52 protein-coding genes and 1 riboswitch (1 of these 53 running past the window's edge) are annotated in these 56,667 nt (G+C 69.7%); of the genes, 19 read left to right on the top strand and 33 right to left on the bottom strand.

The window, feature by feature from the left end:
• Positions 1-39: 39 nt before the first annotated feature.
• Positions 40-1,473, bottom strand: a complete 1,434-nt coding sequence (locus AC4NN1_RS06085; protein ID WP_491954804.1) for a helix-turn-helix domain-containing protein — start codon at positions 1,471-1,473, stop codon at positions 40-42.
• 110 nt (positions 1,474-1,583) lie between these two features.
• On the opposite strand from AC4NN1_RS06085, the gene AC4NN1_RS06080 reads away from it, so the two are divergent.
• On the top strand, positions 1,584-3,485 hold the full coding sequence (locus AC4NN1_RS06080) for a phosphoenolpyruvate carboxykinase (GTP) (protein WP_491954803.1): 1,902 nt from the start codon (positions 1,584-1,586) through the stop codon (positions 3,483-3,485).
• Between the two features lie 95 nt (positions 3,486-3,580).
• On the opposite strand, the gene AC4NN1_RS06075 is transcribed toward AC4NN1_RS06080, so the two are convergent.
• Positions 3,581-5,455 (bottom strand): ABC transporter ATP-binding protein, encoded by a 1,875-nt coding sequence (locus tag AC4NN1_RS06075; RefSeq protein WP_491954802.1) that lies wholly within the window; start codon positions 5,453-5,455, stop codon positions 3,581-3,583.
• Between the two features lie 54 nt (positions 5,456-5,509).
• Here AC4NN1_RS06075 and AC4NN1_RS06070 point away from each other — a divergent pair, with 54 nt between their 5' ends.
• From AC4NN1_RS06070 to AC4NN1_RS06060, 3 genes are read left to right on the top strand one after another with little or no spacing between them, the layout of a single operon-like run.
• Positions 5,510-6,451: an ABC transporter ATP-binding protein gene (locus tag AC4NN1_RS06070; RefSeq protein ID WP_491954801.1), complete on the top strand. Its 942-nt coding sequence runs from the start codon at positions 5,510-5,512 to the stop codon at positions 6,449-6,451.
• The gene (locus tag AC4NN1_RS06065; RefSeq protein ID WP_311869861.1) at positions 6,448-7,329 is read left to right on the top strand and encodes an ABC transporter permease; all 882 of its coding nucleotides are present in this window, start codon (positions 6,448-6,450) and stop codon (positions 7,327-7,329) included. The genes AC4NN1_RS06070 and AC4NN1_RS06065 overlap by 4 nt, the downstream gene beginning before the upstream one ends.
• Positions 7,326-8,138: an ABC transporter permease gene (locus tag AC4NN1_RS06060; protein ID WP_311869862.1), complete on the top strand. Its 813-nt coding sequence runs from the start codon at positions 7,326-7,328 to the stop codon at positions 8,136-8,138. The genes AC4NN1_RS06065 and AC4NN1_RS06060 overlap by 4 nt, the downstream gene beginning before the upstream one ends.
• Positions 8,139-8,141: 3 nt before the next feature.
• On the opposite strand, the gene AC4NN1_RS06055 is transcribed toward AC4NN1_RS06060, so the two are convergent.
• The 8 genes from AC4NN1_RS06055 to AC4NN1_RS06020 all read right to left on the bottom strand — a co-directional run bounded on the left by AC4NN1_RS06055 (position 8,142) and on the right by AC4NN1_RS06020 (position 15,933).
• Entirely contained in the window at positions 8,142-9,134 is a 993-nt protein-coding gene (locus tag AC4NN1_RS06055; RefSeq protein WP_020096708.1) for an NADP-dependent oxidoreductase, read from the bottom strand.
• Between the two features lie 130 nt (positions 9,135-9,264).
• Positions 9,265-10,713 (bottom strand): MFS transporter, encoded by a 1,449-nt coding sequence (locus tag AC4NN1_RS06050; RefSeq protein ID WP_491954800.1) that lies wholly within the window; start codon positions 10,711-10,713, stop codon positions 9,265-9,267.
• 169 nt (positions 10,714-10,882) lie between these two features.
• Complete coding sequence (locus AC4NN1_RS06045; protein WP_491954799.1) at positions 10,883-11,233, bottom strand: Fe-S protein; 351 nt, start codon at positions 11,231-11,233, stop codon at positions 10,883-10,885.
• Positions 11,234-11,284: 51 nt separating this feature from the next.
• Entirely contained in the window at positions 11,285-11,758 is a 474-nt protein-coding gene (gene ribH / locus AC4NN1_RS06040) for a 6,7-dimethyl-8-ribityllumazine synthase (protein ID WP_491954798.1), read from the bottom strand.
• Positions 11,755-13,035, bottom strand: a complete 1,281-nt coding sequence (gene ribA / locus AC4NN1_RS06035; RefSeq protein ID WP_116228573.1) for a GTP cyclohydrolase II — start codon at positions 13,033-13,035, stop codon at positions 11,755-11,757. Before ribA ends, ribH begins: the two co-directional genes overlap by 4 nt.
• Positions 13,032-13,679 (bottom strand): riboflavin synthase, encoded by a 648-nt coding sequence (locus AC4NN1_RS06030; protein ID WP_491954797.1) that lies wholly within the window; start codon positions 13,677-13,679, stop codon positions 13,032-13,034. Before AC4NN1_RS06030 ends, ribA begins: the two co-directional genes overlap by 4 nt.
• The gene (gene ribD, locus AC4NN1_RS06025) at positions 13,679-14,698 is read right to left on the bottom strand and encodes a bifunctional diaminohydroxyphosphoribosylaminopyrimidine deaminase/5-amino-6-(5-phosphoribosylamino)uracil reductase RibD (RefSeq protein ID WP_020096711.1); all 1,020 of its coding nucleotides are present in this window, start codon (positions 14,696-14,698) and stop codon (positions 13,679-13,681) included. The genes AC4NN1_RS06030 and ribD overlap by 1 nt, the downstream gene beginning before the upstream one ends.
• Positions 14,699-14,764: 66 nt before the next feature.
• Positions 14,765-14,903, bottom strand: a riboswitch (FMN riboswitch).
• A gap of 70 nt (positions 14,904-14,973) precedes the next feature.
• Positions 14,974-15,933 (bottom strand): sugar-binding transcriptional regulator, encoded by a 960-nt coding sequence (locus AC4NN1_RS06020; RefSeq protein WP_491954796.1) that lies wholly within the window; start codon positions 15,931-15,933, stop codon positions 14,974-14,976.
• Positions 15,934-16,065: 132 nt separating this feature from the next.
• On the opposite strand from AC4NN1_RS06020, the gene AC4NN1_RS06015 reads away from it, so the two are divergent.
• Positions 16,066-17,763, top strand: a complete 1,698-nt coding sequence (locus tag AC4NN1_RS06015; protein ID WP_491954795.1) for a glycerol-3-phosphate dehydrogenase/oxidase — start codon at positions 16,066-16,068, stop codon at positions 17,761-17,763.
• 52 nt (positions 17,764-17,815) lie between these two features.
• Positions 17,816-19,348 carry a glycerol kinase GlpK gene (gene glpK / locus AC4NN1_RS06010; RefSeq protein WP_028497335.1) on the top strand — a complete coding sequence of 511 codons (1,533 nt, stop codon included), beginning with the start codon at positions 17,816-17,818 and terminating at the stop codon, positions 19,346-19,348.
• A 1-nt stretch (position 19,349) separates the two neighbouring features.
• On the opposite strand, the gene AC4NN1_RS06005 is transcribed toward glpK, so the two are convergent.
• Together AC4NN1_RS06005 and AC4NN1_RS06000 are read right to left on the bottom strand one after the other, a co-directional pair.
• Positions 19,350-20,213 (bottom strand): Fpg/Nei family DNA glycosylase, encoded by an 864-nt coding sequence (locus tag AC4NN1_RS06005; protein WP_018188794.1) that lies wholly within the window; start codon positions 20,211-20,213, stop codon positions 19,350-19,352.
• Positions 20,214-20,272: 59 nt separating this feature from the next.
• Positions 20,273-20,830: a GNAT family N-acetyltransferase gene (locus AC4NN1_RS06000; protein ID WP_491954794.1), complete on the bottom strand. Its 558-nt coding sequence runs from the start codon at positions 20,828-20,830 to the stop codon at positions 20,273-20,275.
• Positions 20,831-21,168: 338 nt separating this feature from the next.
• Between AC4NN1_RS06000 and AC4NN1_RS05995 the strand changes: the two genes are divergently transcribed.
• Positions 21,169-21,897 carry an endonuclease domain-containing protein gene (locus AC4NN1_RS05995; RefSeq protein ID WP_491954793.1) on the top strand — a complete coding sequence of 243 codons (729 nt, stop codon included), beginning with the start codon at positions 21,169-21,171 and terminating at the stop codon, positions 21,895-21,897.
• Between the two features lie 123 nt (positions 21,898-22,020).
• Here the strand turns inward: AC4NN1_RS05995 and AC4NN1_RS05990 are convergent, their stop codons facing one another.
• The 8 genes from AC4NN1_RS05990 to sdhC are packed head-to-tail and all read right to left on the bottom strand — an operon-like array spanning position 22,021 to position 29,089.
• Positions 22,021-22,476: a hypothetical protein gene (locus tag AC4NN1_RS05990; RefSeq protein WP_020096716.1), complete on the bottom strand. Its 456-nt coding sequence runs from the start codon at positions 22,474-22,476 to the stop codon at positions 22,021-22,023.
• Positions 22,469-23,473 (bottom strand): tryptophan--tRNA ligase, encoded by a 1,005-nt coding sequence (gene trpS / locus AC4NN1_RS05985; protein ID WP_491954792.1) that lies wholly within the window; start codon positions 23,471-23,473, stop codon positions 22,469-22,471. Before trpS ends, AC4NN1_RS05990 begins: the two co-directional genes overlap by 8 nt.
• A gap of 47 nt (positions 23,474-23,520) precedes the next feature.
• Positions 23,521-24,390 carry an exodeoxyribonuclease III gene (locus AC4NN1_RS05980; protein WP_491954791.1) on the bottom strand — a complete coding sequence of 290 codons (870 nt, stop codon included), beginning with the start codon at positions 24,388-24,390 and terminating at the stop codon, positions 23,521-23,523.
• Positions 24,391-24,394: 4 nt separating this feature from the next.
• On the bottom strand, positions 24,395-25,531 hold the full coding sequence (locus AC4NN1_RS05975; protein ID WP_363457895.1) for a YihY/virulence factor BrkB family protein: 1,137 nt from the start codon (positions 25,529-25,531) through the stop codon (positions 24,395-24,397).
• A 22-nt stretch (positions 25,532-25,553) separates the two neighbouring features.
• Positions 25,554-26,321, bottom strand: coding sequence for a succinate dehydrogenase iron-sulfur subunit (locus AC4NN1_RS05970; protein WP_018188787.1), 768 nt, complete (start codon positions 26,319-26,321; stop codon positions 25,554-25,556).
• Positions 26,321-28,147 (bottom strand): succinate dehydrogenase flavoprotein subunit, encoded by a 1,827-nt coding sequence (gene sdhA / locus AC4NN1_RS05965; protein ID WP_018188786.1) that lies wholly within the window; start codon positions 28,145-28,147, stop codon positions 26,321-26,323. Before sdhA ends, AC4NN1_RS05970 begins: the two co-directional genes overlap by 1 nt.
• A gap of 46 nt (positions 28,148-28,193) precedes the next feature.
• Positions 28,194-28,655, bottom strand: a complete 462-nt coding sequence (locus AC4NN1_RS05960; RefSeq protein ID WP_018188785.1) for a succinate dehydrogenase hydrophobic membrane anchor subunit — start codon at positions 28,653-28,655, stop codon at positions 28,194-28,196.
• Positions 28,655-29,089, bottom strand: coding sequence for a succinate dehydrogenase, cytochrome b556 subunit (gene sdhC, locus AC4NN1_RS05955; protein ID WP_018188784.1), 435 nt, complete (start codon positions 29,087-29,089; stop codon positions 28,655-28,657). The genes AC4NN1_RS05960 and sdhC overlap by 1 nt, the downstream gene beginning before the upstream one ends.
• A 163-nt stretch (positions 29,090-29,252) precedes the next feature.
• On the opposite strand from sdhC, the gene AC4NN1_RS05950 reads away from it, so the two are divergent.
• From AC4NN1_RS05950 to AC4NN1_RS05915, 8 genes are all read left to right on the top strand, one after another.
• Entirely contained in the window at positions 29,253-30,365 is a 1,113-nt protein-coding gene (locus AC4NN1_RS05950) for a mannose-1-phosphate guanylyltransferase (RefSeq protein WP_491954790.1), read from the top strand.
• 163 nt (positions 30,366-30,528) lie between these two features.
• The gene (locus AC4NN1_RS05945) at positions 30,529-31,653 is read left to right on the top strand and encodes a BMP family lipoprotein (RefSeq protein ID WP_311857670.1); all 1,125 of its coding nucleotides are present in this window, start codon (positions 30,529-30,531) and stop codon (positions 31,651-31,653) included.
• A 112-nt stretch (positions 31,654-31,765) separates the two neighbouring features.
• Positions 31,766-33,280, top strand: a complete 1,515-nt coding sequence (locus AC4NN1_RS05940; RefSeq protein WP_018188781.1) for an ABC transporter ATP-binding protein — start codon at positions 31,766-31,768, stop codon at positions 33,278-33,280.
• Positions 33,277-34,587: an ABC transporter permease gene (locus AC4NN1_RS05935; RefSeq protein WP_018188780.1), complete on the top strand. Its 1,311-nt coding sequence runs from the start codon at positions 33,277-33,279 to the stop codon at positions 34,585-34,587. The genes AC4NN1_RS05940 and AC4NN1_RS05935 overlap by 4 nt, the downstream gene beginning before the upstream one ends.
• Positions 34,584-35,870, top strand: coding sequence for an ABC transporter permease (locus AC4NN1_RS05930; protein ID WP_311857667.1), 1,287 nt, complete (start codon positions 34,584-34,586; stop codon positions 35,868-35,870). The genes AC4NN1_RS05935 and AC4NN1_RS05930 overlap by 4 nt, the downstream gene beginning before the upstream one ends.
• Before the next feature lie 23 nt (positions 35,871-35,893).
• Entirely contained in the window at positions 35,894-36,319 is a 426-nt protein-coding gene (locus AC4NN1_RS05925) for a cytidine deaminase (protein ID WP_081626489.1), read from the top strand.
• The gene (locus AC4NN1_RS05920) at positions 36,316-37,608 is read left to right on the top strand and encodes a thymidine phosphorylase (protein ID WP_491954789.1); all 1,293 of its coding nucleotides are present in this window, start codon (positions 36,316-36,318) and stop codon (positions 37,606-37,608) included. Before AC4NN1_RS05925 ends, AC4NN1_RS05920 begins: the two co-directional genes overlap by 4 nt.
• 23 nt (positions 37,609-37,631) lie before the next feature.
• On the top strand, positions 37,632-38,747 hold the full coding sequence (locus AC4NN1_RS05915) for an adenosine deaminase (RefSeq protein WP_018188776.1): 1,116 nt from the start codon (positions 37,632-37,634) through the stop codon (positions 38,745-38,747).
• Positions 38,748-38,860: 113 nt separating this feature from the next.
• Here the strand turns inward: AC4NN1_RS05915 and AC4NN1_RS05910 are convergent, their stop codons facing one another.
• The gene (locus tag AC4NN1_RS05910; RefSeq protein WP_020096722.1) at positions 38,861-39,349 is read right to left on the bottom strand and encodes an endonuclease domain-containing protein; all 489 of its coding nucleotides are present in this window, start codon (positions 39,347-39,349) and stop codon (positions 38,861-38,863) included.
• Between the two features lie 63 nt (positions 39,350-39,412).
• Here AC4NN1_RS05910 and AC4NN1_RS05905 point away from each other — a divergent pair, with 63 nt between their 5' ends.
• On the top strand, positions 39,413-39,643 hold the full coding sequence (locus AC4NN1_RS05905) for a hypothetical protein (RefSeq protein WP_020096723.1): 231 nt from the start codon (positions 39,413-39,415) through the stop codon (positions 39,641-39,643).
• 370 nt (positions 39,644-40,013) lie between these two features.
• On the opposite strand, the gene AC4NN1_RS05900 is transcribed toward AC4NN1_RS05905, so the two are convergent.
• The 7 genes from AC4NN1_RS05900 to AC4NN1_RS05870 all read right to left on the bottom strand — a co-directional run bounded on the left by AC4NN1_RS05900 (position 40,014) and on the right by AC4NN1_RS05870 (position 46,323).
• Complete coding sequence (locus AC4NN1_RS05900) at positions 40,014-40,772, bottom strand: alpha/beta hydrolase (RefSeq protein ID WP_491954788.1); 759 nt, start codon at positions 40,770-40,772, stop codon at positions 40,014-40,016.
• Positions 40,769-41,932 carry a mannitol-1-phosphate 5-dehydrogenase gene (locus AC4NN1_RS05895; RefSeq protein ID WP_018188773.1) on the bottom strand — a complete coding sequence of 388 codons (1,164 nt, stop codon included), beginning with the start codon at positions 41,930-41,932 and terminating at the stop codon, positions 40,769-40,771. Before AC4NN1_RS05895 ends, AC4NN1_RS05900 begins: the two co-directional genes overlap by 4 nt.
• Positions 41,929-42,369, bottom strand: a complete 441-nt coding sequence (locus AC4NN1_RS05890) for a PTS mannitol transporter subunit IIA (RefSeq protein ID WP_018188772.1) — start codon at positions 42,367-42,369, stop codon at positions 41,929-41,931. The genes AC4NN1_RS05895 and AC4NN1_RS05890 overlap by 4 nt, the downstream gene beginning before the upstream one ends.
• A gap of 79 nt (positions 42,370-42,448) precedes the next feature.
• Entirely contained in the window at positions 42,449-44,041 is a 1,593-nt protein-coding gene (locus AC4NN1_RS05885) for a PTS mannitol transporter subunit IIBC (RefSeq protein ID WP_363457919.1), read from the bottom strand.
• A gap of 2 nt (positions 44,042-44,043) precedes the next feature.
• Positions 44,044-45,714: a phosphoenolpyruvate--protein phosphotransferase gene (gene ptsP / locus AC4NN1_RS05880; RefSeq protein ID WP_363457922.1), complete on the bottom strand. Its 1,671-nt coding sequence runs from the start codon at positions 45,712-45,714 to the stop codon at positions 44,044-44,046.
• 7 nt (positions 45,715-45,721) lie between these two features.
• Entirely contained in the window at positions 45,722-45,997 is a 276-nt protein-coding gene (locus AC4NN1_RS05875) for an HPr family phosphocarrier protein (protein WP_018188769.1), read from the bottom strand.
• On the bottom strand, positions 45,994-46,323 hold the full coding sequence (locus AC4NN1_RS05870) for a PTS sugar transporter subunit IIB (protein ID WP_018188768.1): 330 nt from the start codon (positions 46,321-46,323) through the stop codon (positions 45,994-45,996). The genes AC4NN1_RS05875 and AC4NN1_RS05870 overlap by 4 nt, the downstream gene beginning before the upstream one ends.
• A 140-nt stretch (positions 46,324-46,463) precedes the next feature.
• Between AC4NN1_RS05870 and AC4NN1_RS05865 the strand changes: the two genes are divergently transcribed.
• The gene (locus AC4NN1_RS05865; RefSeq protein WP_491954874.1) at positions 46,464-48,356 is read left to right on the top strand and encodes a BglG family transcription antiterminator; all 1,893 of its coding nucleotides are present in this window, start codon (positions 46,464-46,466) and stop codon (positions 48,354-48,356) included.
• Here the strand turns inward: AC4NN1_RS05865 and AC4NN1_RS05860 are convergent, their stop codons facing one another.
• The 3 genes from AC4NN1_RS05860 to AC4NN1_RS05850 are packed head-to-tail and all read right to left on the bottom strand — an operon-like array spanning position 48,357 to position 51,420.
• Entirely contained in the window at positions 48,357-48,932 is a 576-nt protein-coding gene (locus tag AC4NN1_RS05860) for a GNAT family N-acetyltransferase (RefSeq protein ID WP_491954787.1), read from the bottom strand.
• Entirely contained in the window at positions 48,929-50,593 is a 1,665-nt protein-coding gene (locus AC4NN1_RS05855; RefSeq protein ID WP_491954786.1) for a phospho-sugar mutase, read from the bottom strand. Before AC4NN1_RS05855 ends, AC4NN1_RS05860 begins: the two co-directional genes overlap by 4 nt.
• The gene (locus AC4NN1_RS05850) at positions 50,590-51,420 is read right to left on the bottom strand and encodes a purine-nucleoside phosphorylase (RefSeq protein ID WP_336124443.1); all 831 of its coding nucleotides are present in this window, start codon (positions 51,418-51,420) and stop codon (positions 50,590-50,592) included. The genes AC4NN1_RS05855 and AC4NN1_RS05850 overlap by 4 nt, the downstream gene beginning before the upstream one ends.
• Before the next feature lie 93 nt (positions 51,421-51,513).
• Between AC4NN1_RS05850 and AC4NN1_RS05845 the strand changes: the two genes are divergently transcribed.
• Positions 51,514-52,965, top strand: coding sequence for an NAD(P)H-quinone dehydrogenase (locus tag AC4NN1_RS05845; RefSeq protein WP_026303045.1), 1,452 nt, complete (start codon positions 51,514-51,516; stop codon positions 52,963-52,965).
• Between the two features lie 53 nt (positions 52,966-53,018).
• Here the strand turns inward: AC4NN1_RS05845 and AC4NN1_RS05840 are convergent, their stop codons facing one another.
• Both AC4NN1_RS05840 and AC4NN1_RS05835 read right to left on the bottom strand, forming a co-directional pair.
• Positions 53,019-54,800 (bottom strand): acetyl/propionyl/methylcrotonyl-CoA carboxylase subunit alpha, encoded by a 1,782-nt coding sequence (locus AC4NN1_RS05840; RefSeq protein WP_028497343.1) that lies wholly within the window; start codon positions 54,798-54,800, stop codon positions 53,019-53,021.
• 64 nt (positions 54,801-54,864) lie between these two features.
• Positions 54,865-55,599, bottom strand: a complete 735-nt coding sequence (locus AC4NN1_RS05835) for a Maf family protein (RefSeq protein ID WP_491954785.1) — start codon at positions 55,597-55,599, stop codon at positions 54,865-54,867.
• Between the two features lie 41 nt (positions 55,600-55,640).
• On the opposite strand from AC4NN1_RS05835, the gene AC4NN1_RS05830 reads away from it, so the two are divergent.
• Positions 55,641-56,667, top strand: partial view of a class I SAM-dependent RNA methyltransferase gene (locus AC4NN1_RS05830; protein WP_491954784.1) — the 5' portion only. Its footprint extends 254 nt past the window's final position; the window shows 1,027 of its 1,281 coding nt (coding positions 1-1,027); it begins with the start codon at positions 55,641-55,643; its stop codon lies off the right edge, out of view.

Raw genomic sequence — 56,667 nt, 5'->3', positions numbered from 1 at the left:
GAGCGTACACCCGCCGCCCGGCGGCGCTCAACACGGCGTTCAGGCGTGTCGGTCCAGGAACGCGTAGACCTCGCCGTCGTCGACGCCGGGGAACATCCCCCGCGGAAGGGGCGAGAACATCTGCATGTGCACGCGGGCGCTCGGCCATGCCTTGCCCTTCCACCGTTCGGTGAGATCGGCGTCGGGTCGCCGGCAGCAGGCTTCGTCGGGGCACGTCGAGGCCGCCCGCTTCGGCGTTTCGCGCCCGCGGAACCAGCGTGCGTCGTCGAAGGGCACCCCGACCGTGATCGAGAACTCGCCCTCCGTAGTCGAGCCGGTCTGGCTCGAGCACCAGAACGTCCCGCCGGGGGTGTCGGTGTACTGGTAGTGCTCGGTCGTCCGGTTCTGCTCCGCGAACGCGGACCGCGCCGCGAATCTGCGGCAGACCACCTGCCCCTCGACCGATCCCGTCACGTCCATCGGCAGTGGCAGCCCGTCGTTCTCGTAGACGCGGTTGATCGCGCCCGCCCCGTCGACGCGCAGGAAGTGGAGCGGGATGCCGAGGTGCTGCGTCAGGAGGTTGGTCATCCGCATCGCGGCCGCCTCGTGGGTCACGCCGAATGCGTCGCGGAAGTCCTCGACGGCGAGGTTCCGGTCCTTCTTGGCCTGGGCCAGGAAGGCGACCGACGCGGTCTCGGGCATGAGGCAGCACGCCGCGTAGTAGTTGATCTCCAGGCGCTGCTGCAGGAAGTCGGCGTAGTCGGTCGGCGGGGTGTGCCCGAGCAGACGGTGCGCCATCGCCTGGAGCGCCATCGACCGCAGGCCGTGGCCGCCGGGGATGGATGCCGGGGGCAGGTAGATCCGCCCGTTCTCGAGGTCGGTGACCGATCGTGCGGAGTGGGGGAGGTCGCTCGCGTAGATGAGTTCGAACCCGAGCTGCTCCGCCATGATGCTGACCGTGCGGTGCGTCAAGGCGCCAGTGGAGTGCCCGGCGGCTTTGAGCTTCTTCTCGGCGAGCTTCTCGATGTCGGGCAGGTAGTTGTTCTGCTCCCGCATCCGCAGGCGCAGTTCGGTGTTGGCGCGGCGGGCTTCTTCGGGTGTCGCGATCGATTCGCGTTCGCGCCGCTCGAGTTCGCGGTGGAGCGCGAGGATGCCCTCGATCGTCTCGTCCGACATCGTCTTCGTGACCTTCACCGGGGCGACGCCGAGGCGGCGGAACACGGGGCTCCGCTGCGCACGCTCCAGGTCGAGTTCGAGGGCGGCGCGGCGGTTCGGGGGCTCCGTGGAGAGCAGGTCGGTCACGTCCGTGCCCGTCGCCGTCGCGATCGCCTGCAGGATCGACAGCTTCGGCTCGCGCTTGCCGTTCTCGATGAGGCTGAGCTGGCTCCCGGCGATGCCCACGAGCGCCCCCAGTTCGTCGAGCGTGAAGCCGTGGGCGGTCCGCTGATGCCGGATGCGGTGGCCGAGGGTCGAGAGCTGGAGGGGCGTCGCCATGAACTTGATGCTATCGAAAGAATCGCACTTCTTGACGCAGAGAATTGCGAAAAGAGTGGGCTGTTGGGGCGCACAGTGGAGGTACGCCCACCCCGACCGAGGAGCGCCGAATGGCCATCGCAGACCTGTTCACCCGCCCCACCCGTACCGGCTCGACGCCGATCGTCGCCCGCTCGACGCCGGCGCCCACCGGCATCCGTCCCGCCGTCACCGGAGAGGGCATGGCGGCCCTCCACGCGTGGGTCGACGAGATCGCGGCGCTCACGCAGCCCGCCCGCATCCACTGGGTCGACGGCTCGGCCGCCGAGAACGACGCGCTGCTGCGCCAGCAGGTCGATGAGGGCAAGCTCATCAAGCTCAACCCCGAGTGGCGTCCCGGGTCCTACCTCGCCCGCTCGCACCCGAGCGACGTCGCCCGCACCGAGGGTCGCACCTTCATCGCCTCGGAGCGTGAAGAGGATGCCGGGCCCACCAACAACTGGATCGCGCCCGACGAGATCCGCGCGACCATCACGCCCCTTTTCGAGGGCAGCATGCGCGGCCGGACGATGTACGTCGTGCCCTTCTCGATGGGCGCCGTGGGCGGCCCGCTCTCGCACATCGGCGTTCAGGTGACCGACAGCGCCTACGCGGTCACGTCCATCGGCATCATGACGCGCGTGGGCGCCGAGGTGCTGCAGCAGATCGCCGACGGCAAGCCCTGGGTCAAGACCGTGCACTCGGTGGGCGCGCCGCTCGCTCCCGGACAGCAGGACGAGGCGTGGCCCTGCAACGACGAGAAGTACATCGTCCACTTCCCCGAGACGCTCGAGGTCTGGTCGTTCGGCTCCGGCTACGGCGGTAACGCGATCCTCGCCAAGAAGTGCTTCGCGTTGCGGATCGCGTCGGTGATCGGCCGCGACGAGGGCTGGCTCGCCGAGCACATGCTGCTCATCCGCGTCATCGACCCCGCGGGCAAGGCCTACCACGTCGCCGCAGCGTTCCCTTCGGCCTGCGGCAAGACGAACCTCGCCATGCTCCGCCCGACCATCCCCGGGTGGCGGGTCGAGACGCTCGGCGACGACATCGCCTGGCTGCGTCCGGGTGAGGACGGCCGCCTCTGGGCCATCAACCCCGAAGCCGGCTTCTTCGGCGTCGCGCCGGGGACGGGCGAATCGACGAACGTGACGGCGGTCGACACTCTCTGGGGCAACACGATCTTCACGAACGTCGCGCTCCGTCCCGACGGCGACGTGTGGTGGGAGGGCCTGACCGACGAGGCGCCGGCCGAGCTCACCGACTGGGAGGGCAAGCCCTGGACCCCGGCATCCGGTCGTCCCGCCGCCCACCCGAACTCGCGCTTCACCGTGAGTGCGGGGCAGTGCCCGCAGATCGCCGCGGACTGGGATGCCCCCGAGGGCGTCCCGCTCGACGCGATCCTGTTCGGCGGACGCCGTGCCACCAACGTCCCGCTGGTGGTCGAGGCCACCGACTGGACCCACGGCGTCTTCATGGGCTCGAACATCTCGTCCGAGCGCACCGCCGCCGCCGAGGGGCTCGTCGGCGAGCTGCGCCGCGACCCCTTCGCGATGCTGCCCTTCTGCGGCTACAACATGGCGGACTACTTCGGCCACTGGCTGAAGGTCGGGCAGAAGCTGCGCTTCGACCGGGCTCCGCGCATCTTCCAGGTCAACTGGTTCCGCAAGGGCTCGGACGGGCGCTTCCTGTGGCCCGGCTTCGGCGACAACGCCCGCGTCATCGACTGGATCATCCGCCGCATCGACGGGTCGGTCGGCGCCGTGGACAGTCCCGTCGGGCGCCTGCCGAAGACCGACGACCTGAACCTCGCGGGGATCGAGGTGCCGCAGGCCGATCTCGACGAGCTGTTCGCGGTGGACCCGGCATCCTGGCTCGCCGAGGCCGACCTCACCGAGGAGTTCTACCGGACGTTCGACGGCAAGGTCCCGCCGGCCCTCTACGCCGAGCTCGCCGCCCTGCGCTACCGCCTGCAGCGCGCGCAGCAGGAGGCCTGAGCCTCCCGCACCAGGCGTCGACCCGACGAGAACTGCTGTTCCCGGATGCCGGGAGTCGCAGTTCGCGTCGGGTCGCGGTGCGTTCGGGGGAGCCTTCAGACCAGCAGTTGGCGGGCGGCGAGGTCGCGGTAGAGCGGCACGTCGCGCACGAGCTCGTCGTGCGTGCCCCGACCCACAACGCGGCCGTGATCGAGGACGACGATGAGGTCGCTGTCGACGACCGTCGAGAGCCGATGTGCGATGACGACGAGCGTGCGACCCGCGGCGACCGCGTCGATCGCTTCGCGCATGCGCTGCTCGTTGAGGCCGTCGAGGGACGATGTGGATTCGTCGAGCAGCAGGATCGGCGGAGCGGCCAGCAGTGCCCGCGCGATGGCGAGGCGCTGACGCTCGCCACCGGAGAGCATCACGCCCGCCTCTCCCACCGGCGCTTGCAAGCGCAGCGCCGAGCGCTCCAGGACCTCGGTGAGGTTCACGGCCTCGAGCACGCGCTCGCAGTCCGCGTCGGTCGCGTTCGGGGACGCGAGGCGCAGGTTGTCGGCGATCGTGCCCGCCAGGGTGGGGGCGTCCTGTTCCACGTAGCCGAGGCGGGCGCGCAGCGACAGGCGGTCGAGCGCGCGGGCATCGATCCCGTCGATGAGGATCGCGCCGGCGGTCGGGTCGTAGAAGCGCTCGATGAGCGAGAGGGTCGTCGACTTGCCGGCCCCGGACGGGCCGACGAGTGCGACGCGGGCTCCGCGCGGCACCTCGAACGAGACGCCTCGGAGCACGGTCGCCTCAGGTTCGGGCTCCGACTCCTCGGGGAGGGGCGCGCGGGCGTCGGCGAGGGTTTTGATCGCCTCGTCCTGCGCGCTCCGGCGGGCGCGGACGACCGCTTCGGGATAGGAGAAGTGCACGTCGCGGAACTCGATGGCGGCCGTCGAGTCGGCGGACGGCGAGGCGGCGGATGCGGCGATCGCGGCATCCTCGGCCGTCTCGTCCGGCAGGTCGAGGACCTCCTGGATGCGGCCGAGCGCGCCGAGCGCCTGGTTCACCGAGGTGATCGCGCCGAAGAACGAGGCGAGGGGCTGCACGAGGAAGAAGAGGAACATCACGAAGACGACGAGCTGAGCGATCTCGATGGCGCCGGATGCGACGCGGAACCCGCCCACGCCGAGCACGACGAGGAGCGAGACCTGCAGGGCGATTCCTGCGACGGGGACGACGACCGCCGAGGCCTTCGCGACCTTCACGCCGGCGTCGTAGGCCTCGCTGGCCGTCGACGAGATGGTGCCCTGCTCACGGGCTTCCGCGCCAGAGGCGCGGATCGTGCGGATCGAGCCGATTGCCCGCTCGACACCGGAGGCGAGCGCGCCCACCTTCTCCTGCTGTTCGAGCGTGGCCCGACGGATGCGGCCGCTCAGCACGACGACGACCGTCGCCGAGGCGCCGATGACGACGACGATCAGCAGCAGCAGGATCGGGTCGATGATGAGCATCGCGATGATCGCGCCGACGAAGATGAGGGCGTTCCCGATCGAGTCCGCGAACCCTTGCGTGAGGACGGCGTAGAGCAGGGTCGTGTCCGTGCCGACCCGCGATACCAGGTCGCCGGTGCGCCGAGCGTCGTACTCCTGCACCGGCAGGTGCAGGAGCTTGGCGATCAGTCGGCGACGGCTCGAGTAGACGACCGCGGTGCCGGTGCGCTGCAGCAGGTAGTGCTGGAATCCGCCGATGAGCGAGGACACGACGACGAGGCCGACGAGGACCCAGACGAGGATGCCGAGGGCCTGGCCCGCCTGCACCCGGCCGATGACGTTCCCGACGAGGAGCGGCTGGATGAGGGTGGCGACCGCTTCGAGCACGCTGAGGACGCCGACCACCACGAGAACACGCTTGTGTTCGAGGAGGAAGGGGACGAGCTGACGGAGGCTGGCGCGGGGGCCGTCGTCCTTCGAGGGGCGGCGCAGACCGCGGCGAGGCGTGGACATCCCTCTATCTTCCTCCGTCCTGACGGTGTCCCCGCCCGTCGATAGTGTGGTCCGGTGCCAGAACCCGTGATCCGCGCCGAGAAGCTTGTGAAGGCCTACAAGAGCAAGGGCAAGCCCGACTTCGTCGCCGTCGACGGACTGTCGTTCGAGGTCGCACCGGGGGAGTCCTTCGGTCTGCTCGGCCCGAACGGCGCCGGTAAATCGACGACGATGAAGATGATCGGCGCCGTGTCGACCCGGACGAGCGGGAACCTGTCGATCCTGGGGCTGGACCCCGACCGGCACGGCCCCGAGATCCGTTCGCGCTTGGGCGTCGTCCCGCAGCAGGACAACCTGGACGGCGAGCTCAACGCGCGCGAGAACCTCTACATCTACGGGCGGTACTTCGGCCTCCCGGGCAAGGTGTGCGCCGAGAAGGCCGATGAGCTGCTGGCGTTCGCCCAGCTCGAGGACAAGGCGAAGAACAAGGTCGACCAGCTCTCCGGCGGGATGAAGCGCCGCCTGACGATCGCTCGCGGGCTCATCAACGACCCGCGCATCCTGCTCCTGGACGAGCCCACGACGGGCCTCGATCCGCAGGCGCGGCACGTGCTGTGGGATCGCCTGTTCCGTCTCAAGGAGCGCGGCACGACGCTCGTGCTGACGACGCACTACATGGACGAGGCCGAGCAGCTCTGCGACCGGCTCGTCGTCGTCGACAAGGGACGGATCATGGCCGAGGGGAGCCCGGCCTCCCTCATCCGCGAGCACTCCAGCCGTGAGGTGCTCGAGGTGCGCTTCGGTTCCGACCGCAACGAGCAGGTCGCCGCCCAGCTGCAGGGTATCGGCGACCGCCTCGAGGTGCTGCCGGACCGCATCCTCGTCTATGCCCACGACGGTGAGGCCGCCCTCGAACGGGTCACCTCGTCGGGCCTGCAGCCGATGACGAGCCTCGTCCGTCGGTCCAGCCTGGAGGACGTGTTCCTCCGCCTCACGGGGCGGTCGCTCATCGAATGAGCGAGACGACACAGGCAGCGCAGCCGACGCTCGACGAGCTGCGGGCAGAAGCGATGGAGTGGGGGCGCAAGCCCCGTCGATTCGGCAGCTGGTACGTCACGGAGCACATGGTCCGGGCGATGCGCGCCTACGGCTGGACCATCGTGGTCGGAGCGCTCGGGCAGCCGGTTCTGTATCTGCTCGGCTTGGCCGCCGGCCTCGCCGCGCTCATCCGGACGCCGATCGACGACCGCGGCGTGCAGGTCGACTACCTCGTCTTCGTCGCACCCGCGCTCCTCGTCACGGCGGCGATCTCCGTCGCCTCCGAGGAGATGACGTACCCCGTCATGGCCGGGTTCAAGTGGCGACGGTACTTCTTCGGGTTCAACGCGTCCGCCCTGTCGAGCCCGCAGATCGCCAACGGCGTCATCATCGGCGCGGCCGCCCGCATGACGTTCGCGGTCGCGGCGTACTACCTCTTCATCTGGCTCCTCGGTGCCCTCGGCATCGGGTGGACGACGGTGCCGAACCCCGAGACCGGGTGGATCGCGATCCCGGCGGGCATCCTCGCGGGCCTCGCGTTCGGCATCCCGCTCATGGCCTACGCCGGCTCGATCGAAGACGACAAGGGGCAGTTCGCGCTCGTCCAGCGCTTCATCTTCATGCCGATGTTCCTCTTCTCGGGCACCTTCTACCCCCTCGAGACGCTGCCCGTCTGGCTGCAGTGGATCGGGTGGGTCTCGCCGCTGTGGCACGGCGCCGAGCTCGGTCGCCTGGGTACGTACGGCGCCGCGGTGCCGCCGGTCATGGTCGTCGTCCACCTCGGGTATCTCATCGTGCTGACGGGAATCGGCTACCTGTGGGGTCGGAAGGTCTTCACCGAGAGGCTCGCGAAGTGAGCGCTGTGACGGCCGAGCGGGTCGGGGGAGTGCGTGCCCTTTGGGCGGGCAACCCCGGCGCCGTCGTGCAGCGCGGATTCCTCGCCGCTCGATCCTCGAGCTGGGCCGTCGTCCTGTCCGGTTTCTTCGAGCCGGTCTTCTACCTCGCGTCGATGGGTCTCGGGCTCGGCAAGCTCATCGGCGACGTCCAGACCTCGCAGGGGATCGACGTCAGCTACGCCGCGTTCATCGCGCCCGCCCTCCTGGCCGTCTCCGCGATGAACGGCGCGATCTACGACTCCACCTGGAACGTCTTCTTCAAGCTGAACTACGGCAAGCTCTACGAGGGGATGCTGGCCACGTCCCTCGGGCCCCTCGATGTCGCCCTCGGCGAGATCCTCTACGCGCTCCTGCGCGGCCTGCTCTACGCGACCGGTTTCATGATCGTCATGCAGGTGCTCGGGCTGAACCTCGCCTGGACCGCGATCCTCGCGATTCCGGCGGTGCTCCTGATCGCGTTCGGCTTCGCGAGCTTGGGAATGGCGATCACGAGCTACATGAAGACGTTCCAGCACATGGACTGGATCAACTTCGTGCTGCTGCCTATGTTCCTCTTCTCGGCGACGTTCTACCCGATCACCGTCTACCCCGAGTGGGTGCAGTCGATCGTCATGGCACTGCCCCTCTGGCACGGCGTGGAACTCCTCCGCGGGCTGACCCTCGGCATCCTGTCGGTCGACATGCTCTGGCACGTCCTCTACTACGTCGTGATGATCGCGATCGGCCTCGTCTTCACGACGAAGCGCCTGCGCGCACTGTTCCTCGACTGAGGATCAGCGGCCGGACTCCATGACCTCGCGCGCCTTGCGGATGCGACGCGGATTCACGGGATGCGTCGCGAGGACGACCTTGCCTCGGGAGTGCAGCTTCAGCAGGTCGTCGTACGCCTCGGCGACGTCGGCCAGCGGATAGAAGCCCGAGACGAGCACGTTCACGGCGCGCTTCTCGGCGAGATCCACGACTTTCCGAAGCTGATCCGTCCCGTGCGCGACCGCATCGGGCTCGTCCGAGAGCAGGGCGACCTCGCGGTCACGCCGGTCGGCGCTCGAGCGGAACTTGCCTGCCGGGACGCCCAGCGCCTCGGCGATGTCCTGTCCGTCTTGGCCGAAGTTGTCGATGTAGGCGCTGACTCCGTCGGGGGCGAGCGCACGGATGCGGTCGACGATCCCATCGCCGTACTGCACCGGCTTCACGCCGAGCTGTCGCAGATAGTCGAAATTGCGGGCGCCGCACGTTCCGATCACGCGGGCGCCGCGATGCATCGCGATCTGAGCCTCGACGCTTCCGACACCGCCCGCGGCAGCCGAGATGACGACGGTGTCCCCGGCACCGACCTTGAGTTCGTCGAGGATGTCGAGGGCCGTCGTCCCGGCCAGGTACAGCCCGCCCGCCGTCTCGAAGGTCACGTTCTTGGGCTTGCGGACCAGGCGGTCGACCGAGATCGTGAGGTGGCTGGCCTGGGCGCCCGAGCGGAGGTGGCCGACGACGTCACTGCCCACGGGGAAGCCGGACGTCTCGGGCCCGACCGCGATGACGGTGCCTGCGAAGCAACTGCCCGAACGGCGCGGGAACTCGTCGTCCCATTCCTTCTCGGCGCCCGAGCGGACGAAACCGTCGATGTGATTGAGGCCCATCGTCATGACCTCGACGGTCACCTCGCCCTGGCGGGGCTCGGCGAGGGGGCGGTCGACGAGATGCAGCACCTCCGGCCCGCCGGTCTGGTCGTACTCGACGACCGATGCCTGGGTGACCTTCTTGATAGCCATGGTCCACTCCCTCGTGTGCCTGTGAGGCCGACGATAGACCCGCCTCGTGCCCGAGGGGAACTCTTGACAGAACGGATGCCGCGGCCCTCCCGATGGGGTGGGCCGCGGCATCCGTCGGTTCAGCGTGAGGTCAGCGGGTGACGGCCTCGGCGTGTCCGATGTTGGTCTCGTACTCGACGTCCTTCGTCTCCTTCGACAGCCACAGGGCGATGAAGGTGAGGACCGCGGAGCCCGACAGGTAGACGCCGACGAGCCAGGGCGATCCGCCCGCGGCCGCCCACAGTGCGGTCGCGACGATCGGCGCGAGCGCGGCCCCGAGGATCGACGACACGTTGTACGAGATCGCCGACCCCGTGTAGCGGACGTTCGTCGGGAAGAGCTCGGGCAGCAGGGCCCCCATCGGGCCGAACGTCGCGCCCATGAGCATGAACCCGAGGATGAGGAACGCCTGCACGAGTGCACCGCTGAACTTCGGGTCGAGCTGGGGCAGCAGGAACACGTTGAACAGCAGGCCGAAGACGCCGATGAGTCCCGTGATCCACAGCAGCAGGCGACGACGTCCGATCGAGTCGGCGACGGGGCCGGACAGCAGTGTGAAGACGCCGAAGAAGATGACGCCGACGATCTGCATGATGACGAAGTCCGTGTACCCGAACCCGAGGCCGGGCACATAGGTGGCCGCGTCGAAGGGCGTCCCGGCGGCCTGGGCGGCCGCGGCGGCACCGTCGGTGGTGGCCTTGGTGCCGTACGCCAGGGTGAAGCTGGTCATCAGGTAGAAGAGCACGTAGGTCGCCAGCATGATGAACGTGCCGAGGATGAGCTGCTTCCAGTGGCGTCGGACGACTTCACCCAGCGGGAACTTGCGGATCGCCCCGGTCTTCTCGGCCTTCGCGAACGTCGCCGATTCGACGAGCTTCAGGCGCACGTAGAGACCGACGATGACCATGACCGCCGAGAACAGGAACGGCACGCGCCAGCCCCAGGCGAGGAACTCCTCGCTGCGCTGCGCGGGGCCATCGGGGTGGGGGAGCGCGAAATAGATCGCGAGGAAGACGGAGTTCGCGATGATGAACCCGATCGGAGCGCCCAGCTGGGGGAACGTGCCGTACCAGGCTCGCTTGCCCTTCGGCGCGTTCTCGGTCGCGACGAGCGCAGCACCAGACCACTCGCCGCCGAGGGCGAAGCCCTGCGCGAGTCGGAGGATGAGCAGCAGGATCGGGGCGACGACGCCGACCTGGCCGTACGTCGGCAGGAAGCCGATGAGGAACGTCGCGACGCCCATCGTCAGGAGCGATCCGACGAGCGTGGCCTTGCGACCGAACTTGTCGCCGAAGTGGCCGAAGATGACGGCGCCGACGGGGCGCGCGACCATGGCCGCGCCGAAGATGCTGAACGACAGCAGCAGGTTCGTGGTGTCGTTGCCGGCCGGGAAGAAGAGGATGGGGAAGACGAGGACGGCGGCGGTCGCGTAGACGTAGAAGTCGTAGAACTCGATCGTCGTGCCGATCAGGCTCGCCGTGATGACGCGGGAGCGCGGATTGGCGGGTGCGGCGGATGCCGCGGGTGCTGCGGATGACATGCGGGGGACCTTCGGAACGAAGCGGTGGGTCCTCATGGGACGTGTCGGCGGCGGATGCGCTCGCAGGGGTGACGCGAGGGCATCACAGCACTGGGATCACCGATGCGTCGACGGAGTGGTCGACGCAAACCTCCACCCTACTCCGGCGCATCGCGGCGGGAAGTCCCGGTCAGCGCCAGATGACGGCGAGCCCCGCGTTGAGGAGGGTCAGGATGCCGATGGGCCAGAAGATCCCGGCGGGGACGGAGCCCGACTTCCGCAGACGTCCCGCGCCCGCGCCGAGGAGCCCGCCGATGATCACCAGGATGACGAGCTTGATGCCGATCTTGGCGTAGTTGAGGTCGTGGTCGAGTCCCCAGGGCGCCGACAGTGCGAGGCCGGCCACGAGGGCGATGCCGAGTCCCCAGTGCATGATGCGGGTCACGCGGCGCTGACCGACGAGTTCGACCACCCACGCACCGAAGAGCGTCGCGAATCCGACGAGGTGGATGAGAACGACGATGCTGCGCAGGGTCTCCATTCCCTCAGGCTACCTGAAGGTGGAGATCCCGCGCAGCATCGGCTCGAGCTCTCAGACGCGGAGGTCGCGGAGGACGAGCGCGGTGCGGATCGCGGCATCCGCTGCTTCCGCACCCTTGTCCTCCTTCGAGCCCTCCAGGCCCGCCCGGTCGAGTCCCTGCTGCTCGTCGTCCAGCGTCAGGACGCCGAAGCCGACGGGCTTGCCGGTGTCGAGCGCGACGCGGGTGAGGCCGTCGGTCGCAGCGGCCGAGACGAAGTCGAAGTGGGGGGTGCCGCCGCGGATGATCACGCCGAGGGCGACGACCGCGTCGGCGCCCGCGTCGAGTGCCGCCTTGGCGGCGACCGGCAGCTCGAACGATCCCGGGACGCGGACGAGTCGCCACGAGGCGCCCGACGCGTCGAGGATGCGCTTCGCGCCGGCGATCAACCCATCGGTGATGACATCGTGCCACTGGCCGGCGATGACGACCACCGACATCCCGTTCGCGTCGACCGCTTCGGTCTGGGGTGCTCCGTGTCCGCTCATGCCTTGTGCTCCTCACTGTGCGCGAGAGCCTCGCGCAGCTCGTCGGCGTCGATGATGTGGCCCATACGGTCGGCCTTCGTCGCCAGGTACTGGTGGTTGTTGGCGCCGACTCCGACGAGCAGGGGGACCTGATCGACGATCGTCAGGCCGAGTGCGCGCAGCTGCGCGACCTTGTCGGTGTTGTTGGTCAGCAGGCGGATCTGCTTGACGCCGAGGTCGGTGAGGATGCCGGCGGCCGCCGCGTAGTCGCGAGCGTCGGCCGGCAGCCCGAGTGCGAGGTTCGCGTCGACCGTGTCGAGGCCGCGCTCCTGCAGGCTGTAGGCCCGCAGCTTGTTGATGAGACCGATGCCGCGACCCTCATGGCCGCGCATGTAGATGACGACGCCGCCGTCCTGCTCGATGGCGTCCAGGGCGGCCTCGAGCTGCGGACCGCACTCGCACTTCAGCGAGCCGAAGGCCTCACCGGTCAGGCACTCCGAGTGGACCCGTACGAGCGGCGCCTCCTCGGTGAGTTCGCCGGAGACGACGGCGATGTGGTCGGTGCCGGTGATGCGGTCCTTGTACGCGAGGAAGCGGAACTCCCCGTGCGAGGTCGGGACCTTCGCCTCCGCGCGCAGGCTCACGCGACGCTTGCCGATGTGGTCGGTGTGTGCGGCGGCGCTGTCGCCGTCGGCTGCGCTCACGTGCGCGATGAGCTGTTCGATCGTGATGACGGGGATGCCTTCGCGCTCGCCCATCTCCAGCAGGCCCGGCATCCGCATCATGCTGCCGTCGTCAGCGACCACTTCGCCGATGACGGCGACGGGCTGGAGGCCGGCGAGCTGCATGAGCTCGACCGCGGCTTCGGTGTGCCCGGCGCGCTCGCGCACGCCGCCGTCGACGGCGCGGAGCGGGAGCACGTGGCCGGGGCGGATGAGGGAGGCGGGGACCGACGTCGGGTCCGCGAGGACGTTGGCCGTCCGGGCGCGGTCCGACGCGCTGATGCCGGTCGTGACGCCGTCGGCGGCGTCGACGCTCACGGTGTACGCGGTGCTGCGGGCGTCCTGGTTGACCTCGACCATCGGCGGCAGGTCGAGCCGGTCGGCCCAGTCCGCCGGCATCGGCGCGCAGAGGAAGCCGCTGGACCACCGGATGGTCCAGGCGAGCCACTCCGGCGAGGCCAGCTCGGCGGAGATGATGATGTCGCCCTCGTTCTCGCGGCTCTCGTCGTCGGCGACCAGGATCGGTCGGCCTTCTTTGAGGGCTGCCAGGGCGTCGGGGATGGACGAAAGGCTCATCGGGAGCCTCCTTCTTCTGTGGACGGGATGCCGTCGGGTGAGGCGAATCGGAGCAGACGCTGCACGTGCCGCGCCAGGATGTCGGTTTCGAGGTTGACCCGGTCGCCGGGCGTCATCGCGCCGAGAGTGGTCACCTCGAGGGTTTCGGGGATGAGGGAGATCTCGAACCACTGCGACGACGCGTCGGCGTCCGACACGTCCGAGACGGTGAGCGAGACGCCCTGCACGGTGATCGATCCCTTGTCGACGACGAGGGGGGCGAGGTCTGCGGGCAGCGAGACGCGGATGACGCGCCACTGCTCGCCGGGGCGCACCTCGAGCACCTCGCCGGTGCCGTCGACGTGCCCCTGCACGATGTGACCGCCGAGCCGGGTGTGCGCGGCCAGGGCGCGCTCGACGTTGACGGGGGAGCCGACGGCGAGCGTGCCGAGCGTCGACATGTCGAGCGTCTGCTTCATGACGTCGGCGGTGAACCCCTCCGGCGTCTGGTCGGTGACCGTGAGGCAGACCCCGCTGATGGAGATCGAGTCGCCGCGCTGCGCGTCCGAGACCGCGAGCGGTGCGCGGACCGCGAGGCGCACGCCGTCGCCGGACGGATCGATGGCGGTGATGACGCCCTGCTCTTCGATGATGCCCGTGAACATCAGCCCTCCTTGGGGGTCAAGGTGACGAGGATGTCGTCACCGAGTCTGTCGAGACCGAGGATCTCGAGTCGGCGCTGCTCTGCGATCGTCGTGACTCCGATGTCGCCGACCGCGACGCGGTCTCCGCCGATCAGGGTCGGCGCGACGTACACGAGGAGCTCGTCGACCAGTCCCTGGCGCAGGAACGACGCCGCGAGCGTCGGGCCGCCCTCGAGGAACACGCGGTGAGCGCCGAGTTCGCGGAGCCTGTCGAGCAGGTCGCGGAGATCCTCGCCCTCGTCCTGCATGAACGGCCGCGGGTGGCGCCGGAGTGCGGCCTCCTGGGGCACCGCGCGGATTCCGACGACGACCGGCCGCGGCTGGTCCTCGTAGAGCGATCCGTCCGCGGTGCGTGCCGTGAGCGCGGGGTCGTCGGCGAGGACGGTGCCGGTGCCGACGACGATCGCGTCCGCCCGTGAGCGGCGGCGGTGCACGTCCGCGCGTGCGTCCGGTCCCGTGATCCACTGGCTGGTGCCGTCGGATGCCGCGGCCCGACCGTCGAGCGACTGCGCCCACTTGACGGTGACATGCGGTCGCCCCAGGCGCTGCACGGTCAGCCACGACGAGATGAGGTCTTCGCCCTCCTCGCGGAGCACGCCCCCCTCGACGTCGACACCGGCGGCGCGCAAGCGCTCTGCGCCTCCGGACGAGACGGCACCCGGGTCCTCGGCCGAGTAGACGACGCGTGCGACCCCGGCCTCGATGAGGGCGACGGCGCACGGGCCGGTGCGGCCGGTGTGGTTGCAGGGCTCGAGGGTCACGACGGCGGTGGCGCCGCGCGCGGCATCCGGCCCCAGTTTCGACAGCGCGTCGATCTCGGCGTGCGGGGTGCCGGCGCCGTGGTGCCAGCCCTCGGCGAGCACGGCGCCCTCGGGCGAGAGGATGACGGCCCCGACCTGCGGGTTCAGGCCGCGAGGCCCGTTCGTCGCGAGCGCGAACGCGTGACGGAGCGCGCTGCGCTCCGCGTCGGTGACACTCATCCGGATCCTCACGATGGGGTTCTCCGGGGCGCGGGCGCGACAGGTGGATACGGCGTCGCCGCATCCACCGTGCTTCCTCCCATCCGGACTAGCGACTCTCGTCGCATCACCGTCGGTTCCGGATTTCCACCGGATCAGCAGGACCTGGGTCCCGCTCGCGGACTGTCACCGCCGGTTCGGATTCCCACCGACCCCGGAGCACGTTTCTTGCTCTTGCAGTGTAATCAACCGCTCTTCGCCGGTTTCATTCCCGCGTCATCTCTTGACTTCCGAGGTCATTCGGTCAGCGCGCGGGCGGTCGCCTCATCGACGACCAGCTCGGTGACGAGGCGGGCGGCGAGCGCCCCGCGCAGACTGTCGCGTTTGTCGACGCCCGAGACGACGCAGACGCGACTCGGCACGCGGCGGAGCACGTCGAACCGCGGGCCCGTCGCGCGGTCGTTGAGCTCGATCCCGCGCGTGGAGCCGTCGAGCCGGTAGAACACCGTCGCGACGTCGCCGACCACCCCCTCGCCGTCGAGCGCGGCGAGTTCTTCGGGTTCGAGATAGCCGCCGGAGTAGACGTGGCTGGGGACGCGCGAGTCGGCGGCGCCGACGCTGAAGACGACGAGGTCCATCGCCGCCTGGATGGCGAGGATGCGAGTGGTGCTGCGCTCCCGCCACATCGCGTGCTTCGTGCGCGGGTCGTCGAAGAACGCCGGCACCGGGAACTGCTGCGCGTTTCCGCCGTAGGCCTCGGCGAAGCGGCTGAGGATGTCGCTGGCGTACAGCAGGCCCGTCGTCCGCGTGTTCCCCGAGCCGTTCAGCTGCACGAACGTCGTGCCGTGCACGGACTTCGGGACGAGGCGCCGGCTGACCGCCGCCGTCGTCGACCCCCAGGCGATCCCCACGGTGGTGTCCGCGACGATGAGGTCGCCGAGCAGGTGGGCGGCAGCCGTCGCGACGCGCTCGAGTCGCTCCACGTCGCTGGCGTCGTCGGGCACCGGAACGACATGCGCGGTGATGCCGTAGCGGTCCGCGAGGTTCTGCTCGAGCAGCTGCGGCGCGGCGAAGGGGGAGCGGATGCGGATGTCCACGATCCCGGTCGCGCGGGCACGCGACAGCAGGCGCGACACGGTCGATCGGGAGGTCCCGAGTTCGCGCGCGATGGCTTCCATCGTGCGGTCCTGGACGTAGTACAGGTGCGCGGCCGTGAGGGCGCGACGGATGTCGTCGGGATCGAGCGTCTCTTCCACGGATGACAGTGTGCACGTATGTGCATGGCGACTGCAATCCCGTCCACGAATGTCATCATTGGTCCCATCAGCCACTGCGGTGGCGGTCTGAGGCGACCGGGTCGACACCCGGCAGAAGTGGGAGTGTGTGACGTGGACGCGGACATCCGATCGACGACAGCGGCGCTGCGGGAGCGGCCCCAGGCGGACGTGCTCATCATCGGCGGCGGCATCAACGGCGTCGCGACCTTCCGCGACCTGGCCCTCCAGGGCATCGACGTCGCCCTGGTCGAGAAGAGCGACTTCCTCTCCGGAGCGTCGGCCGCGTCGAGCCACATGATCCACGGCGGCATCCGCTATCTCGAGAACGGCGAGCTCCGACTCGTCCACGAAGCCGTCACCGAGCGCAACGACCTGCTCACGACGGCGGCTCACTACGTCCGACCGCTCCGCACCACCGTGCCGATCTTCTCGACCTTCTCGGGCCTCCTGTCGGCACCGCTCCGCATGGTGCTGCATCGCAAGACGGCCTCGACCGAACGCGGCGCCCTCCTCATCAAGGTGGGGCTCATCATCTACGACTCGTTCTCGCGCGGCGGCGGCAAGGTCCCCCGCCACACGTTCCACGGTCGCCGCCGGTCGCTCCGCGCCCTGCCCGACCTCAACCCCGACGTCAAGTACACCGCCACGTACTGGGATGCCTCGCTCCGCGACCCCGAGCGCCTCGGTCTCGATCTCGTCCGGGACGGCATCGCCGTCGGCGGCAGCCGCGCTCGCGCCGCGAACTACGTCTCGGCCGCGGGCGTCCAGGATGGCAAGGTCGTGCTCCGCGACGAGGAGAGCGGCGAGGAGTTCCCGTTCGCGGCATCCGTCGTCCTCAACGCGGCGGGGCCGTGGACCGACCTCGCCAACCGCGCGCTCGGCGACGCCACCCGCTACATGGGCGGCACCAAGGGGTCGCACATCGTCCTCGACCACCCCGAGCTCATGCAGGCCACCGGAGGACGCGAGCTGTTCTTCGAGCACTCCGACGGACGCATCGTCCTCATCTACCCCCTCAACGGTCGAGTCCTGGTCGGAACGAGCGACCTCGAGCACGACATGTCCGAGCCGGCTGTCTGCACCGAGGAGGAGGTCGACTACTTCCTCGACCTCATCGGTCACGTCTTCCCGACGATCCCCGTCGACCGCTCGCAGATCGTCCACCGCTACTCGGGTGTCCGTCCCCTCCCCGGCCACGGCGACATGGCCGCGGGCTTCGTCTCGCGCGACTACCGCATCGAAGAGGCGATCCTCCCCGGGTCGGACCGCGTGCCGGTGCTCAGCCTGGTCGGCGGCAAGTGGACCACGTTCCGCGCCGTCGCCGCGCGACTGACCGACGAGCTGATGACCCGGATCGGCCGCGAGCGTGTCCGCTCCACGAAGGGTCTGCCGATCGGCGGCGCCGTCGGGTTCCCCCGCACCGACGCCGACCGCGACGAATGGGTGCACCAGCACCTCTCGGACTTCGGACTCGAGCGCGGTACGCGTCTGCTGCACCGCTACGGCACGCACGCGCTGGCCGTCGCCACCGCGCTCCGCCAGGACGACGACGACGCGCCCCTGTCGACGCTGCCGCGATTCAGCTCGGGAGAGTTCCGTTACATGGCGACCAGCGAGTCGGTCGTGCACCTCGACGACATCTTCCTGCGCCGCACGAACATCGGCTTCCGCGGTGAGGCGACCCGCGAGGTCGTCGAAGAGGTGGCCTACGCCGTCTCGGATGTGATGGGCTGGGATGCCGCGACCCGCCGCTCGGAGATCGACCGGACGCTCGCCGCGGTGCACGCCGCCGATCCCGTCGCTGTCTGACGCCGGCATCCGCGTCGCGATCAGCGACGAGCACTCGAAGAGGAGACGAGACGTGGCCGAACACGTGATCGCCATCGACCAGGGAACCACCTCGACACGCGCGATCGTGTTCGACGGCGAAGGGGCGCTCGTCGCCACCGCGCAGCGGGAGCACGAGCAGATCTTCCCGCGGGCCGGGCGGGTCGAGCACGACCCCGTGGAGATCTGGACGAACACGGAATGGGTGCTCGCCCGCGTCCTCAACCAGGTGGGGCTGGCGCCGTCGGACGTCGCCGCCATCGGCGTGACCAACCAGCGCGAGACCGCGATCGTCTGGGACCGCCGCACCGGCCGGCCGATCCACAATGCGATCGTCTGGCAGGACACCCGCACGCAGCCCGCGATCGACCGGCTGATCGAGACGCACGGCGTCGACGCCTTCGCCGACGTGACGGGGCTGCCGCTCGCGTCGTACTTCTCGGCGTCGAAGATCGCGTGGATCCTCGACAACGTCGACGGGGCGCGCGACGCGGCGCGGAACGGCGACCTGATGTTCGGCACGCCGGACACGTGGATCGTCTGGAACCTCACGGGTGGCAGCGACGGCGGCATCCACATCACGGACGTCACCAACGCGAGCCGCACGCTGCTGATGGATCTCAAGACCCTCGACTGGTCGGACGAGATGCTCGAGATCTGGGACATCCCGCGCGCGATGCTGCCCGAGATCCGCTCCTCCTCGGAGGTCTACGGCGAGGTCGCGCAGCCGCGGGTTGCGCGCGGCATCCGGATCGCCGGCATCCTCGGGGACCAGCAGGCCGCCACCTTCGGGCAGGCCGCCTTCGACGCCGGGCAGTCCAAGAACACGTACGGGACCGGCAACTTCCTGCTCGTCGGGACCGGCACCGAGCTCGTCCGCTCCGAGGCGGGTCTCATCACGACGGTCGCCTACCGCATCGGCGACGAGCCCGCCCACTACGCGCTCGAAGGTTCCATCGCCGTCACCGGCTCGCTCGTGCAGTGGCTGCGCGACAACCTCGGGATCATCTCCGATTCGGGCGAGGTCGAGCGGCTCGCCCGCAGCGTCGAGGACAACGGCGGCGCCTACTTCGTGCCCGCCTTCTCGGGACTGTTCGCCCCGTACTGGCGACCCGACGCGCGCGGCGCCCTCGTCGGCCTCACCCGCTACGTCACCAAGGCGCACATCGCCCGCGCCGCCCTCGAGGCGACCGCGTTCCAGACGCGCGACGTGATCGCCGCCGTCATCTCCGACACCGGCCGCGACCTCGACGAGCTCCGCGTCGACGGCGGGATGACCCGCAACGACACGCTCATGCAGTTCCAGGCCGACATCCTCGGCATCCCCGTCATCCGCCCCAAGGTCGTCGAGACGACTGCGCTCGGAGCCGCCTACGCGGCCGGTCTCGCCGTCGGCGTGTGGTCCGACAAGGACGCGCTCCGCGGGTACTGGCAGGAGGACCGCCGGTTCGAGCCGCAGATGGACCCCGACGAGCGCGACCGCCGATGCCGGCTGTGGGAGAAGGCCGTCTCGAAGTCGATGGGCTGGGTCGACGACGACGCCCGGGTCCTCGCCGGAACCGTCTGACCTACTTCAGGAGCCTCGACAGGCGGCGGTCCGCGAGGATCTTGCCGCCCGTCTGGCACGTGGGGCAGTACTCGAGGCTGTTGTCGGCGAAGAACACCGATCGCACCTCATCGCCGCACACCGGGCACGCCTCGCCGCGTCGGCCGTGGACGGCCATCCCGCGGCGCTTGGCGTCCTTGAGGTCGGCCGGAGGTTTGCCGGATGCCGCGGCCACCGCCTCGGCGAGGGTCTGCCGCAACGCAGCATAGAGCCTGTCGATCTCGGCATCCGTCAGCCCCGCAGCCAATGCGTACGGCGACATCTTCGCGGCGTGGAGGATCTCGTCGGAATAGGCGTTGCCGATCCCCGCGACGATCGACTGGTCCCGGAGGACCCCCTTGATCTGCGTGCGGCGCCCCGCCAGGAGCTCCGCGAGCGTGTCGCGCGTGAACGCGGCGTCGAGGGGATCCGGGCCGAGGCGCGCGATGCCGGGCACGTCGGCGGGGGAGCGGGCGGCGTAGTAGGCCAGGGACTTCTTGGTGCCGGCCTCGGTCAGGTCGAACCCGGAGCCGTCGTCGAAGCCGACTCGCAGGGCGATCGGGGTCTTCCCCGGCCGGATGACCGTGGCCGGCAGCTGGTCGTACCAGCGCAGCCAGCCGGCCTTGGCGAGGTGGAAGACGAGGTGGGCACCGGCATCCGTCTGCAGGTCGACGAACTTGCCGTGACGCTCCGCACCGGTGACGGTCGCGCCGGTGATCGCGTCGATCGGCGGGTCGTACGTCTTCAGGGCGGCGATGTTCGCGACCGACACCTTCGTGACGGTCAGTCCCGTCGCACGCTCGCGGAGGAAGTCGACCAGTCCCTGCACCTCGGGCATCTCAGGCATGGGGTCATCCTGTCATCCGGCGGCGACGGCGGTCAGGGGGTTGTCACGGGACCGGCTTGTCAGAGCACCGGCCACGTCTGCGGCGAGCGGTCGTCCGCGCCCAGGAGCGCGGCGATCCAGCCGTCGTGACGGCCGCGCGGATCGCTGAGCCCCTGGCGCAGGAGGCCCTCGTACCGGAACCCGAGTTTCTGCGCGACCCGCGCCGACGCGTGGTTGCCGACGACGGCGCGCCATTGGATCCGGGTGAGAGCGAGGGGCTCCGCGAACCCGAAGTCCACGACGGCGGTGGCCGCCTCGGTGAGGTAGCCGTGGCCGCGGGCCGCGGCATCCATCCAGAACCCGATCTCTGCCGAGCCCTGCTTCTCGACGCGGTGGAGGCCGACCATGCCGATCCAGCGGTCCTCGCGGCGGACGCCCCAGGTGAGCTCGCTCTCGTCGCCCCACCATCCGGTCGCCTTGGCGACGAATTCCTCCGCGTGCCGCCGGTCGTACGGCGACGGAAGCGTCGTCCACCGGGGCACCTCGGGATCCTGCGCCGCCGCCGTGATCGCGTCGACGTCGGCCGCCGTCGGGACGGACAGCTCGAGCCGCTCGGTCCGCAGAGTCACCGGTTCCATGCCCCGACCCTAGCGGCGGCCGCGTGTGCCGTATTCAGTCTCGGCACTCGGACGCGCGAGCACCCCTCGCGCGACTCGGCGGTGCGAGCGCCTCGCGTCGACGCCCGAGACTGAATACTGAACGACGACAACTTCACCGTCGTCTCCAGATTCTGGGCAAAGGCCGCATCGTCCACAGGTGGCGCTGTCGCTGTCGTCAGTCGGGGCGGCAGGCCCACAGTGGCGGGATGTTCGAGGTATGGACGAGAGCTGAGCTCGTGTCGAGCGGTGCGTCAGCGCGACAGATCACTGATGCTGTCCGCGACGGGCGGTTGATCCGAGCGCGCAAGGGGCACTACGTGTCGGGCGACGCACCTCCGGCGCTCGTCACGGCGGCACGAGTCGGTGGGCGACTCGGTTGCATTTCCCTGCTGGCCGCCCTCGGCGTGTTCACCTTTGACGACGCGAAGGTCCATATCCACATGGAACGAGACGACAGCAGGATGCGGGGATCGACGGGCCCCATCCTCGCGCCTGTCGGTGACCGCGATGGGGTGAGCCTGCACTGGCGGAGATGGCTGGAGGCACCGGGCTCGGGGGCAGTTCACATCTACGACGCGCTTCTCGACGCCGTTCGGTGTCAGGACGCACGACACGCCATCGCCACACTCGACAGCGCCGCGCACGTCGGGCTGATCACTCTCGCAGAGATCCGAGACCTGTTCGGAGTGCTACCCCGTCGCTATCGTGCGCTGGCGCCTCTCCTGGACGGACGCGCGGAGTCCGGTCCCGAGACTCTGGTCCGACTGATGGTGAGGAGCCTTGGGCATTCCGTCGAACTCCAGGTCACCCTTGAAGGCGTGGGGCGCGTCGACCTGCTGGTCGACGGGTGGTTGGTGATCGAGTGCGACAGTCGACAGTTCCACTCCTCATGGGATCAGCAGCGGACCGACTACCGCCGCGACCGCGCGCTGGCTGCACTCGGGTACAGCGTTCTTCGCCTCATGGCGGAGGACATCCTCTATCGCCCGGACCTCGTCGTTGCTGCGCTCCGAGGGCTCCTGGACTCGCATCGTTCTGGCCACTGAGCAATCCTGCAGAACCGAATTCAGTCCCGAAGGATGCGACAACGGGACGGCGGAGCGTGGTTCTGCGGGGTGCTCAGGGCCGGATGCGTCCGCAGACTGAATACGGAACGCGTAGCAGCGGGCTCAGCCCTCGGGGTGCTGCTGGATCCAGACGGCCATGGCGGCGAGGTTGGCCAGCGGGGCCATCGCGCCGGTCACCGGCGCGTCGAACACGATGGACTCCACGCCGACCTCGGCGTAGGAGGCGACCCAGCCCGCGGCATCCGGCATCGGAACCGCGAGCAGCCGGTCGACCTCCCCGGGCGGGATGCCGAACCCCGCCGCCGCCTCTGCGGCACGCTCCGGCGTCGAGAAGGCGAAGATCGCCGGGCCCTGCTCGGTGGTGGCGGCGAAGGGGGAGGGCTGCTCATCGGTTCCGCGCGCGATGAAGATCCACCGCTCGAGGGCGAAGACGGCGCGCCAGAGGCGCTCCTGCGCGTCGCGGTCGTCGGGGGCGGCCATCGACACCGCAGCGGCCGCGTCGATCGCCGCGACGGTCTCGGGGGCGGGCCCGAGCTCGGGAGTCGGCTGATCAGGCACGACGCAGCAGCCCCAGCTTGTAGTAGACGTCGCCCAGGGTGCGGTCGGCGACCTCCTCGGCGCGGGCGGCGTTCGTCGCGAGCACCCGGTCGAGCTCGGCCGGGTCGTCGAGCAGCTCGAGCGTGCGCTCGCGCACGGGACCGAACTCCGAGACGACGACCTCGGCGAGCCCCTTCTTGAAGTCGCCGTAGCCGCGACCTGCGTACTCGTCCTCGATCGAGGGGACCTGCCGACCGGTGAGGGCGGCGTAGATCACGAGGAGGTTCGAGACGCCGGGCTTGTTCTCCGAGTCGTAGCGGACGACGCCCTCCGAGTCGGTGACGGCCCGCATGATCTTCTTCGCCGACTTCGCCGGATCGTCGAGAAGCCACAGGACACCGGCATCCGACTCGGCGGACTTCGACATCTTCGACGTCGGGTTCTGCAGGTCGTAGATCCGCGCCGTCTCCTTCTGGATGACGGGCTTCGGCACGACGAACGTCTGACCGTGGCGGCTGTTGAAGCGCTCGGCGAGGTCGCGGGTCAGCTCTACGTGCTGCTTCTGGTCGTCGCCGACGGGGACGAGATCCGTCTGGTACAGCAGGATGTCGGCGGCCATGAGGATCGGGTACGTGAAGAGCCCGACGTTGGTGGCGTCGGTGCCGTAGCGCGCCGACTTGTCCTTGAACTGCGTCATCCGGCCGGCCTCGCCGAAGCCGGTGACCGTGGACAGCACCCAGGCGAGCTCGGCGTGCGCGCGCACGTGCGACTGCACGTACAGCGTCGACTTCGACGGCTCGATGCCGGCGGCGATGTACTGCGCGGCGGTGCGGCGGGTCTTCTCGCGCAGCTCCGCGGGATCGTTCGGCTGCGTGAGGGCGTGCAGGTCGACGACGGAGAAGAACGCGTCGTAGGACTCCTGCATGTCCCGCCACTGCAGGAGCGCCCCGATGTAGTTGCCGATCTGGAGGGAGTCGGCGGAGGGCTGCATTCCGGAGTACAGGCGGGGTTTGCTCACCCTACGATCCTAGGCGCGAACGGATGCCGCGCCCCCGCGTCCGTGCCTCAGCTGCCGAGCGTGTAGTCGGCCACGACGGGCGCGTGGTCGCTCCAGCGGGTGTCCCAGGACGGTGCCCGGACGACCCGGTAGTCGGTCGCCCGCGTCGCGAGCTCGGGGGTCGCGAGGTGGTAGTCGATCCGCCAGCCGGTGTCGTTGTCGAACGCCTTGCCGCGGTTCGACCACCACGTGTACGGCCCGTCGACCTCGCCGGCGAAGCTGCGCCCGACGTCGACCCAACCGAGTCCGGTGCCGCTCTCGCCGTCGACGGTCGCGACGGTCTCGCCCCCAGGCCCGGTGAAGCGGTCGAAGTACGCGCGCTCGCGCGGGAGGAAGCCGGCCTTCTTGACGTTGCCCTTCCAGTTGCGGATGTCGAACTCGCGGTGTCCGACGTTGAGGTCGCCGGTGATGAGCGCGAGGTCGCCGAGGTGCGGCATCCGCTCTTCCATCGCGTCGAGGAACGCGTACTTCGCGACCTGCTTCTCGGTGCCCGCCTCGCCCGTGAAGACGTAGGCGCTGACCACGGTGAGCAGCTCGCCGTCGACCTCGATGTCGGCTTCGACCCACCGGCCCTTCGAATCGAGCGTGTCGTCGCCGAGCTCGACGCGCCAGACGTCGAACGGCTCGCGGGTCGCGATCGCGACACCGGCGCGACCCTTCGCGAGGGCCTCGTCGTTCACCAGGTGCCATCCGGGAAGGGCGGCGGCGAGATCGGATGCCTCGGCCCGCACCTCCTGCAGGGTCAGGACGTCGACCCCCGCGGTCTCGAGCCAGTCGTGCATCCCCTTCCGGGCAGCGGCGCGGATGCCGTTGACGTTGACAGAGGCGATGCGGAGTGTTCGTGGCACGCCTTCCAGCGTATCCAGGGCGGCGGACATCGACTCACCGCCGGGTGCGTTCCCAGAGGTCCTCGGCGTGCCGCAGATCACGCCGTGCGCCGGGCTTCCGCCACCACGAGGCGTCCGCGAGCGCTTGCCGCGCCTCGCGGACACCGGCTTCGGCCACGACGCGGAGCGCGCGGCGCTCCTGCTCCCGTCGCTCCTCGGCGGTCATCTCCACGAGCGGGATGTCGGCGTCATCCGCGGCGACGGCGATCCAGGACGCGGCGACGAGGATCACGATCCCCGCGAGGCGGAGCCAGAGCAGCAGCCCGACGACGGTGAAGGTCGCCAGGAGCGGGTTGGTGGGGGAGTAGACCGCGAGGAATCCGGCGCCGAGCTGCAGGAGCGCCAGGGCACTCCCGCCGGCGGCGGCGCCCGGGATGATCGACCTCACCGGCAGCGAGGTCCCGGTGAGGAACCGGATGAGTCCGGTGAGAGCGGTGGTGTTCAGAAGGATGCTGACGATGACCGACGCGATGCGGCTCGACACGTCCACGGCGGTGGATTCGTACGGCACCTGGGCCCAGTCGAGCACGATCGCGACGACACCGCCCGCGACGAGTCCGAACACCGCGCCGAGGACCAGGGCGAGCCCGAACAGGAGGGCGGCGAGCAGGTCCCCGAGTTTGAGGAGCACGAAGCTCCTCGTGTCGAACGGCAGACCGAAGATGTCGCGCACCGCGCGCCGGGTGAAGGTGACGAATCCGATCGCCGTCCAGATCGCGACGGTGACGGCGATCGCACCCGTCACCGCGAGGAGGCTGCCGCTGTCGCGCGCGATACCCGCCACGTCGGCGGGATCGAGCGTTCCCCCGACCGCGATGAATCCGGGCAGGTAGGAGTTCACGACCGCGATGAGTCCGTCGATGGCGGTCTGCGAACCGCCCAGCCAGAGGCCGACCGCGGCGAACGCGGTGTACAGCGTCGCGAAGATCGCGAACAGGGACTGATAGCTGATGGATGCCGCGAGCAGGAACCCGTTCCGCCGCAGGAAGCGGCGCCACACCCGGACCGGGAACGAACCGATGGTCCGCTGCGTCAGCTCGGTGGCCCGTTCGATCGGCTGATCGAGGCGCTCGCGCAGACGAGACGCCTCCCACCGCTCGCGCAGGGGAGGCGTCGTGTCGTCCGAGGTCACGCCTCGAGGCTATCCGGCCGGATCAGCTGCGGAGGACCGCCTGCTTGACCTCGGCGATGGCCTTGGTGATCTCGATGCCGCGGGGGCACGCCTCGGTGCAGTTGAAGGTCGTGCGGCAGCGCCACACGCCTTCCTTGTCGTTGAGGATGTCGAGGCGCACGTCGCCCGCGTCGTCGCGCGAGTCGAAGATGAAGCGGTGCGCGTTGACGATCGCGGCGGGGCCGAAGTACTGACCGTCGGTCCAGAACACAGGGCAGGACGACGTGCACGCGGCGCAGAGGATGCACTTCGTGGTGTCGTCGTAGACGGCGCGGTCCTTGATCGACTGGATGCGCTCCTTGCCGGGCTCCGGCGCGCTGTTCGCCTGGAGGAAGGGCTGCACGTCGCGGAAGGACTCGAAGAACGGGTCCATGTCGACGATGAGGTCCTTCTCCAGCGGCAGTCCCTTGATCGCCTCGACGTAGATCGGCTTCGAGATGTCGAGGTCCTTGATCAGCGTCTTGCAGGCGAGGCGGTTGCGACCATTGATGCGCATGGCGTCCGAGCCGCAGATGCCGTGGGCGCACGAGCGGCGGAAGCTCAGCGTGCCGTCGACGTCCCACTTGATGCGGTGCAGTGCGTCCAGCACGCGGTCCGTCGGGTACATCTCCACGTCGTAGTCGACCCAGCGCGGCTCAGCGTCCACCTCGGGGTCGAAGCGCCGGATGATGAAGGTGACCAGGTACGACTGGATGCCGGAGTCGTTCGTCTCCTGCGTCTGCGCCGGGGCGCCGCTGTCGACGATCGTCATCAGTACTTCCTCTCCATCGGCGGGTAGTTGTACTCGCCCTGCTCGTTCTTGGTGAACACGACCGGCTTCCAATCCAGGCGGATGTGGTCCTCGGGGTTCGCGGAGTGCGGGTCGCCCGTGAGGTAGGCCATCGTGTGCTGCATGTATTCGTCGTCGTTGCGGTCGGGGTAGTCCTCGCGCATGTGACCGCCGCGGCTCTCCTTGCGGTTGCGCGCGGCGTAGGCGACGATCTCGGCGATGTCGAGGAGGAAGCCCAGCTCGACGGCCTCGAGGAGGTCGGTGTTGTAGCGCTTGCCCTTGTCGTCGACGTGGACGTTCTTGTACCGCTCGCGCAGGTCGTTGATCGTGCCCATGACGTTCGTGAGCGTCTCTTCGGTGCGGAAGACCTGGGCGTTGGCGTCCATCTCCTCCTGCAGCTTCTTGCGGAGCGTGGAGATGCGCTCGGTGCCCGCGTTGTTGCGCAGACCCTCGATCAGCTCGCGGACCTCCTTCGCGGGGTCCTCGGGGAGCGGCATGAACTCGGCGGTCTGGACGTACTCGACCGCGTTCTGGCCGGAGCGCTTCCCGAAGACGTTGATGTCCAGGAGCGAGTTCGTGCCGAGGCGGTTCGCGCCGTGCACCGACACGCACGCGCACTCGCCCGCGGCGTAGAGGCCGGGGACGACGGTGTCGTTGTCGGCCAGGACCTCGCCCTTGATGTTGGTCGGGATGCCGCCCATCGCGTAGTGCGCGGTCGGCATGACCGGCACCGGCTCGACGACCGGGTCGACGCCGAGGTAGGTACGGGCGAACTCGGTGATGTCGGGGAGCTTCGTCTCGAGCACTTCGGCGCCCAGGTGCGTGCAGTCGAGGTAGACGTAGTCCTTGTTCGGGCCGGCGCCGCGGCCTTCGAGGACCTCCTTGACCATGCACCGGGCGACGATGTCGCGGGGCGCGAGGTCCTTGATGGTGGGGGCGTAGCGCTCCATGAACCGCTCGCCCGAGGCGTTGCGGAGGATCGCGCCCTCGCCGCGGGCACCCTCGGTGAGAAGGATGCCGAGGCCCGCCAGACCTGTCGGGTGGAACTGGAAGAACTCGATGTCCTCGAGCGGCAGTCCCTTGCGCCAGACGATGCCGACGCCGTCACCGGTGAGGGTGTGGGCGTTCGAGGTCGTCTTGAAGATCTTGCCGAAGCCGCCGGTTGCGAAGATGACGGCCTTGGCGTGGAAGACGTGGAGGTCGCCGGTGGCGAGCTCGTACGCGACGACACCGGCGATGCCGGTGCGACCCAGGGCATCCTTCACCGTGATGAGGTCGAGGGCGTAGAACTCGTTGAAGAAGTTGATGCCGAGCTTCACGCAGTTTTGGAACAGCGTCTGGAGGATCATGTGACCCGTCCGGTCGGCGGCGTAGCAGGCGCGACGGACCGGGTTCTTGCCGTGCTCAGCGGTGTGCCCGCCGAAACGGCGCTGGTCGATCTTGCCGTCGGGCGTGCGGTTGAAGGGCAGGCCCATGTTCTCGAGGTCGATGACCGCGTCGATGGCTTCCTTCGCGAGGATCTCGGCTGCGTCCTGGTCGACGAGGTAGTCGCCGCCCTTGACGGTGTCGAAGGTGTGCCACTCCCAGGAGTCCTCTTCGACGTTGGCGAGCGCTGCCGCCATGCCGCCCTGTGCCGCGCCGGTGTGGCTGCGGGTCGGGTAGAGCTTGGTGATGACGGCCGTCTTCGCGCCGGGACCGGCCTCGATCGCGGCGCGCATGCCGGCGCCGCCGGCGCCCACGATGACGACGTCGAACTGGTGGTAGTGGACGCCGTCCTTGACGACGGAGTCCGCGGTCTGAGTGCTCACGTGACGAATGCCTCTGTTCTCTGCTTTGCGTGCCGGCGCGGCCGGCTCAGCCCTGTGCCTTGCAGACCTCGGCGAGAACGCTGCCGTCGAGGTTGGGGATGCAGGGATCGAAGGTGAAGACCACGAGGGTGCCGAGGAGGATCATGAAGCCGGCCACCACCCAGAGGCTGGTGACGAGGACCCGGCGGACCTTCGCGTTGGTGACGTAGTCGTTGACGATCGTGCGCATGCCGTTCGTGCCGTGGATGAACGCCAGCCACAGCATGAGGACGTCCCACCACTGCCAGAACGGCGTGGCGAACTTGCCCGCGACAAACGCGAAGTCGAGGCCCGAGATGCCCTCGCCGAGCATGAGGTTGACGAAGAGGTGACCGAAGATGAGGACGAGCAGCAGCACGCCCGAGACGCGCATGAAGACCCAGCCCCACTTCTCGAGGTTGGGACCCTTCTTGCGGACGGCGGCCTTGCCCTGCGGGGTGCGCGGAGCGGCGAGGGTGTCGGCGGTCATCAGTGCTCGCCTCCCATGTGCGAGAAGACGTTCGGAAGGTGGCGCGCGGCGAAGCCGACGAGGGTGACGGCCCAGACGGCCAGCACTCCCCACCACAGCTGCCGCTGGTGACGCGTGGCCCACGGCCACAGGTCCACCGCGATGATGCGGAGGCCGTTGAAGGCGTGGTAGACGATCGCGCCGACCAGGGCGACCTCGCCGAGGCCCATGATCGGGTTCTTGTACGTGCCGATGACCGCGTTGTACGCATCGGGGGAGACCCGGATGAGTGCGGTGTCGAGGACGTGCACGAGCAGGAAGAAGAAGATGGCGATGCCGGTGATGCGGTGAAGGACCCACGACCACATGCCCTCGTTGCCGCGGTACAGCGTGCCGCGCGGGGTCTTGGACGTGGTCTCAGCGATCGACGGCGTGACGCGTGCTGGTGCAGACACGGTCGTCCTCCCTTGAGTGAGATGGATCGCGCGCGTGCGGCGAGATCGCGGCATCCCAGGGAATGTCGCCCATCGTCGCAAGCGGGCGCATCGACCATCCTAAGCGGCCTCGAGAGGGGTGGGCGAGGAAGGCGAGCCTTAATCGGCCGGTAGGGTTCCGACCATGGTCGAACACATCGAGGACTTTTACGCCGTCATCCCCGCCGGGGGCGTCGGATCCCGCCTGTGGCCGTTGTCGCGAGCGGATGCCCCGAAGTTCCTCCACGACCTGACCGGGTCGGGGCACTCCCTCCTCCGCGACACCTGGAACCGGCTCGAGCCCCTCACCGGGCCCGATCGGATCGCCGTCGTCACCGGCCGCGCGCACCGCGCCGCCGTCGAGGCGCAGCTCCCCGGCATCCCCGACAAGAACGTCATCCTCGAATCCGAGCCGCGTGACTCCGCGGCCGCGATCGGCCTCGCTGCGGCGATCCTGCACCGGCGGCATCCGGACGTCGTCATCGGATCCTTCGCCGCCGACCACGTCATCCGCGGCTCACGCGTGTTCGAGTTCGCGGTGCGCGATGCCGTCGAGGTGGCGCGCGAGGGCTTCATCTGCACGATCGGCATCAGCCCGTCCGAGCCGGCGGTCGGGTTCGGCTACATCAAGCGGGGCGGCGAGCTGATCGTCGACGGCGCTCGGGATGCCTCCCTGGTCGAGCGCTTCGTCGAGAAGCCCGACCTCGAGACGGCGAAGGCCTACGTCGCCGATCGCTCCTACCTCTGGAACGCGGGCATGTTCATCTCGCGGGCCGACGTCCTGCTCGCCGAGATCGAGGCGAACAACCCCACCCTGCACGCCGGGCTCATGGAGCTCGCCGAAGCGTGGGACGACCGCGACCTGCGGGGCCCCGCCGTCGACCGCATCTGGCCGACCCTCGAGAAGATCGCGATCGACTACGTCGTCGCGGAGCCGGCGGCGGAGAAGGGCAAGCTCGCCGTCGTCCCCGGACACTTCGACTGGGACGACGTGGGGGACTTCGCGAGCCTCGCCAAGCTCAACTCGGGCGGCCGCACCGACCTCGCGATCCTCGGACAGAACGCCCGGGTGCTCTCGGATGCCGCGAGCGGCATCGTCGTCTCGCAGACGAGTCGCGTGATCAGCATCATCGGCGTCAAGGACATCGTCGTCGTCGACACGGACGACGCGCTTCTGGTGACCACCGCCGAGCACGCCCAGCGGGTCAAGAGCGTCGTCGACGCGCTGAAGGTGACCGGTCGCGGGGACGTCCTCTGACACCCCGTCCGTTGAGCAGGATGCCGCTCCTGTGACGGGTTCATTGCGGCTTTGTAACCATTCGGACGAACGGGCTCATCAGGGTGACCGGTCGTCGTCACAGTGGGTAACTTCGGTTGCGCACACCCGCGAAGTCCGCGGGTTCTCTTCCGTGGAGGCACTCTTGACCATCTCGAACCCGAAGAAGCTCGCCGGCATCGCCGGTGCCGCGCTTCTCATCGCCGCGCTGGCTGGCTGCGGTACCGCACCCGAGGCCAACCCGACGTCGTCCGCCGGCGCCGGTGGCGGCGACATCGTCGACGGCTTCAAGCCCTGCCTGGTCTCCGACGCCGGTGGCTGGAACGACAAGTCGTTCAACGAGTCGGCCAAGAACGGCATGGACAAGGCCGCCGGCGAGCTGGGCATCAAGCCCCTCGAGTTCGAGTCGACCAACGACAACGACTACGAGCCCAACATGACCACGGCGATCTCCGAGGGCTGCACCCTCATCGTCTCGGTCGGCTTCAAGCTCGCCGCGGCGACGGTCGAGGCGGCCAAGGCCAACCCGGAACTGCAGTTCGCGATCATCGACGACTACGCGGACACCGACCAGGACGGCAAGACCGACGCCCCCAACATCAAGCCCCTCGTGTTCAACACGGCGGAGGCCGCGTACCTCGGTGGCTACGCCGCCGCCGCGTGGTCCGCTGAGGCCGGCGTCAACAAGGTGGGCACCTTCGGTGGCCTCCAGATCCCCTCGGTCGCGGTCTTCATGGACGGCTACGCCCTCGGCGTCGAGAAGTACAACGAGGACAAGGGTGCCGACGTCAAGCTCTTCGGCTGGGACGTCGCCGCTCAGAAGGGCGCCTTCACCGGCGGCTTCGACGCGAACGACACCGCCAAGCAGACCGCTCAGTCGGTCCTCGACCAGGGCGTCGACGTCATCCTCCCCGTCGGCGGTCCGATCTACACGAGCGCGGCAGCGGCGATCAAGGACAGCGGTGACGACACCCTCATCCTCGGTGTCGACAGCGACCTCGCCGTCGCCGACGACACGGTCTCCGACATCACGCTGGTCTCGATCATGAAGGCGATCGACGTGGCCGTCTACGACACCACGGTCGCCGCATCGACCGGCAAGTTCGACGCCGCGCCGTACGTCGGCACCCTCGAGAACGAGGGCGTCAAGCTCTCGAGCTTCCACGACTTCGAGTCGAAGCTGCCCGCCGGTCTGACCGACGAGCTCGACACGCTCCAGAAGTCGATCATCTCCGGTGACATCACGGTGGAGTCCAAGAACTCGCCGTGATCTGAACGACATCCACTCGGGGCGGGCAGCGCAGAGCTGTCCGCCCCGAGTGCCGTTCGCTCAACGTTTTATGGCGGGTACTTTCCAGACACCCGCCGGTTAGGGTTCTCGTATGAAGCTCGAGCTCCGCGGAATCACGAAAAGATTCGGCAGCCTCGTCGCCAACGATCACATCGACCTCGTGGTCGAGCCGGGGGAGATCCACGCTCTCCTCGGCGAGAACGGCGCCGGCAAATCCACTCTCATGAACGTCCTCTACGGCCTCTACCGCGCCGATGAGGGACAGATCCTGCTGGACGACGCCGTCCAGAACTTCCGGGGTCCCGGTGACGCGATGGCGGCCGGCATCGGCATGGTGCACCAGCACTTCATGCTCATCCCCGTGTTCACCGTCGCCGAGAACGTCATGCTCGGCCACGAGAAGACGACCGGCCTCGGCAAGCTCGACCTCGCGCAGGCCCGCGCCCATGTGCGTGCCGTCGCCGACCGGTTCGGCTTCCAGATCGACCCCGACGCCCTCGTCGGCGACCTCCCCGTCGGCGTCCAGCAGCGCGTCGAGATCATCAAGGCCCTCTCCCGCGACGCGAAGGTCCTCGTCTTCGACGAGCCGACCGCGGTCCTCACCCCCCAGGAGACGGACGAGCTCATGGGGATCATGCGACAGCTGCGCGACGAGGGGACGTCCATCGTCTTCATCACGCACAAGCTGCGCGAAGTGCGCGAGGTCGCCGACCGGATCACGGTCGTGCGCCTCGGCAAGATCGTCGGCACCGCGTCGCCGACGGCGACCAACGCCGAGCTCGCCTCCCTCATGGTCGGTCGTGCCGTCGAGCTGACCGTCCAGAAGGAGCCGGCCAAGCCGAGCTCCGGCGGACTCGAGGTGCGAGACCTGCGCGTCCTCACCCCCGGCGGCGCCATCGTCGTCGACGAGGTGTCGTTCGACGTCCGTCCTGGCGAGATCCTCGCCGTCGCCGGTGTGCAGGGCAACGGCCAGACGGAGCTCGTCGAGGCCATCGTCGGCCTCGCCGCCCGCACCGAGGGCTCCATCAGCCTCGACGGCACGGAGCTCGTCGGAAAGAGCGTCCGCAGCATCCTGGATGCCGGCGTGGGCTTCGTCCCCGAGGACCGCAAGGAAGACGGGCTCGTCGGCGGCTTCTCCGTCGCCGAGAACCTCATCCTCGACCGCACCACCGACCCGGCGTTCTCGCGCGCGGGCACCATCCGCCGCGCCGAACTCGACGCGTTCGCGCGTGCCCGCATCGAGGAATACGACATCCGCACGCGGGGTCCCGAGACCCCTGCAGGCACCTTGTCCGGCGGAAACCAGCAGAAGGTCGTCATCGCTCGCGAGATGAGCCGCGACCTCAAGCTCTTCGTCGCCGCCCAGCCGACCCGCGGCGTCGACGTCGGATCCATCGAGTTCATCCACAAGCGCATCGTCGAGACGCGCGACGCGGGGATCCCCGTGATCGTCGTGTCGACCGAGCTCGACGAGGTCACCGCACTCGCCGATCGCATCGCTGTCATGTACCGCGGGCGCGTCGTGGGCATCGTCCCCGGTGACACTCCCCGCGAAACCCTCGGCCTCATGATGGCCGGCGCAACCGACCCGGAGGTGGCTGCATGAGCGGCACGACGCCCGGCGCCGCCGACGCGGCGCATCCCGCTGCACAGCTGCCCACCGCGAGCGGCCCGCTGACGGGGGAGAAGGAGCCGGGGCAGCCTTCGCGCACCGACGTCTTCTTCCGTGAGCTCGTGCGCGGCAGCGCCGTCACGACGATCCTCGCCTTCGTGCTCGCCATGATCGTCGGCGGCGTGCTCATCGCGGTGACCAACGAAGAGGTGCAGCGCACGAGCGGATACTTCTTCGCGCGTCCCACCGACACCCTCGTCGCGGCGTGGAACGCCATCTACACCGGGTACGAGGCCCTCTTCCGCGGCGCCGTCTTCAACCCGCGCGTCGGCGACTTCTCGGCGCAGATCCGCCCGCTGACCAACACCCTCGGGTTCGCCGCGCCGCTGATCGCCGCCGGCCTCGGCGTCGCCCTGGCGTTCCGCGTCGGCCTGTTCAACATCGGTGCGCGCGGCCAGATGCTCGTCGGTGCCCTGTTCGCAGGCTTCTTCGCGTTCAACCTCGACCTGCCGCTGCTCGTGCACCTGCCGCTCACCCTGCTCGCCGGCATCCTGGGCGGAGCGATCTGGGGCGGTCTCGTGGGTCTGCTGAAGGCACGCACAGGTGCGCACGAGGTGATCCTCACGATCATGCTCAACTACGTCGCGTACTACCTGCTGCTGTGGATGCTGCGCACCCCGGGTCTCCTGCAGGCAGAGGGCAGCAACCAGCCGCAGTCGCAGCCGACGCCGGCCACAGCTCAGTTCCCCGACCTGTTCGGCCCGACGTTCCCGCAGCTGGACTGGGGCTTCGTGATCGTCGTCGTCGCGACCGTGTTCGTCTGGTGGCTCATCGAGCGCTCCAGCCTCGGACTGCGGATGCGGGCCGTCGGCGAGAACCCGCACGCCGCGCGTGCGGGCGGCATCAACGTCGAGCGCATCTACATCTACGCCATGGTCTTCGCCGGCGGCCTCGCCGGTCTCGCCGCCATGAACCAGATCCAGGGCAACGTCACGACCGGTTTCGCCGCCACCATCGACGCCGGCATCGGCTTCGACGCGATCACCGTGGCACTCCTCGGGCGCAGCCGCGCGTGGGGGACCTTCGCCGCCGGCATCCTGTTCGGCGCCCTCAAGGCGGGGTCGTTCTCGATGCAGGCGCAGGGGATCCCGGTCGACATCGTGCTCGTCGTCCAGTCGCTCGTCGTGCTCTTCATCGCGGCGCCGCCTCTGCTGCGCGCCGTGTTCTTCCTTCCCAAGACCGAGATCGAGAAGGCGGACAAGGCGCGAGCCAAGGCCGCGAAGAAGGCGGTGGCGGCATGAGCGCTCCGGCTCCCGCACTCGAATCCGACGGCACCATCCAGCTGACCGTCGTCAAGGCGCGTCACGTCAAGGTGCCGATCGTCTTCGGCGTCGTCGTCGTGCTGATGGCGCTCCTGTTCGGCCTCGTCCCCCGCGGCGCCGTCACGACGTTCCGCCTCGGCGACGCGACCTCGTCGATCGCCGTCCCGAACATCGAGGTGCCGACGGGCGCGACGAGCTGGGCGATGGTCGTCGTCCTCGTCCTCCTCGCGGCACTGGCGGCATGGAACGCGTGGAACTACCGCCGGACGCCGCTGTGGCTGACCTCGGTCTTCGCCGTCGTTGCGGTCGTCGCCTTCATCGTGTGGGCCGCCGCCGGAGGAACCTTCCCCGTCACGAGCCTGCTCTTCGGAGCCGTGTCGCTGTCGGTCCCGCTGGTGTTCGGTGCGCTGGGCGGGGTCATCGGCGAACGCGTCGGCGTCGTCAACGTCGCCATCGAGGGTCAGCTGCTGCTGGGCGCCTTCTCGGCGGCACTCCTGTCGAGCATCACGGGCAGCCCCTTCATCGGCCTGATCGGCGCGATGGTGGGCGGCGTGCTGGTCTCCTTCGTCCTCGCGGCGTTCGCCATCAAGTACCTCGTCGACCAGGTGATCGTCGGCGTCGTCCTGAACGTCCTCGTGACCGGCCTGACGGGCTTCCTCTACGGGGCGCTGCTCGTCCCCAACGAGGACACCCTCAACCGTCCGGAGCGCTTCGGCCGCATCGAGATCCCGTTCCTGAGCGAGATCCCGATCATCGGTCCGGTCCTGTTCAACCAGACCTTCATCGTGTACCTCATGTACGTCGCGGTCGCCGTTGTCTCGTGGAGCCTCTACCGCACGCGCTGGGGTCTGCGCCTCCGCGCCGTCGGTGAGCACCCGCAGGCCGCCGACACCGTGGGAATCAAGGTCAACACGACGCGATTCTGGAACGTCTCGCTCGCCGGTGCGATCGCCGGCATCGGCGGCGCGTACTTCACGCTCGTGTCGGTGCCGCAGTTCGGCAAGGAGATGACCGCCGGGCTCGGCTTCATCGCTCTCGCGGCCGTCATCTTCGGCCGGTGGGACCCGATCCGCGCGACGCTCGCCGCGCTGCTGTTCGGCTTCGCGACGAACCTGCAGAACCAGCTCACCGTGCTGGACACCCCCATCCCGAGCGAATTCATGCTCATGCTGCCGTACGTCGTGACGATCCTCGCGGTCGCCGGTTTCGCCGGGCAGATCCGCGGACCCGCGGCAGCGGGCAAGCCCTACATCAAGGGCTGACACGGGATGCCGCGACCCGCGGCATCCGCTCATCTACAGAGGAAGAAGTCGTGACCGACATCGATTGGGACGAGCTGCGTTCGGCAGCCGTCGAGGCCATGGAGAAGGCGTACGCGCCGTACTCCCGTTACCGAGTGGGCGCCGCGGCGCTCGTGAGCGACGGGCGGATCGTGACCGGCTGCAACGTCGAGAACGCCTCCTACGGGGTCGGCCTGTGCGCCGAATGCGGCCTGGTCGGGAACCTCCACATGACCGGCGGCGGCGAGCTCGTCGCGTTCGTCTGCGTCAACAACGACGGCGAGACGATCATGCCGTGCGGCCGGTGCCGACAGCTGCTCAACGAGTTCGCGATCCCCGGGATGCTGCTCGAGACCGTCTCGGGCATCCGCACGATCGACGAGGTCCTCCCCGACGCCTTCGGCCCCCGCGACCTGGAGGCCGCCCGATGAGCGCGGTCGAGGCGTTCGACGCCGTCGACATCATCCGCACCAAGCGCGACGGCGGCGCCGTCCCCGAGGATGCGCTCCGCTGGATGATCGACGCGTACACCCGCGAGTACGTCGCCGACTCGCAGATGGCCGCGTTCGCGATGGCGGTGCTCCTCAACGGGATGAACCGCGACGAGATCCGCGTCATGACCGATGCGATGATCGCCTCGGGGGAGCGGATGAGCTTCGGCGGGCTCGGCAAGCCGACCGTCGACAAGCACTCCACCGGCGGCGTCGGTGACAAGATCACCCTCCCGCTCGCGCCGCTCGTCGCCGCCTTCGGCGTCGCGGTGCCGCAGCTGTCGGGCCGCGGACTGGGGCACACCGGCGGCACGCTCGACAAGCTCGAGGCCATCCCCGGCTGGCGAGCAGCCCTCAGCAACGACGAGATGATCGCGCAGATGCGGGATGTCGGCGCCGTCATCTGCGCCGCCGGCTCCGGCCTGGCACCGGCCGACAAGCGCCTCTACGCGCTCCGCGACGTCACCGGCACCGTCGAGGCGATCCCGCTCATCGCCTCGAGCATCATGTCGAAGAAGATCGCCGAGGGCACGGATTCGCTCGTCCTCGACGTGAAGTTCGGCTCCGGCGCCTTCATGCAGGACGTCGACAAGGCCCGCGAGCTCGCCCGCACGATGGTCGCCCTCGGCACCGATTCGGGCGTCGCGACCACGGCGCTGCTCACCGACATGAACACGCCCCTCGGCCTCGCCATCGGTAACGCCAACGAGGTCCGCGAGTCCGTCGAGGTGCTCGCCGGCGGCGGACCCGCCGACGTCGTCGAGCTGACCGTCGCGCTCGCACGAGAGATGCTCGCCCTCGCCGGCCAGCCCGACGCCGACGTGGAAGCCGCCCTGAAGGACGGGCGCGCCATGGACTCGTGGCGCCGGATGATCCGCGCGCAGGACGGTGACCCGGATGCCGCGATGCCCACCGCGCGCGAGACCCACACCGTCACGGCGACCGAGTCCGGCGTCGTCACGCGGCTCGAAGCCCTCCCGTTCGGGATCGCCGCCTGGCGCCTCGGCGCCGGACGCGCCCGTGCACAGGACCCCGTCATCCGCGCCGCCGGCATCGACCTGCACGTGAAGCCGGGCGACACGGTCACCGCCGGACAGCCGCTGTTCACACTGCTGGCCGACGATGAGAACCGCTTCGCGCGGGCCGCCGAGGCGCTCGAGGGCGCCTGGGAAATCGGTGCGGAAGCCCCGGCATCCACCCCGCTCGTCCTCGAGCGCATCACCGCCTGAACCCCTCACGACAGGACTGCACAATGGCCATCGATCAGCACGGTGACGCGAACCTCGAGGGCGTCTCGATCCGCTCGCTCCCCAAGGTGTCGCTGCACGACCACCTCGACGGCGCGCTCCGGCCGCAGACGATCATCGAGCTCGCCGACGAGGCGGGCGTCGAGGTTCCCGAAGCCGCGGCCGACGACCTCGCCGACTGGTTCGAGGACCAGTCCGATTCGGGCTCGCTCGTCGAGTACCTGAAGACGTTCGACCTGACCATCGCGGTCATGCAGACCCGTGACGGACTGCGCCGCGTCGCGAAGGAGTTCGTCGAGGACCTCGCAGCCGACGGCGTCATCTACGGCGAGGTGCGCTGGGCGCCCGAGCAGCACCTGGGCGGCGGCCTGAGCCTCGACGAGGTCGTGGAAGCCGTGCAGGAGGGCATCGAGGAGGGCGAGGACTCGGTCGAGGGATCGGGCCGCGACATCCGTGTCGGCCAGCTCATCACCGCCATGCGTCACACCGACCGGTCGCTCGAGATCGCCGAGCTCGCCGTCCGCCACCGCGGTCGCGGCGCCGTCGGGTTCGACATCGCCGGTCCGGAGGCGGGCTTCCCGCCGTCGAACCTGCGCCCGGCGTTCGACTACCTGGCATCCGCTTTCTTCCCCGCCACGGTGCACGCCGGTGAGGCCGCGGGGCTCGATTCGATCCGCTCCGCGCTGATCGACGGGCGGGCACTGCGCCTCGGACACGGTGTGCGCATCGCCGAGGACCTCGACGTCGTCGCTGAGAAGGGCGAGGAGGTGCAGGTCCGCTTCGGCGACCTGGCGCGCTGGGTCCGCGACCGCGAGATCCCGCTCGAACTGTCGCCCTCGTCGAACCTGCAGACCGGCGCGATCGCGGCGTGGGGAACGCAGCTCGAGGATCACCCCTTCGACCTGCTGTACCAGCTCGGCTTCGCCGTCACCGTGAACGTCGACAACCGCACCATGAGCCGCACCTCGCTGACCCGCGAGCTGAAGCTCCTCGCCGACGCATTCGAGTACACGCTCGACGACCTCGAGGCGTTCCAGCTGAACGCTGCGGCGGCGGCCTTCCTCACGATCGAGGAGCGCGAGGAGCTCATCGAGCTCATCGGCGAGGGCTTCTCGGCCTGAGGGGGGCGTCGCCATGGACCGTCCCCGGGCTCGGTGGCGCTGTCCGCGGAGTTTTCGCACTCCGGGCGGCGATCCGGTGCCTGACGAGCGCGGCGGCCTCAGTTTCTCCTCGGTCAGTGCCGCTCAAGCGCGCGGCTGATCGACAGGCGGACGTGGTCGCGGTGGTACTGGATGTCCTCCGCAAGCGGGCGGACCGTGGTGTATCCGAGCGCGGCGGCCGCGAGGTCGCGCCGCCGGTCGCGCTTCTGCGCCTCCCACCCCTCGTGGTGAGCACGGCTGTCGCATTCGATGATCAGCCATCCTTCGACGACGAAGTCGACCCGCCCGACCGTCGTGATGCTCACCTGCGTCTCGAATCGACAACCGAGTGAGCGGAGGATCAGCCGCATCAGGGTCTCGGGACCGGACTCGGCCGACCGATCGATGAGGGTCCGAAGGCTGCGGTGCCGGTGCGGCAGCCGGCGGAAGATCTCCGCGATCGTGACCTCGTCGATGAGACCCAAACGCCATGCACTGTCGAGGGTGGCGACGGCCGCGCGCGGTTCCTGGCACCGGACGGCCGCCACGACCGCGCTGACGATATCGACCGATGTGGCGCTCACCGGCAGCGAAGCGGGTCGCCAATGCCGGACGACGTCCGGCGAGGCCGGCGGGAGACTGCTGCGGTGCGGCTCGACCTGGACGTGGAGGCGAGTCTCCGAGAGGACGTACACGCCGAGCATTCGCAGCAGCGAGACGCAATCGAGGCGGTCACCGGATCGAGCCGCTCGGATCAGATCGGGGTGAGCGTCTCCCCGGAGGTACCGGTCTCGGCGAACGCGGACGAGCCGCCCGGAGGCGACGGCACGGTCGATGTCGCGACGTCGGAGGCCGGCATCGCTGAGTTGTCGCCGTGAGAGGGCAGGGGACGGGAGCGTGTGAACGGACATGCGCCTGAGGGTGTCCGTTTGGTGCCCGCCTTCTCCGCCCGCGCGCTGGATAGGGGAGGAGCGCGACGATCTGGTCCGCCGGGGAGGAACCGGCGTTGGCACTGTCCGAGGAGGTCCTTCGCCGGGCGGGGTTGCCGGCCTGCCCCTCGCGGGCCCGCCCTGCGGCACTGTCAGAGGAAATCCGCCCCAGGGCGGCCTCTCAAGGGTGAGAAACCGCGGGCAGCCGCGAATTCTCCGCGGTTGTGGCTAGTCAGCGCGGCGGCGGAGGTTGATGGGTGCGGGCTGTGGGAGCCGGGCTCCTCCGCGGCTGTGGCCAGAGGGGGACTTCGACCGCGAGTCAGAGGCGGGGGAGGAGTTCCGCGACGGATGCCGTGATCTCGGCCGTCATGGCGGGGTCGTCGATCGTGGGGGTGCCGTCGCCGGCCTGCGGGCCGTAGTCGCCGAAGGAGGCGTGCGAGGCGCCGGGGATCTCGACGAACTCGGCGTCGGCGGGCAGCATGCCGCGGGCATCCTGGATCTTCTCGGGGGTGGACATCCCGTCCTCGGAGCCCGAGATGCTCAGCACGGGAAGCCCGGAACCGGACAGGTCGTTCGCGCAGTACGAGGCGAAGAGTACGAGGCCGCCGGCATCCGATGCGAGCTGACAGGCGCGCACCCCGCCGAGGGAGTGGCCGCCGACGAGCCAGGTGTCGACGTCGGGCGCGGAATCGGTGAACGTCGACAGCGGCCGGGGGTCGAAGAAAGCGAGGTTCAGCCACGGGCGGGTGATGACGACCGTCATCCCGTCCTCCGCGACGAGCCCCGCGAGCTTCGCCTCGTACGCCTCAGCGTCGACCTTCGCCCCGGGGATGAAGACGAGCCCGACGGTGCTCTCTCCGGAGGACGGCGACATCACGACGTTGCCGCCGGTGTCGGCCACGGCGATCCGGTCGTCCTCGCGCACCGAGGCGAGCGGGCCGGCCTCGGCGCCCATGACGCCGACCTGGCTCCAGATCACGATGCCGAGGATGCCGGCGACGAGCAGCCCCGCCACGGACAGCAGCACGATCGAGACGATGCGCCGTGCCCGGGAGCGGGGCCGCTTCGACGCGCTCACGCGCTGTAGAGGCCGAGCTCGGTCTGCCGCTGGGCGACCTGCTCCTGGATGCGTGCGAACAGGGGGTGGGCAGGCTCGAGACCTGTGACGGATGCCGTGAAGGCCGCGGCATCCTCGGTCCGGATGCGCTCCTGCAACTCGACGGCCTGCGGGTCTGCAGCGTCCTCGAAGCGGAGTGCGGCGGCGATCGCGGCGATGAGTCCGTCGACGCCGAGACCGCGCTCGGCGGCCGCCGAGGCGGGGCCGACGAAGCGCTCGTGACGCGACAGCTTGCGCAGCGGCTGACGGCCGACGCGCTGCACGGTGTCGGGCAGGGCCTCGTTGGAGAACCGCTCGAGGATCGTCGCGCGGTACTCGGCGAGCTCGGCGGGGTCGAGCCCGTGCGCGGCCGCGAGGAACGCGGAGGTCTCCCCGAGTGCCTGCTCGACCTTGCCCCGGATGCCGGGGTCCGCCAGGGCGTCCGAGATCCGGGTGATCCCCGCGGCGGCACCGAAGTAGGCGGTGGCGGCGTGGCCGGTGTTGACCGTGAAGAGCTTCCGCTCGATGTAGGGGGCGAGGTCGTCGACGAAGTGCGCGCCGGGGATGTTCGGCAGGTCGTCGCCGAACGGTCCGCGCTCGATAGCCCACTCGAAGAACGGCTCGACCGTCACGTCGACGCCTGCGCCCTCTGGCTGGCCGGGGACGATGCGGTCGACGGCGGTGTTGGCGAACACGGCGCGCGTGGAGAGATCGCCCCACGCATCACCGGCGAGCTTCTCGATCTCGCTGCGGAGGGTGTCGGTCGCGCCGATCGCGTTCTCGCACGCCATGACCTGCAGCGGCTTCGCGTCGGCGGAGCGACGGGCGAGTCCCTCGAGGATGTGCGGTGCGACGAACGGCAGGATGTTGGGTCCCACGGCGGTCGTCACGACGTCGGCCGCAGCGACCTCGTCGGCGACGGCATCCGGGTCGGCCTGGCTGTTGATCGCCCGGAAGCCGGTGACGGTCTTGTCGCCTCCGCCCGGCCCGACCTCGTGGACCGTGTACTCGGATGCCGCGTTGATGGTCTCGACGAGGGTCGGGGCGACGTCCGAGAAGACGAGCTCGTACCCGCCCTCGTGCAAGAGCAGTCCGACGAAGCCGCGGCCGATGTTTCCGGCGCCGAAGTGGACGGCCTTCATGCGTTGTTCACCGTGGCGAGCAGCTGGTAGAGCTCCTCGGGAGTCTGGGCGGCCTTGAGCTTCGCGACCTCCTCGTCCTCGGAGAACAGGAGGGCGATCTGCGACAGGATCTCGAGGTGCTCGTCGCCCTTGCCGGCGATGCCGACGACGAACGACACGTGCTCGCCGCCCCAGTCGACGCCGCCGTCGTAGCGGACGAACGAGAGTGCGGAGTCGAGGATCGCCTCCTTGGTCTCGTTGGTCCCGTGGGGGATCGCGAGCTCGTTGCCCATGTAGGTCGAGACAGCGACCTCGCGCTGCTGCATGGCGTCGAAGTAGGCGCTCGTCACGGCGCCGGCCGCCTCGAGGATGTCGGCGGCCTCCTTCATGGCCTGTTCCTGGCTGACGGAGCCGGAGTGGATGCGGATCTGGCCGAGGGTGAGGACTTCGCGGGCCATGACGTTCTCCTTCTGAGGGGGTGGGAAAAAGGATGCTGCGGGGTCGGGACCATTGTTCCCGACCCCGCAGCGGCGTGCATCAGACGTCGCCGCGCTGGCGACGCACCATCTCGACGACCTCGTCGTACTTCGGCGAGTTCATGAAGTTGTCGACCGAGACGTGCAGGGAGTCGGGGGTGACTCCACGCGCGCGGTCGGTCAGCTGCTGCTGCGTGATGACCAGGTCGGCCGACGGGTCGAGGTTCGCGATCGCCTTGTTGGTGACCGTGACGCCCTCGACGCCCGCCTTCTTGAACTTGTTGCGGAGCACGCTCGCGCCCATCGCGGACGAGCCCATGCCGGCGTCGCAGGCGAACACGACGTTCGTGATCTCGCGCTCGGCGATGGCGGTTTCGGCGGGGGCGGATGCCGCAGCAGCCGCATCCGTCGTCGCTGCGGGAGCCGTGGCGGAGCCGCGCAGGCCGGAGAGGGCCTCGGACTGCTTGCCCTTGTTCGCCTCGGTCTGCGAGACCGCGGCGGAGAAGGAGTCCGTGCCCAGCTCAGCGGCAGCCAGGTCGCGCTTACGGGAGGCCCGCAGGATGATCGACGCGACGATGAAGGTCACCGCGGCCGACAGGACCACCGAGAGGATGACCGCGATGTAGCTGTTGTTCGCGACCTGCGCCATCACTGCCAGGATGCTGCCCGGGGCTGCCGGTGCGCGCAGCATGCCGCCGAGCAGCATGTTGGTGGTGACACCGGTCATGCCGCCGGCGATCAGCGCGACGATCAGGATCGGCTTCATGAGCGCGTACGGGAAGTACACCTCGTGGATGCCTCCGAAGAACTGGATGATCGCCGCTCCCGGAGCCGACGCGCGGGCGGCGCCGATCCCGAAGAAGGTGAAGGCGAGCAGGAGTCCCACGCCGGGGCCGGGGTTGGCCTCGAGGAGGAAGAGGATCGATCCCCCGGCGTCGCTCGTCGCCGCCTGGTCGAGGCCCAGCGGGGTGAGGACACCGTGGTTCAGGGCGTTGTTCAGGAAGAACACCTTGGCGGGCTCGATGATGATGCTCGTCAGCGGGAGGAGGTTCGTCTCGACGAGCCAGTTCACCGCGGTGCTGAGGACGTTCATGAGGCCGTTGATGAGCCATGCCAGCGGGTAGAACCCGACGATGGCCATGACGAAGCCCCAGATGCCGGCAGAGAACATGTTCACGAGCATCTCGAAGCCCGCGCGGACCTTGCCCTCCCACAGGCGGTCGAGCATCTTCATGGTCCAGGCGGCGAGCGGCGCCATGATCATCGCGCCGATGAACATGTTCACCTTGCCCAGGGGGTCGGCCTGCGGGTCGGAGATGGCCAGAGCGGCGTTGAACTTGTCGATGAGGAGGTCGGAGCCGGCGATCACACCGAACGTCGCGATCGCTCCCACGACACCGCCGCGCACGCCGTAGACCAGATGGCCGCCGAGGTAGGCGATGAGGATGGGGAGCAGGTAGTGGATGAACGGGCCGACGATGTTCGCCAGGTCGGCGTTCGGCGTCCACCCCTTCTCGATGAAGAAGGCGGTGAAGATGCCCCACGCGATGAGCGCGGGGATGAGCGGCATGATCATGCCCGAGAGGAACGTGCCGAATCGCTGAACGGCGACGCGTGCTCCTCCCCGGGTCTGTGCCGGAGACGTCGTTGTCATGGTTACTGGTTCTCCTTGTGCTGTGCTGCGGCTTCCTGGGCCGCGGCTCGGGCGGATGCCGCATCGGATGCGGCGAGGGCTGCTTCGGCGATGCGCTTCGCGTCGTCGAGGCTGTGGTGCAAGAGGGTGGCGCGTACATCTGCGAGCGCCGTCGGTGCCATGGAGAGCGTGGTCGCGCCGAGGCCGACGAGGACGACCGCGAGCATCGGGTCGGCCGCGGCCTCACCGCAGATGCCGATCGGCTTGCCGTTGACGCGTCCGCCGTCGCCCGTCGCCTTGACGAGCTGCAGGACGGCGGGATGCCACGGGTCCTGGAACGACGAGACCGAACCCAGCAGGCGGTCGGCCGCCAGCGTGTACTGCGTCAGGTCGTTGGTCCCGATGGAGGCGAAATCGGCGTGGGCGAGGACCTTGTCGGCCAGCAGAGCCGAGGAGGGGACCTCGACCATGACGCCTGCGGTCTTGATGCCGTACTCCTTCGCGAGCGTGACGAAGTACTCGGTCTCCTCGACGGTCGACACCATCGGTGCCATGACCCAGAGGTCGGCCTCGGTGGCGGCATCCGCGTTGGCGAGGGCGGTGAGCTGCTCGCGCAGGATGTCCTCGCTGGCGCGGAGGGCGCGGAGGCCGCGGAGTCCGAGGGCCGGGTTCTCCTCGTGCGCGTCGTTCAGGAAGGCGAGCGGCTTGTCGGCGCCGGCATCCAGCGCCCGGACGACGACCTTCTTGCCGGGGAACGCCTGCAGCAGCTCGGTGTACGCCTTCGTCTGCTCCTCGACGGTCGGCGCCTGCGAGGAGCTCAGGAAGAGGAACTCCGTGCGGAACAGGCCCACACCCTCGGCGCCGAGCTCGACGGCCTTCGCGGCGTCCTGCGGCTTGCCGAGGTTCGCGAGCAGCGGCACCGCGGTACCGTCCGCGAGCGCCCCCGGGGTGACGGGGGCGTCCGCCGCGGCGGCGCGGTCGGCCTCGCGGCGCTCCGCCTGGGCGATGTCGTCGTCGGTCGGCTGGGTCGTGACGACACCGGCCGCGGCGTCGACGACGACCGTCTCGCCCTCGGCGAGACCGGCCGCACCGCGGACGCCGACGACGGCGACGATGGACTTCTCGCGGGCGAGGATCGCGGTGTGCGACGTCGGGCCGCCCTCGGTCGTCACGAGCGCGAGGACCTTGTCGAGGTCGAGGAGCGCGGTGTCGGCGGGAGCGAGGTCCTTCGCGACGAGGACGAACGGATGCCCCGGGTCGGGCACTCCGGGAGCGGCGACGCCCCGGAGGTGGGCGATGACGCGCTGAGCGACGTCATCGAGGTCGGCGGCGCGCTCGCCGAGGTAGCCGCCCATCGCGGAGAGCGTGTCGCGGAACGACGCGAAAGCGTCGAAGACGGCGAACTCGGCGGTCTTGCCGGCGCCGATGCGGTTCGTGACCTCTTCTTCGAGCGCCGGGTCCTCGGCCATCATGGCCTGCGCCTCGAGGACCTCCTGCGCGGCACCTCCCGCGGTCTCGCCGCGCTGCTCGAGCTCGCGCGCGACCGCCTCGATCGCGGCACGGACGCGCGCGGTCTCCTCGTCGGCGCTCCGTGCGCTCTTCTCGTCCTTCGGCGCGGGCAGCGGCTCCGCCATCCGCGCGATGGGGCCGTGGCTCACGCCCAGGCCGATTCCTACTCCTCGAAGCTCAGTCATGTGTCCCTCAGGCGTCGTGGTCGGTGGTCAGAAGTTCGGTGAGGGCGTCGAGCACCCCTTCGGCGTTCGCGCCGTCTGCGGTGAGCGTCACGTAGTCGCCGTTCTCCGCACCCAGCGAGATCACGCTGAGGATGCTGGCGGCGTTGACCGCTCCGCCGGATCCCTTCGAGATCGTGACGGGGATGCCGGAATCCTTCGCGGCCTGCGCGAACATCTTCGCGGGGCGGGCGTGCAGGCCGTTGGAGGAGCCGATCCTGACGGTCCGGCTGGCCGGTGCGCTCATCGCGGGGTCCTTTCACTGCGGTCTGCCGCTGTCGCGGCGTTCACCAGGGCGAGCGTGCGGATTCCGTCACGGTCGTCGAAGACGTCCTCCGGCAGCAGCACGGTGCGCGCCTGTCGGGTGGCGGCATCCCGTTCGATGTCGGGGAGGGCGGAGGCGAGGTGCGGACCCACGAGCACCACGTCGCCGGCGTCGGCCTCCGTGGCGACCATGCCGGGCACTCCGGCGCGGACGAACAGGTCCCTGCCTTCGCGCTGTGCGGCATGCCGCAGACGCTGGGCGACGAACGTGCTCGACGCACCGGCGCCGCAGACGACGAGGATCTTCATCGATCCGCCTCCTTGTCTCCTTGTCATTCTCATCCGACTCCCAGGAAGCGACAACCAGCCGTTCTTCCGCGGGGGAGGAAACCCCCTGGTCGCACAGGTGGTTGACTGGACGGGTGAGCCGGGCGAGACAGGACCAGGTCATGGCGCTCCTGATCCGGGATGCCGCGTGGCGGACGGCCGGCGAGCTCGCCGACGTCGTGGGGGTCACGCCCCGCAGCATCCGCTCCTACGTCGCGGCGCTCAACGCCCGCGTCCCCGGCGGCGACGCGATCGAGTCGGGTCCTTCCGGGTACCGCCCGGGGCCCGGAGCCCCAGGGGCGCTGCGGACGGTCGCAGAGGAGACGCCGCGGGATCGCCTCCACCGACTCGTCCGGGACCTGCTCGACGCACCCGCGGGGATCGACGTCTACGCCGCGGCGCAGCATTTCCACGTGAGCGAAGCGACGCTCGAGGCGGACCTCGGCCGGGTGCGCGCGCTCCTGAGCGGCACGCAGCTCACGCTGGAACGGTCCGCCGAACGCGTGCGGCTGTCGGGGACCGAGATGGCCCAGCGCCGGTTGCTCAGCCGTCTCGTCCACGACGAGATGGAGCAGGGCGCCTTCGATCTGCGCGCACTCCGACGTGCCCTCGGCGAGAGCACCGCCGAGACCTCCGCCCTGGGTGCGTTCAAAGCCGAGCTCGTCGATGGTCTCGGGGAACTCGGCTACCTCGTGAACGAGTTCGGCATCGGCGACGTGATGATGCACATCGCGATCGCCGCCGACCGAGTCGGTCGCGGCCGCGGGCTCGACGGCGAGCCGGTCGGGGACTCCGCGGCGCGCGGCGAGATCGCCGACCTGCTCGATCGGCTCGCCGTGACCCACTTGGGCGTCCACCTCGGCGACGGCGACCGGGACCACCTGGCCGCGCTCGTGCAGACCCGCGTCGTCGCGCCGGGTGCCGCGGAGCCCGACGCCGTCATCCGCGACCGACTGGATGCCGACGTCGAGGAGGCCGTGCGAGCGGTCGTCGCGCGAGCGGCATCCGAGTTCCTCGTCGACATCGACCACGACGATTTCATCCTGAGGCTCGCGCTGCACGTCCAGAACCTGCGGCAGCGTGCCCAGGATCGGGCGTGGTCGCGCAACGCCCTCACCCGGTCGCTGAAGTCGAGCTACCCGATGATCTTCGACGTGGCGGTCTTCATGGCCGAGCAGCTCCGCGTCGTCGTCGGCGCGCCGCTGCACGAGGACGAGATCGCGTACATCGCGATGCACGTCGGCGGCCGACTGGAGCGCTCGCGCCAGTCCGCTCGTCTGCTGACGGCGACGCTCGTCTGCCCGGGCTATTACGAGATGCACGAGCTGCTGCGCACGAGCATCGATCGCGCCCTCGGTCGCGAGATCGAGGTCGTCGCGGTCGAGACGCGCGTCGACCCCGATTGGGCAGGGCTCGACACCGACCTGGTGCTGACCACGATCGATCCCCCCACGCCCTCCGACCGGCTCGTGCGGATCCAGCCGTTCCTCACCGAGCCCGACGTCGAGCGCGTGCAGCAGGCCGCGGCACGTGCCCGCCGGGCACGACGCCTCGCGGGGCTCCGCGCCGAGCTCGAGCGCTACTTCTCGCCCGATGCGTTCGTCTCACGGCTGCCCGCCGACGCCGACGAGGAGACGGTCATCCGCGGTCTCGGCGGGCTCCTGGCCGCCCAGGGTGTCATCACCGAGGACTACGTCGATCGCACGCTCGAGCGGGAGCGCATCTCGTCGACCGCGTTCACCGATGCGCTCGCCGTCCCGCACGCGATCGGCATGACCGCGACGCGGACGGCGATCGCCGTGGGCCTCGCCGACCCGTCGATCCGCTGGGGCGACGGGCGCGTGCAGGTCGTCGCGATGGTGGCGTTCTCGGAGTCGGACCGCGAGGCGTTCCAGACGGTGTTCGAGCAATTCGTCGAAGTGTTCAGCGAGCGCGACAGCGTGCAGCGGATCCTCCGCCGCGGCACGAGCTTCGCCGGCTTCCTCGACGAGCTCGTCGCGGTCGTCGACGGCTGATCAGCCCACGAGGCGCGCGTCGAGTCCCATCCGGACACCCGGCCACTCGTGGGGGAGGATCGAGTACACCACGGTGTCGCGCATCGTCCCACCCGGTCCGATGCGGTGGTTGCGGAGCACGCCGTCCTGACGGGCGCCGAGCCGTTCGATCGCCGCTCGGGACTGCCGGTTGTGCCACGAGGTCCGGAACTCGACCGCGATCGCGTCGCACGCCTCGAACGCGTGGCCGAGCAGCAGCCGCTTCGCCGTCGTGTTCACCTCGGTGCGCTGCACGTCGCGTGACAGCCACGTGTATCCGATCTCGACGCGCCGGTTCTCGGCGTCGATGTCGCAGAACGTCGTCATGCCCTGCGGGCGACCGTCGACGACGACCGTGAAGGGATTCATCCGGCCCGCGTCCCGCTCGGCGAGGCGTCGCGTGATCTCATCGGGGACGGATGCCGGGATCGCCGTGTACCAGGCGTACTCGAGCCCGTCGCGGGCCGATGCCAGCGCATCCGCGTGCGAGGAGTCGAGCGGCACGAGCTCGACCCGGCCGTGTCGGAGGGTGACCGGTTCGGTCAGTGCGGTCGTCATGCCTGCGCCGCATCCAGCACGGCGCGCACACCGGCGTCGACCACGCTCAGGCGCGCAGCGGCATCCTCGGCGGACTCGCCGCGTACGTCGAGGTAGGCCTTCAGCTTCGGCTCGGTGCCGCTCGGGCGCACGATGACGCGCGACCCGTCCTCGAGCCAGAGGCGCAGGACATCGCCGCGCGGCGAGCCCTCGGGCGCCGTGAGCAGGTCCTCCATGCGCTCCACGGCGACCGAGCCGATGGATGCCGGGGGCGCCGCGCGCAGGGCTGTCATGATCCGGCCGATCACCGAGACGTCGTCGACACGGAGCGAGACCTGGCCGCTCGCGAAGTGTCCGAAGGTCGCCGCGGACTCGTCGAGCAGGTCGCCGAGCGTCCTGCCCTCCTCGCGGGCCTCCGCGACGAGGCCGAGGATCGCGACCGCCGCCGAGATGCCGTCCTTATCGCGGACCGTGCCCGGGTTGACGAGGTAGCCGAGCGCCTCCTCGAAGCCGTAGACGAGGCCCGGGGCACGGGAGATCCACTTGAATCCGGTGAGGGTCGCCGTGAAGTCGAGGCCGTAGTGCTCGGCGATCGTCTGCAGACCGGGCGACGAGACGAGCGAGCACGCGAGGGTTCCCGAGGTCGCGGTGCGGGCGGCACGCCAGCCGAGCAGGAGCCCCACGTCGTTGCCGGTCAACCGGTGCCAGCCGCCGGGGGCCGCGGCATCCGGGATCGCGACGGCGAGCCGGTCGGCGTCGGGATCGTTCGCGATGATCAGCTCGGCGTCCGCGCCCCTGGCGGTCTCGAACGCGAGGTCCATCGCGCCGGGCTCTTCGGGATTCGGGAACGCGACGGTCGGGAAGCGGCCGTCCGGCTCGATCTGCGCAGCCACGACCGTCGGCGCAGGGTAGCCGGCGGTCTCGAGGACGCGAGAGAGCGTCTCGTATCCGACGCCGTGCATCGCCGTGTACACCCAGTTGAGTCCCGCCGCACCCGCCGGGGCGGGGGCGACGACGGCGGTCCCGGTGACGTAGGCGTCGACGACGGATTCATCGGCGACCTCGTAGTCGTCCGAGCGCGGGATCGATCCGAGGTCCGCGCGCGCCGCGACCTCGTCGATGCGCGCCGCGATCTCGGCATCCGCCGGCGACACGATCTGCGCGCCGTCGTCGTCACCGCCGAGGTAGACCTTGTACCCGTTGTCGTCCGGCGGGTTGTGGGATGCCGTGACCATGACGCCGGCCGAGGCGCCGAGGTGGCGCACCGCGAAGGCGAGGACGGGCGTCGGCAGGAGGCGGGGGAGGAGGATCGCGCGGAGCCCTGCACCGGCGAAGATCTCGGCGCTGTCGCGGGCGAACACGTCGGAGTTTCGACGTCCGTCGTAGCCGATGACGATCGACGGCGTCTCGGCGCCGGCACGGTCACGGAGGTATGCCGCGAAGCCGGCGGCCGCCTGGCTCACGAGCACGCGGTTCATGCGGTTCGAGCCCGCACCGAGCGCCCCGCGAAGGCCCGCGGTGCCGAAGGCGAGGCGGGTGTCGAAGCGGTCGTGGAGGTCGGCTGTCGCAGCGGAGTCGCCCCCTTCGGCGCGCGAGATCAGGTCGGAGAGCTCCGCCCGGGTCGCCTCATCCGGGTCCTGCGCGAGCCACTCACGGGCGGTCTCGAGCACGCCCTCGCTCACAGGACGCCGATCACGCGGGCCAGCAGGTCCGAGATGACGGGCTCGGCGTCGCGCCCGGCCTCGAGGACCTCCTGGTGGCTGAGCGGGGTCGACTGGATGCCGGCGGCCAGGTTCGTGATGAGCGAGAAGCCGAGGATCTCCATGCCCGCCTGGCGGGCGGCGATCGCCTCGAGGGCCGTGGACATCCCGACGATGTGTCCGCCGATGGCCTTCGCCATCTGAACCTCGGCCGGGGTCTCGTAGTGCGGCCCGCGGAATTGGCAGTAGACGCCCTCGTCGAGGCTCGGATCGATCGTGCGCGCGAGGTCGCGCAGGCGCGACGAGTAGAGGTCGGTCAGGTCGATGAAGGTCGCGCCTTCGAGCGGCGAGTCCGCGGTGAGGTTGATGTGGTCGCTGATGAGGACGGGCTGTCCCGGCGTCCACGACGTCTTGATCCCGCCGGCGCCGTTGGTGAGGACCATGATCTTCGCGCCGGTCGCGGCGGCGGTCCGCACGCTGTGGACGACGCGGCGGACGCCGTGGTTCTCGTAGTAGTGGGTGCGCGCTCCGATGACGAGGACACGCTTGCCGTCGGGTGTCAGGATGCTGCGGATCGACCCGACGTGCCCGGCCAGGGCGGGCTTGCTGAAGCCGGTGACCTCCGTCGCGTCGAGCGTCGCGATCGTCTCGCCGATGAGCTCGGCGGCCTTCCCCCATCCGCTGCCCAGGGTCAGGGCGATGTCATGGCGTTCCACACCGGTGAGGCGTGCGATGTCAGCGGCGGCGGTGTCAGCGACCTCGAACGGGTCGGTGGCGGGATCGTCGAGCGGGTGGGTCTCCTCGTGCATGCTCCCACTCTAGGAAGCGCCGACGCGCTCGGCCACACGATGCGTTCCGCGGCGCGGCGCACGAACCCCCGTCAGCCTGAAAGAATGATCCACATGTCTGTGAGCTTCGAGACCACCCAGAGTGTCGCGATCATCGGTGGCGGCCCCGGCGGATACGAGGCGGCTCTCGCAGCGGCCCAGCTGGGAGCCGAGGTGACGCTCGTCGAGCGCGCGGGCATCGGCGGGTCCGCCGTCATCACCGACGTCGTCCCGTCCAAGACCCTCATCGCCACGGCGGACGCCGCCGTCGCGATCCGCGGCGCGTCGGATCTCGGCGTGCAGCTGTTCGCACGCGGCGACAGCGGCAAGCCGCTCAAGCCCGAGATCGCCATCAACCTGGGCGCCGTCAACAAGCGACTCCTCTCCCTCGCCCGCCAGCAGTCCGACGATCAGCGGGCCCAGCTCGTGGACGCGGGCGTCCGCATCATCTCGGGCCACGGCCGCCTCGACGGCACGCACGCCGTCGTCGTCTCGACCGGTCCCGGCGGCACCGACTTCGACCGCGTCGAGGCCGACACCCTCGTCGTCTCGGTCGGCGCGTCGCCCCGCGAGCTCGACAGCGCCAAGCCCGACGGGGAGCGCATCCTCACGTGGACGCAGCTCTACAACATGACGAGCCTCCCCGAGCACCTCATCGTCGTCGGGTCCGGCGTCACGGGAGCCGAGTTCGCCGGCGCGTACATGAACCTCGGCTCGAAGGTCACGCTGATCTCGAGCCGCGACCAGGTCCTCCCGGGTGAGGACTCCGACGCCGCCGCGGTCATCGAGAAGGTGTTCACCCGGGGCGGCATGGAGGTGCTCTCCAAGTCGCGCGCCGAGAAGGTCGAGCGCACGAAGGACGGCGTCGTCGCGACCCTCTCGGACGGCCGCACCGTCGAGGGGAGCCACTGCCTCATGGCGGTCGGATCGATCCCGAACACGGCGGGCATCGGACTGGAGGATGCCGGGGTCCAGCTCACCGGCTCCGGCCACATCCAGGTCAACCGCGTCGCGCGGACCTCGGTGCCCAACATCTACGCAGCCGGCGACTGCACGACGTTCCTGCCACTCGCCTCGGTCGCGGCCATGCAGGGGCGGATGGCGGTCTTCCACGCGCTCGGCGACACCGTCATCCCGCTCAAGAAGGAGCGCGTCACCGCCAACATCTTCACCGCACCCGAGATCGCGACCGTCGGTAGCCAGGAGCGCGACATCGAGTCGGGCGCCGTCAATGGCACCGTGTACAAGCTCCCGCTCGCGGCCAACGCCAGGGCGAAGATGATGGGCGTCAAGGACGGCTTCGTGAAGATCATCGCGCGCGAGGGATCGGGGACCGTCATCGGCGGTGTCATCGTCGCTCCGCGCGCCTCCGAGCTGATCTACCCGATCGCGATCGCCGTCGAGCGGCGGCTCACGGTCGACCAGCTCTCCCGTGTCTTCGCGGTGTTCCCCTCGCTGGCCGGCAGCATCACCGACGCGACGCGTGCGATGCACCAGGTCGCCCGCGACGAGGACACCTACAGCTGAGGGCCGGAGGCGGGCCCGATCGGGTCGCCTCCGGCCCTCGAGGGCTCACTCCGTCAGGAGATGGTGAGCAGCTGGTGCCCCGCCGAGACGGTCGCACCTGCCTGAGCATTGATCGCGCCGACGACGCCGTCCTTGTGCGCCTGGATGGGCTGCTCCATCTTCATCGCCTCGAGGACGACGACGAGATCGCCCTTGACGACCTGCTGTCCCTCCTCGACGGCGATCTTCACGACGGTCGCCTGCATGGGGGACGCGACGGCGTCACCGCTCGCGCCCGAGACGGCGGACGACGCATGCGAGCGCCGCGACGGGGGCACGGCGACGGGGCGTCCGACCGCGGCGGGGGCGTGGGAGAGGCGGTCGGGGAGGCTGACCTCGAGACGCTTGCCCGAGACCTCCACGACGACCGTGTGGCGGCCCTCCGGCTCGGCCGAGGGGCCAGCCTCGCCGTCCCAGGCGGGGATGTCGTTGTCGAACTCGGTCTCGATCCAGCGCGTGAAGACGCCGAACGTGCCGTCCTCACCGGTGAAGGCGCGGTCGCGCACGACCTTGCGGTGGAACGGCAGCACCGTCGGCATCCCGGCGACCTCGAACTCGTCGAGCGCGCGACGCGAGCGCTCCAGCGCCTCTTCGCGGGTGCGGCCCGTGACGATGAGCTTGCCGAGCAGCGAGTCGAACGCACCCGAGACGCTGTCGCCGGCGGTGACACCGGAGTCCAGACGCACACCGGGGCCGCCGAACGTCTTGAAGACGTGGATGTCGCCGGGGGCGGGCAGGAAGCCGCGGCCCGGGTCCTCGCCGTTGATGCGGAACTCGATCGAGTGGCCGACCGGCTCGGGGTCGGCGTAGTCGAGCGTGCCGCCTTCGGCGATCCGGAACTGCTCGCGCACGAGGTCGATCCCGGTCACCTCTTCGGAGACCGGGTGCTCGACCTGCAGGCGCGTGTTGACCTCGAGGAACGAGATGGTGCCGTCGGCGCCGATGAGGAACTCGCACGTGCCCGCGCCGACGTAGCCGACCTCCTTGAGGATGGCCTTCGACGCCGAGTAGAGGATCTCGTTCTGCTCCGCGGTGAGGAAGGGTGCGGGGGCCTCTTCGACGAGCTTCTGGTGGCGGCGCTGGAGCGAGCAGTCGCGCGTCGAGACCACGACGACGTTGCCCTCGGCATCCGCCAGGCACTGCGTCTCGACGTGACGCGGCTTGTCGAGGTACTTCTCGACGAAGCACTCGCCGCGTCCGAACGCGGTGATCGCCTCACGCGTCGCCGACTCGAACAGTTCCTCGACCTCGTCGAACTCGCGGGCGACCTTGAGGCCGCGGCCGCCGCCGCCGTAGGCCGCCTTGATGGCGATGGGCATGCCGAACTCGCGGGCGAAGGCGACGACCTCGTCGGCACCGGAGACGGGGCCGGGCGTCCCGGGAGCGAGGGGAGCACCGACCTTCTCGGCCACGTGGCGGGCCGTGACCTTGTCGCCGAGTGCCTCGATCGCCTCGGGCGACGGTCCGATCCAGATGAGGCCCGCACCGATGACGGCGCGCGCGAATTCCGCGTTCTCGGCCAGGAAGCCGTAGCCGGGGTGGACGGCGTCGGCGCCGGAGCGGCGGGCGACCGAGAGGATCTTCTCGATCGAGAGGTACGTCTCTGCGCTCGTCGCTCCGCCGAGGGCGTAGGCCTCGTCGGCGAGGCGCGCGTGCATCGCGTCGCGGTCCTGGTCGGCGTAGACCGCCACCGAGGCCTTCCCCGAGTCACGTGCGGCGCGGATGATGCGCACCGCGATCTCGCCACGATTGGCGATCAGCACTTTCGAGATTCCAGTGTTCACGCTCTCAGGCATGGCTTCGAGCCTACCCACGTGACTGCCGGACTCTTTGGATCACTCGCACAAAGTCATGCGGGATTCATGTGGCGGAGTCCACTACGCCCGGGGTTGTCCCCGCCGTGTTCCACGACGCCGGGGTTGTCCCCGCCGTGTTCCGCGACGCCGGGGTTGTCCCCGCCGTGTTCCACAGCGTCGTCCACTCCACGCCGAGCTCGCGCACCAGCCGCCGCAGCGTCGACAGCGACATCCCGACGACGGTCGACGGGTCCCCTTCGACGCGCTCGATGAAGGCTCCGCCCAGGCTGTCGACCGTGAAGGCACCGGCCACCAGCAGGGGTTCCCCCGTCGCCACGTACGCGTCGATCTCAGCATCCGTCACATCCGCCGCGAACGAGACGGATGCCGCGGCCACCGCGAACGCCTCGGTCAGGGCGCCTTCCGGACCGACGAGGAACACGCTGTGTCCCGAGTGCAGGACGCCGGTGCGTCCGCGCATCGACTGCCAGCGGGCGCGCGCCGCCTCGGGCGTGTACGGCTTGCCGAGGATCTCTCCGTCGAGCTCGAACATCGAGTCGCCCCCGATGACGAGCCCCTCGAACTCCTCGGCAGCGAGTGTCTGCGCGACGTCGGCGGCTTTGCGCCGCGCGAGCAGGAGGACGTGCTCCTCTGGGGGCAGGGTCCGGCCCTCCGCCGCCTCGGTCGTCGCGATCACCGCTTCCTCGTCCACCTGCGGCGCCCGCGTCGCGGGTTCGATGCCTACCTGGCGCAGGAGCATGAGGCGGGCGGGGGAGGTGGAGGCGAGGCAGACGCGCATGCGGACCACGCTAGCCGCGAGCGGTGTGACAGCATCGGAGGATGCAACCCGGAGACCTCCTCGACCTCGACATCACGGCCGTCGCGCACGGCGGCGTCTTCGTCGCCCGCCACGAGAACCGGGTCGTCTTCGTCTCGGACGCGATTCCCGGGGAACGCGTGCGCGTCGCCCTCACCGACACGAAGAAGTCGTCGTTCTGGCGGGGCGACACCGTCGAGGTCCTGGATGCCTCCCCGCACCGGCGCCCCCACGTGTGGACGCCCGCCGATGTCGCGACGGCGCCCGAGGATCGCCCCGGCGGAGCGGACTTCGGTCACATCGCTCTCGGCCACCAGCGCGAGCTGAAGGCCGAGGTCCTCCGCGACGCCCTCGCGCGGTTCGCGGGCTCCTCGGCGCCTGTCACCATCGAGCCGCCGACGGCGCAGATGAAGGGCGACCGTGTCGTCGAGGAGTCTCCCGACGGCACCGGATGGCGCACGCGGGTGAGCCTGCATGTCGATGAGGACGGCCGCATCGGACCCTTCGCCGCGCGCAGCCACCGCGTCATCCCGGTCGAGGAGCTTCCGCTGGCGACCCCCGGCATCACCCGTGCCATGGCGAGGCGCCAGGGCGGCTCGCCCGGCCGGCTCGACCTCGTCCAGCCGGCGGACGGCCGTGTGCGTGTCATCTCCCGGCCCGAGTCGACCCGTTCGCGCCGCCCCGGGCCCGTCGACCCCGCGGCCCGCGAGGTCGTGGTCGAGACGGTCGGCGATCGCGAGTTCCAGGTGGATGCCGGTGGTTTCTGGCAGGTCCATCGCCTCGCCGCGGGAACCCTGCATGACGCGGTCGCCGATGCCGTGGCCGGATCGGTGGATCCGGAGGGTTGGCACCTCGACCTGTACGGCGGCGTCGGGCTCCTCGCGGCATCCGTCGCGGATGCGGGCGGCCCCGGCACCCGGATCACCTCGGTCGAATCCGACGCGCGGGCGACCGAGCACGCGGGCGAGAACCTGGCGGCGTGGATCGGCGCGCGCGCCGAGACCGCGCGGGTGGACCGCTGGCTCGGCCACCTCGTCGACACCGCCACGC

The organism is Microbacterium sp. MDV22-iso44 (assembly GCF_058629135.1).
The sequence above is the reverse complement of the archived record's forward strand: the minus strand, read 5'-3'. Positions and strand labels throughout refer to the sequence as shown.

Excerpts from the sequence above, each read along its gene's own strand:
- AC4NN1_RS05895 (WP_018188773.1), bottom strand. The coding sequence starts at position 41,932 with ATGAAGGCCGTCCACTTCGGCGCCGGAAACATCGGCCGCGGCTTCGTC.
- AC4NN1_RS05930 (WP_311857667.1), top strand. The coding sequence starts at position 34,584 with ATGAGCGCTCCGGCTCCCGCACTCGAATCCGACGGCACCATCCAGCTG.
- AC4NN1_RS05970 (WP_018188787.1), bottom strand. The coding sequence starts at position 26,321 with ATGACGATCGTCGACAGCGGCGCCCCGGCGCAGACGCAGGAGACGAAC.
- AC4NN1_RS05885 (WP_363457919.1), bottom strand. The coding sequence starts at position 44,041 with ATGACAACGACGTCTCCGGCACAGACCCGGGGAGGAGCACGCGTCGCC.
- AC4NN1_RS05960 (WP_018188785.1), bottom strand. The coding sequence starts at position 28,655 with ATGACCGCCGACACCCTCGCCGCTCCGCGCACCCCGCAGGGCAAGGCC.
- AC4NN1_RS06000 (WP_491954794.1), bottom strand. The coding sequence starts at position 20,830 with ATGGAACCGGTGACTCTGCGGACCGAGCGGCTCGAGCTGTCCGTCCCG.
- ptsP (WP_363457922.1), bottom strand. The coding sequence starts at position 45,714 with ATGACTGAGCTTCGAGGAGTAGGAATCGGCCTGGGCGTGAGCCACGGC.
- AC4NN1_RS06075 (WP_491954802.1), bottom strand. The coding sequence starts at position 5,455 with ATGTCCACGCCTCGCCGCGGTCTGCGCCGCCCCTCGAAGGACGACGGC.
- AC4NN1_RS06030 (WP_491954797.1), bottom strand. The coding sequence starts at position 13,679 with ATGTTCACGGGCATCATCGAAGAGCAGGGCGTCATCACCGCCATCGAT.
- AC4NN1_RS05835 (WP_491954785.1), bottom strand. The coding sequence starts at position 55,599 with ATGCGCGTCTGCCTCGCCTCCACCTCCCCCGCCCGCCTCATGCTCCTG.
- AC4NN1_RS05920 (WP_491954789.1), top strand. The coding sequence starts at position 36,316 with ATGAGCGCGGTCGAGGCGTTCGACGCCGTCGACATCATCCGCACCAAG.
- AC4NN1_RS06005 (WP_018188794.1), bottom strand. The coding sequence starts at position 20,213 with ATGCCTGAGATGCCCGAGGTGCAGGGACTGGTCGACTTCCTCCGCGAG.
- AC4NN1_RS05875 (WP_018188769.1), bottom strand. The coding sequence starts at position 45,997 with ATGAGCGCACCGGCCAGCCGGACCGTCAGGATCGGCTCCTCCAACGGC.
- ribH (WP_491954798.1), bottom strand. The coding sequence starts at position 11,758 with ATGAGCGGACACGGAGCACCCCAGACCGAAGCGGTCGACGCGAACGGG.
- AC4NN1_RS05870 (WP_018188768.1), bottom strand. The coding sequence starts at position 46,323 with ATGAAGATCCTCGTCGTCTGCGGCGCCGGTGCGTCGAGCACGTTCGTC.
- ribA (WP_116228573.1), bottom strand. The coding sequence starts at position 13,035 with ATGAGCCTTTCGTCCATCCCCGACGCCCTGGCAGCCCTCAAAGAAGGC.
- AC4NN1_RS05850 (WP_336124443.1), bottom strand. The coding sequence starts at position 51,420 with ATGCACGAGGAGACCCACCCGCTCGACGATCCCGCCACCGACCCGTTC.
- AC4NN1_RS05950 (WP_491954790.1), top strand. The coding sequence starts at position 29,253 with ATGGTCGAACACATCGAGGACTTTTACGCCGTCATCCCCGCCGGGGGC.
- AC4NN1_RS05935 (WP_018188780.1), top strand. The coding sequence starts at position 33,277 with ATGAGCGGCACGACGCCCGGCGCCGCCGACGCGGCGCATCCCGCTGCA.
- AC4NN1_RS05845 (WP_026303045.1), top strand. The coding sequence starts at position 51,514 with ATGTCTGTGAGCTTCGAGACCACCCAGAGTGTCGCGATCATCGGTGGC.
- ribD (WP_020096711.1), bottom strand. The coding sequence starts at position 14,698 with ATGAGTGTCACCGACGCGGAGCGCAGCGCGCTCCGTCACGCGTTCGCG.
- AC4NN1_RS05865 (WP_491954874.1), top strand. The coding sequence starts at position 46,464 with ATGGCGCTCCTGATCCGGGATGCCGCGTGGCGGACGGCCGGCGAGCTC.
- AC4NN1_RS05940 (WP_018188781.1), top strand. The coding sequence starts at position 31,766 with ATGAAGCTCGAGCTCCGCGGAATCACGAAAAGATTCGGCAGCCTCGTC.
- AC4NN1_RS06085 (WP_491954804.1), bottom strand. The coding sequence starts at position 1,473 with ATGGCGACGCCCCTCCAGCTCTCGACCCTCGGCCACCGCATCCGGCAT.
- AC4NN1_RS06055 (WP_020096708.1), bottom strand. The coding sequence starts at position 9,134 with ATGGCTATCAAGAAGGTCACCCAGGCATCGGTCGTCGAGTACGACCAG.
- AC4NN1_RS06065 (WP_311869861.1), top strand. The coding sequence starts at position 6,448 with ATGAGCGAGACGACACAGGCAGCGCAGCCGACGCTCGACGAGCTGCGG.
- AC4NN1_RS06045 (WP_491954799.1), bottom strand. The coding sequence starts at position 11,233 with ATGGAGACCCTGCGCAGCATCGTCGTTCTCATCCACCTCGTCGGATTC.
- AC4NN1_RS05840 (WP_028497343.1), bottom strand. The coding sequence starts at position 54,800 with ATGCCTGAGAGCGTGAACACTGGAATCTCGAAAGTGCTGATCGCCAAT.
- AC4NN1_RS05890 (WP_018188772.1), bottom strand. The coding sequence starts at position 42,369 with ATGGCCCGCGAAGTCCTCACCCTCGGCCAGATCCGCATCCACTCCGGC.
- AC4NN1_RS06080 (WP_491954803.1), top strand. The coding sequence starts at position 1,584 with ATGGCCATCGCAGACCTGTTCACCCGCCCCACCCGTACCGGCTCGACG.
- AC4NN1_RS06050 (WP_491954800.1), bottom strand. The coding sequence starts at position 10,713 with ATGTCATCCGCAGCACCCGCGGCATCCGCCGCACCCGCCAATCCGCGC.
- AC4NN1_RS05915 (WP_018188776.1), top strand. The coding sequence starts at position 37,632 with ATGGCCATCGATCAGCACGGTGACGCGAACCTCGAGGGCGTCTCGATC.
- AC4NN1_RS05860 (WP_491954787.1), bottom strand. The coding sequence starts at position 48,932 with ATGACGACCGCACTGACCGAACCGGTCACCCTCCGACACGGCCGGGTC.
- AC4NN1_RS05980 (WP_491954791.1), bottom strand. The coding sequence starts at position 24,390 with ATGTCCGCCGCCCTGGATACGCTGGAAGGCGTGCCACGAACACTCCGC.